The 55,825-nt window shown below is 66.1% G+C and carries 56 protein-coding genes and 1 tRNA gene (2 of these 57 cut by a window edge); 13 read left to right on the forward strand and 44 right to left on the reverse strand.

From position 1 onward, the window contains the following. Nucleotides 1-1,386 carry the 3' portion of a hybrid sensor histidine kinase/response regulator gene (locus AC1RQG_RS10875; protein ID WP_493131133.1) on the forward strand. The gene continues 1,176 nt to the left of window position 1, outside the view, so the window shows 1,386 of its 2,562 coding nt (coding positions 1,177-2,562); the start codon falls outside the window, past its left edge; it ends in the stop codon at nt 1,384-1,386. Nucleotides 1,387-1,389: 3 nt separating this feature from the next. On the opposite strand, the gene AC1RQG_RS10880 is transcribed toward AC1RQG_RS10875, so the two are convergent. From AC1RQG_RS10880 to AC1RQG_RS10915, 8 genes are all read right to left on the reverse strand, one after another. Further along, nucleotides 1,390-1,758: a glutaredoxin gene (locus AC1RQG_RS10880; protein ID WP_493131135.1), complete on the reverse strand. Its 369-nt coding sequence runs from the start codon at nt 1,756-1,758 to the stop codon at nt 1,390-1,392. A gap of 120 nt (nt 1,759-1,878) precedes the next feature. Next, nucleotides 1,879-2,388, reverse strand: a complete 510-nt coding sequence (locus tag AC1RQG_RS10885) for a MarR family winged helix-turn-helix transcriptional regulator (protein ID WP_493131137.1) — start codon at nt 2,386-2,388, stop codon at nt 1,879-1,881. 45 nt (nt 2,389-2,433) lie between these two features. Further along, on the reverse strand, nt 2,434-3,810 hold the full coding sequence (locus tag AC1RQG_RS10890) for a chloride channel protein (protein WP_493131139.1): 1,377 nt from the start codon (nt 3,808-3,810) through the stop codon (nt 2,434-2,436). A 129-nt stretch (nt 3,811-3,939) separates the two neighbouring features. Beyond that, nucleotides 3,940-4,368, reverse strand: coding sequence for a DUF1810 domain-containing protein (locus AC1RQG_RS10895; protein WP_493131141.1), 429 nt, complete (start codon nt 4,366-4,368; stop codon nt 3,940-3,942). A 59-nt stretch (nt 4,369-4,427) separates the two neighbouring features. Then, nucleotides 4,428-4,859, reverse strand: coding sequence for a hypothetical protein (locus tag AC1RQG_RS10900; RefSeq protein WP_493131143.1), 432 nt, complete (start codon nt 4,857-4,859; stop codon nt 4,428-4,430). Between the two features lie 77 nt (nt 4,860-4,936). Further along, entirely contained in the window at nt 4,937-7,099 is a 2,163-nt protein-coding gene (locus AC1RQG_RS10905; RefSeq protein ID WP_493131145.1) for a putative bifunctional diguanylate cyclase/phosphodiesterase, read from the reverse strand. Continuing rightward, a complete protein-coding gene (locus AC1RQG_RS10910) occupies nt 7,092-8,072 on the reverse strand; it encodes an EAL and HDOD domain-containing protein (protein ID WP_493131147.1) in 981 nt (326 codons plus the stop codon). The genes AC1RQG_RS10905 and AC1RQG_RS10910 overlap by 8 nt, the downstream gene beginning before the upstream one ends. A 60-nt stretch (nt 8,073-8,132) precedes the next feature. Beyond that, a complete protein-coding gene (locus AC1RQG_RS10915) occupies nt 8,133-9,116 on the reverse strand; it encodes a LysR substrate-binding domain-containing protein (protein WP_493131149.1) in 984 nt (327 codons plus the stop codon). A gap of 138 nt (nt 9,117-9,254) precedes the next feature. Here AC1RQG_RS10915 and AC1RQG_RS10920 point away from each other — a divergent pair, with 138 nt between their 5' ends. From AC1RQG_RS10920 to AC1RQG_RS10935, 4 genes are all read left to right on the forward strand, one after another. Further along, nucleotides 9,255-9,956: a pirin family protein gene (locus AC1RQG_RS10920; RefSeq protein ID WP_493131151.1), complete on the forward strand. Its 702-nt coding sequence runs from the start codon at nt 9,255-9,257 to the stop codon at nt 9,954-9,956. 138 nt (nt 9,957-10,094) lie between these two features. After that, nucleotides 10,095-10,748, forward strand: a complete 654-nt coding sequence (gene ribA / locus AC1RQG_RS10925; RefSeq protein ID WP_493131153.1) for a GTP cyclohydrolase II — start codon at nt 10,095-10,097, stop codon at nt 10,746-10,748. Nucleotides 10,749-10,798: 50 nt separating this feature from the next. Further along, nucleotides 10,799-12,190, forward strand: a complete 1,392-nt coding sequence (locus AC1RQG_RS10930) for a S1 family peptidase (RefSeq protein WP_493131155.1) — start codon at nt 10,799-10,801, stop codon at nt 12,188-12,190. Continuing rightward, the gene (locus AC1RQG_RS10935) at nt 12,187-13,179 is read left to right on the forward strand and encodes an FHA domain-containing protein (RefSeq protein WP_493131157.1); all 993 of its coding nucleotides are present in this window, start codon (nt 12,187-12,189) and stop codon (nt 13,177-13,179) included. The genes AC1RQG_RS10930 and AC1RQG_RS10935 overlap by 4 nt, the downstream gene beginning before the upstream one ends. A 28-nt stretch (nt 13,180-13,207) precedes the next feature. Here AC1RQG_RS10935 and AC1RQG_RS10940 read toward each other — a convergent pair whose 3' ends face one another. The 32 genes from AC1RQG_RS10940 to AC1RQG_RS11095 all read right to left on the reverse strand — a co-directional run bounded on the left by AC1RQG_RS10940 (nt 13,208) and on the right by AC1RQG_RS11095 (nt 40,458). After that, a complete protein-coding gene (locus AC1RQG_RS10940) occupies nt 13,208-13,615 on the reverse strand; it encodes a VOC family protein (protein ID WP_493131159.1) in 408 nt (135 codons plus the stop codon). Between the two features lie 73 nt (nt 13,616-13,688). Continuing rightward, nucleotides 13,689-13,991, reverse strand: coding sequence for a hypothetical protein (locus AC1RQG_RS10945; RefSeq protein WP_493131161.1), 303 nt, complete (start codon nt 13,989-13,991; stop codon nt 13,689-13,691). A gap of 97 nt (nt 13,992-14,088) precedes the next feature. Further along, nucleotides 14,089-14,979: a cache domain-containing protein gene (locus tag AC1RQG_RS10950; protein ID WP_493131163.1), complete on the reverse strand. Its 891-nt coding sequence runs from the start codon at nt 14,977-14,979 to the stop codon at nt 14,089-14,091. Between the two features lie 355 nt (nt 14,980-15,334). Next, nucleotides 15,335-15,832 (reverse strand): 2-C-methyl-D-erythritol 2,4-cyclodiphosphate synthase, encoded by a 498-nt coding sequence (gene ispF, locus AC1RQG_RS10955; protein WP_493131165.1) that lies wholly within the window; start codon nt 15,830-15,832, stop codon nt 15,335-15,337. 10 nt (nt 15,833-15,842) lie between these two features. Beyond that, nucleotides 15,843-16,556: a 2-C-methyl-D-erythritol 4-phosphate cytidylyltransferase gene (gene ispD / locus AC1RQG_RS10960; protein ID WP_493131167.1), complete on the reverse strand. Its 714-nt coding sequence runs from the start codon at nt 16,554-16,556 to the stop codon at nt 15,843-15,845. A 15-nt stretch (nt 16,557-16,571) separates the two neighbouring features. Beyond that, nucleotides 16,572-17,288, reverse strand: coding sequence for a hypothetical protein (locus AC1RQG_RS10965; RefSeq protein WP_493131169.1), 717 nt, complete (start codon nt 17,286-17,288; stop codon nt 16,572-16,574). A gap of 3 nt (nt 17,289-17,291) precedes the next feature. Next, nucleotides 17,292-17,849: an NUDIX domain-containing protein gene (locus AC1RQG_RS10970; RefSeq protein ID WP_493131171.1), complete on the reverse strand. Its 558-nt coding sequence runs from the start codon at nt 17,847-17,849 to the stop codon at nt 17,292-17,294. A gap of 31 nt (nt 17,850-17,880) precedes the next feature. Then, nucleotides 17,881-18,210 (reverse strand): DUF2818 family protein, encoded by a 330-nt coding sequence (locus AC1RQG_RS10975; protein ID WP_493131173.1) that lies wholly within the window; start codon nt 18,208-18,210, stop codon nt 17,881-17,883. Continuing rightward, on the reverse strand, nt 18,210-19,694 hold the full coding sequence (gene nuoN, locus AC1RQG_RS10980) for an NADH-quinone oxidoreductase subunit NuoN (RefSeq protein ID WP_493131175.1): 1,485 nt from the start codon (nt 19,692-19,694) through the stop codon (nt 18,210-18,212). The genes AC1RQG_RS10975 and nuoN overlap by 1 nt, the downstream gene beginning before the upstream one ends. Before the next feature lie 21 nt (nt 19,695-19,715). Further along, complete coding sequence (locus AC1RQG_RS10985) at nt 19,716-21,215, reverse strand: NADH-quinone oxidoreductase subunit M (RefSeq protein ID WP_493131177.1); 1,500 nt, start codon at nt 21,213-21,215, stop codon at nt 19,716-19,718. Between the two features lie 31 nt (nt 21,216-21,246). Continuing rightward, entirely contained in the window at nt 21,247-23,346 is a 2,100-nt protein-coding gene (nuoL, locus tag AC1RQG_RS10990; protein ID WP_493131179.1) for an NADH-quinone oxidoreductase subunit L, read from the reverse strand. 35 nt (nt 23,347-23,381) lie between these two features. Next, entirely contained in the window at nt 23,382-23,690 is a 309-nt protein-coding gene (gene nuoK, locus AC1RQG_RS10995) for an NADH-quinone oxidoreductase subunit NuoK (protein ID WP_090314441.1), read from the reverse strand. After that, nucleotides 23,687-24,319, reverse strand: a complete 633-nt coding sequence (locus AC1RQG_RS11000; protein ID WP_493131181.1) for an NADH-quinone oxidoreductase subunit J — start codon at nt 24,317-24,319, stop codon at nt 23,687-23,689. The genes nuoK and AC1RQG_RS11000 overlap by 4 nt, the downstream gene beginning before the upstream one ends. A gap of 99 nt (nt 24,320-24,418) precedes the next feature. Further along, nucleotides 24,419-24,907 carry an NADH-quinone oxidoreductase subunit NuoI gene (gene nuoI, locus AC1RQG_RS11005; RefSeq protein WP_493131183.1) on the reverse strand — a complete coding sequence of 163 codons (489 nt, stop codon included), beginning with the start codon at nt 24,905-24,907 and terminating at the stop codon, nt 24,419-24,421. 11 nt (nt 24,908-24,918) lie between these two features. Then, nucleotides 24,919-26,004, reverse strand: coding sequence for an NADH-quinone oxidoreductase subunit NuoH (gene nuoH / locus AC1RQG_RS11010; RefSeq protein WP_493131185.1), 1,086 nt, complete (start codon nt 26,002-26,004; stop codon nt 24,919-24,921). Then, nucleotides 26,004-28,331 (reverse strand): NADH-quinone oxidoreductase subunit NuoG, encoded by a 2,328-nt coding sequence (gene nuoG / locus AC1RQG_RS11015; RefSeq protein ID WP_493131187.1) that lies wholly within the window; start codon nt 28,329-28,331, stop codon nt 26,004-26,006. The genes nuoH and nuoG overlap by 1 nt, the downstream gene beginning before the upstream one ends. A gap of 22 nt (nt 28,332-28,353) precedes the next feature. Beyond that, nucleotides 28,354-29,649: an NADH-quinone oxidoreductase subunit NuoF gene (nuoF, locus tag AC1RQG_RS11020; RefSeq protein ID WP_493131189.1), complete on the reverse strand. Its 1,296-nt coding sequence runs from the start codon at nt 29,647-29,649 to the stop codon at nt 28,354-28,356. Next, nucleotides 29,646-30,125 carry an NADH-quinone oxidoreductase subunit NuoE gene (nuoE, locus tag AC1RQG_RS11025; RefSeq protein WP_493131191.1) on the reverse strand — a complete coding sequence of 160 codons (480 nt, stop codon included), beginning with the start codon at nt 30,123-30,125 and terminating at the stop codon, nt 29,646-29,648. Before nuoE ends, nuoF begins: the two co-directional genes overlap by 4 nt. Nucleotides 30,126-30,153: 28 nt before the next feature. Beyond that, nucleotides 30,154-31,407 (reverse strand): NADH-quinone oxidoreductase subunit D, encoded by a 1,254-nt coding sequence (locus AC1RQG_RS11030; protein WP_493131193.1) that lies wholly within the window; start codon nt 31,405-31,407, stop codon nt 30,154-30,156. Beyond that, nucleotides 31,407-32,000 carry an NADH-quinone oxidoreductase subunit C gene (locus AC1RQG_RS11035; protein ID WP_493131195.1) on the reverse strand — a complete coding sequence of 198 codons (594 nt, stop codon included), beginning with the start codon at nt 31,998-32,000 and terminating at the stop codon, nt 31,407-31,409. Before AC1RQG_RS11035 ends, AC1RQG_RS11030 begins: the two co-directional genes overlap by 1 nt. A gap of 15 nt (nt 32,001-32,015) precedes the next feature. After that, on the reverse strand, nt 32,016-32,492 hold the full coding sequence (locus AC1RQG_RS11040; RefSeq protein ID WP_008450353.1) for a NuoB/complex I 20 kDa subunit family protein: 477 nt from the start codon (nt 32,490-32,492) through the stop codon (nt 32,016-32,018). A gap of 3 nt (nt 32,493-32,495) precedes the next feature. Beyond that, nucleotides 32,496-32,855 (reverse strand): NADH-quinone oxidoreductase subunit A, encoded by a 360-nt coding sequence (locus tag AC1RQG_RS11045; RefSeq protein WP_182214568.1) that lies wholly within the window; start codon nt 32,853-32,855, stop codon nt 32,496-32,498. 173 nt (nt 32,856-33,028) lie between these two features. Continuing rightward, a tRNA-Leu gene (locus AC1RQG_RS11050) sits at nt 33,029-33,113 on the reverse strand. Nucleotides 33,114-33,324: 211 nt separating this feature from the next. Next, on the reverse strand, nt 33,325-33,741 hold the full coding sequence (gene secG / locus AC1RQG_RS11055; protein WP_493131197.1) for a preprotein translocase subunit SecG: 417 nt from the start codon (nt 33,739-33,741) through the stop codon (nt 33,325-33,327). 58 nt (nt 33,742-33,799) lie between these two features. Continuing rightward, on the reverse strand, nt 33,800-34,546 hold the full coding sequence (gene tpiA / locus AC1RQG_RS11060; protein WP_493131199.1) for a triose-phosphate isomerase: 747 nt from the start codon (nt 34,544-34,546) through the stop codon (nt 33,800-33,802). A gap of 130 nt (nt 34,547-34,676) precedes the next feature. Next, complete coding sequence (locus tag AC1RQG_RS11065) at nt 34,677-35,657, reverse strand: NAD(P)H-quinone oxidoreductase (RefSeq protein ID WP_493131201.1); 981 nt, start codon at nt 35,655-35,657, stop codon at nt 34,677-34,679. A 95-nt stretch (nt 35,658-35,752) separates the two neighbouring features. Next, entirely contained in the window at nt 35,753-37,525 is a 1,773-nt protein-coding gene (arsA, locus tag AC1RQG_RS11070; protein ID WP_493131203.1) for an arsenical pump-driving ATPase, read from the reverse strand. Between the two features lie 15 nt (nt 37,526-37,540). Continuing rightward, nucleotides 37,541-37,900, reverse strand: coding sequence for an arsenite efflux transporter metallochaperone ArsD (gene arsD, locus AC1RQG_RS11075; RefSeq protein ID WP_493131204.1), 360 nt, complete (start codon nt 37,898-37,900; stop codon nt 37,541-37,543). A 46-nt stretch (nt 37,901-37,946) separates the two neighbouring features. Then, the gene (locus AC1RQG_RS11080; protein ID WP_493131205.1) at nt 37,947-38,426 is read right to left on the reverse strand and encodes an arsenate reductase ArsC; all 480 of its coding nucleotides are present in this window, start codon (nt 38,424-38,426) and stop codon (nt 37,947-37,949) included. A gap of 3 nt (nt 38,427-38,429) precedes the next feature. Next, nucleotides 38,430-38,801, reverse strand: coding sequence for an ArsR/SmtB family transcription factor (locus AC1RQG_RS11085; protein WP_493131207.1), 372 nt, complete (start codon nt 38,799-38,801; stop codon nt 38,430-38,432). Between the two features lie 234 nt (nt 38,802-39,035). After that, entirely contained in the window at nt 39,036-39,644 is a 609-nt protein-coding gene (locus tag AC1RQG_RS11090) for a tetratricopeptide repeat protein (RefSeq protein WP_493131209.1), read from the reverse strand. Between the two features lie 49 nt (nt 39,645-39,693). Further along, the gene (locus AC1RQG_RS11095; RefSeq protein ID WP_493131211.1) at nt 39,694-40,458 is read right to left on the reverse strand and encodes a GIN domain-containing protein; all 765 of its coding nucleotides are present in this window, start codon (nt 40,456-40,458) and stop codon (nt 39,694-39,696) included. A gap of 308 nt (nt 40,459-40,766) precedes the next feature. Here AC1RQG_RS11095 and AC1RQG_RS11100 point away from each other — a divergent pair, with 308 nt between their 5' ends. Both AC1RQG_RS11100 and AC1RQG_RS11105 read left to right on the forward strand, forming a co-directional pair. Further along, the gene (locus tag AC1RQG_RS11100) at nt 40,767-43,505 is read left to right on the forward strand and encodes a hypothetical protein (RefSeq protein WP_493131213.1); all 2,739 of its coding nucleotides are present in this window, start codon (nt 40,767-40,769) and stop codon (nt 43,503-43,505) included. Nucleotides 43,506-43,539: 34 nt separating this feature from the next. Further along, nucleotides 43,540-44,148, forward strand: coding sequence for a hypothetical protein (locus AC1RQG_RS11105; RefSeq protein WP_493131215.1), 609 nt, complete (start codon nt 43,540-43,542; stop codon nt 44,146-44,148). On the opposite strand, the gene AC1RQG_RS11110 is transcribed toward AC1RQG_RS11105, so the two are convergent. The 4 genes from AC1RQG_RS11110 to AC1RQG_RS11125 all read right to left on the reverse strand — a co-directional run bounded on the left by AC1RQG_RS11110 (nt 44,050) and on the right by AC1RQG_RS11125 (nt 48,276). Next, nucleotides 44,050-44,709, reverse strand: coding sequence for a hypothetical protein (locus AC1RQG_RS11110; protein ID WP_493131217.1), 660 nt, complete (start codon nt 44,707-44,709; stop codon nt 44,050-44,052). The genes AC1RQG_RS11105 and AC1RQG_RS11110 overlap by 99 nt on opposite strands. Nucleotides 44,710-44,832: 123 nt before the next feature. Then, nucleotides 44,833-46,317, reverse strand: a complete 1,485-nt coding sequence (locus AC1RQG_RS11115) for an ATP-binding protein (RefSeq protein WP_493131219.1) — start codon at nt 46,315-46,317, stop codon at nt 44,833-44,835. After that, a complete protein-coding gene (locus AC1RQG_RS11120; protein WP_493131221.1) occupies nt 46,310-47,020 on the reverse strand; it encodes a response regulator in 711 nt (236 codons plus the stop codon). Before AC1RQG_RS11120 ends, AC1RQG_RS11115 begins: the two co-directional genes overlap by 8 nt. An 8-nt stretch (nt 47,021-47,028) precedes the next feature. Continuing rightward, nucleotides 47,029-48,276, reverse strand: coding sequence for an ABC transporter substrate-binding protein (locus AC1RQG_RS11125; RefSeq protein ID WP_493131223.1), 1,248 nt, complete (start codon nt 48,274-48,276; stop codon nt 47,029-47,031). A 514-nt stretch (nt 48,277-48,790) separates the two neighbouring features. Here AC1RQG_RS11125 and AC1RQG_RS11130 point away from each other — a divergent pair. The 6 genes from AC1RQG_RS11130 to AC1RQG_RS11155 all read left to right on the forward strand — a co-directional run. Continuing rightward, a complete protein-coding gene (locus AC1RQG_RS11130; protein ID WP_493131225.1) occupies nt 48,791-50,059 on the forward strand; it encodes a maltoporin in 1,269 nt (422 codons plus the stop codon). A gap of 160 nt (nt 50,060-50,219) precedes the next feature. Then, nucleotides 50,220-51,470, forward strand: a complete 1,251-nt coding sequence (locus AC1RQG_RS11135; protein ID WP_493131227.1) for an ABC transporter substrate-binding protein — start codon at nt 50,220-50,222, stop codon at nt 51,468-51,470. A gap of 174 nt (nt 51,471-51,644) precedes the next feature. Beyond that, nucleotides 51,645-52,598 carry a carbohydrate ABC transporter permease gene (locus tag AC1RQG_RS11140; protein ID WP_493131228.1) on the forward strand — a complete coding sequence of 318 codons (954 nt, stop codon included), beginning with the start codon at nt 51,645-51,647 and terminating at the stop codon, nt 52,596-52,598. Beyond that, nucleotides 52,588-53,466 (forward strand): carbohydrate ABC transporter permease, encoded by an 879-nt coding sequence (locus AC1RQG_RS11145; RefSeq protein ID WP_493131230.1) that lies wholly within the window; start codon nt 52,588-52,590, stop codon nt 53,464-53,466. Before AC1RQG_RS11140 ends, AC1RQG_RS11145 begins: the two co-directional genes overlap by 11 nt. Before the next feature lie 50 nt (nt 53,467-53,516). After that, nucleotides 53,517-54,647 (forward strand): ABC transporter ATP-binding protein, encoded by a 1,131-nt coding sequence (locus AC1RQG_RS11150; protein ID WP_493131232.1) that lies wholly within the window; start codon nt 53,517-53,519, stop codon nt 54,645-54,647. Between the two features lie 141 nt (nt 54,648-54,788). Continuing rightward, a protein-coding gene (locus AC1RQG_RS11155; protein ID WP_493131234.1) for a methyl-accepting chemotaxis protein crosses the window boundary here: on the forward strand, nt 54,789-55,825 show its 5' portion. 637 nt of this gene lie beyond the right edge of the window; only the first 1,037 of its 1,674 coding nucleotides appear in the window; its start codon is at nt 54,789-54,791; its stop codon lies off the right edge, out of view.

Consider the following 55,825-nt stretch of genomic DNA (forward strand, 5'->3'; position numbering starts at 1 on the left):
GTGATGGCGCCGCTGCTGGCCGAGAGCACCGTGTTCGGGGTGCTGGTGGCGGCCCGCCACGACGCCAACAGCTTCTCGAGCGGCGAATGCGAATTCCTGCGCCAGCTGAGCGAGCACGTGGCGCTGGCCGCCAACCAGGCCCAGCTCTACAGCGCCCTGCAGCGCGCCTACGACGACATCCGCCAGACCCAGCAGACGGTGATGCAGCAGGAGCGCTTGCGCGCGCTGGGCCAGATGGCCAGCGGCATCGCGCACGACATCAACAACGCCATCTCGCCCGTGGCGCTGTACACGGAATCGCTGCTCGAGACCGAGCCGAACCTGAGCCCGCGCACGCGCGAGAACCTGGAGGTGATCAAGCGCGCCATCGACGACGTGGCCGCCACGGTGGCGCGCATGCGCGAGTTCTACCGCCAGCGCGAGCCGCAGCTGACCTTGACGCCGGTGGACGCCAACCTGCTGCTGCAGCAGGTGATGGACTTGACGCGCGCGCGCTGGAGCGACATGCCGCTGCAGCGCGGCATCGTGATCCGCATGGTGACCGAGCTGGCCCCGGACCTGCCGCCGATCCACGGCATCGAGGGCGAGATCCGCGAGGCGCTGACCAACCTGATCTTCAACGCCGTCGACGCCATGCCCGACGGCGGCACGCTCACGCTGCGCACGCGGCTGCGCCGCGGCCAGCCCGACGGCGTGCATCCGCCCGCCTCGCAGGTGCTGATCGAGATCGCCGACAGCGGCGTGGGCATGGACGAGGCGACGCGGCGCCGCTGCCTGGAACCGTTCTTCACCACCAAGGGCGAACGGGGCACGGGGCTGGGGCTGGCCATGGTGTACGGCATGACCGAGCGCCACGGCGCGGCCATCGAGGTCGAGACCCGGCCCAACGCCGGCACCACCATGCGGCTGCGCTTCCCGGTGCAGGCCAACGCCGGCGACACGGTGCCGGTGCAGCACGGCACGCCGCCGTCGGCGCGCCGCATCCTGGTGGTGGACGACGACCCGATGGTGCTCAAGTCGCTGCGCGACATCCTCGAGATCGACGGCCACACGGTCACCTCGGCCGACGGCGGCCAGGCTGGCATCGACACCTTCGCCGCCGCCGTCCACGGCGCCACGCCGTTCGAGCTCGTCATCTCGGACCTGGGCATGCCCTACATCGACGGGCGCAAGGTGTCGGCCGCCATCAAGGAACTGTCGCCCGCCACGCCCATCATCCTGCTCACGGGCTGGGGCCAGCGCCTGCTGACCGATGGCGACACCCCCAACCACACCGACTGCGTGCTGAGCAAACCGCCCAAGCTGCGCGAACTGCGCGCCGCCCTGACCCAGCTGCTGGGCAGCGGCACGGCGCCCGAGGAATCGGAACTGCTGGGCGAAAAATGAGATTTACGCGGCCATCAGGGCCGGGAACTGGCCCTGCTCGACCAGCTTCTGCAACTCCTGGGCGCCGCCCACCAGCACGCCGCGCACGAACACCATCGGCATGGTGGGCCAGCCGGTCCACATCTTGAGCGCGTTGCGGCGCCGCCATTGCGACAGGTAGCTGCCATATTCGAGGTAGTGGTAGGGCTGGCCCAGGCCCTCGAGGATCTTGCGCGCCTTGCGCGGGAACGGGTTCTGGGCCATACCCACCACCACCACGTCATGCGCCGCGATGGCCGCCTGCACCTCGCGCACCACGTCGGCATGGCTGTCGCTGATGATGGTCCGGATGGCCGGGTGGATGTGCGCTTCGTCCAGGATGCTGCGGGTCATGGTCACTCCTTGTGGTGTCGACGGGATGGCGCGCGGCGGCCCCATGGCGGCCGCGCCCGATGCCGGCGCCATGGCGCCAGCGTGTTCGCAGATAGTAGCCGCTTCCCCGGCCGGCCGCCACTACAGGTCGGCCAGCGGCGTGCCCGCGCCGTCCTCGCCGGCCGCCAGCGCCGCGATCAGCCGGCCCAGGTCCTGCTCGAGCCGGGCCAGCGTGGCCGCGTCGAGCCCGGCCAGGGCATCGGGCAGCACGCCGGCGAACGGCGCCGGCGCCTGCTCCAGCAGCCGCCGCCCGCTCTCGCTCAGGTGCAGGGTCACGGCGCGCCGGTCGTGCCCGTCCCTGGCCGTGGTCAGCAGCCCGCGCTCCAGCAAAGGCTTGACCAGGTTGCTGGCGGTGGACTGGTGCACGTCCATCGCCCGTCCCAGTTCGCTCACGCCGATGCCGGGCCGCTCGTGGACCAGGCTGAGCGCCCACACCTGCGCGCCGCCCACGCCGGCCACCTTTTCCACCTGGCGGAAATGGGTCTTGACGGCGTTGAAGACGACGCGGAACTGGCGCAGCACCCGGCTGGCGGGCGCCACGTCGGGCGCCGCCGCGGCGGACGCGGAAGGGCGATGGGTAGTGTCAGGCATGCCCGCATGATAGCGGAAAAGCCGGCCGGCCGAGACGCTGGCGCATCAAGCCGCGCCATGACCGGCCGGCGCGGCCGGCGTCGCCACCGGCGCCGTTGCCGGCGTCGCGCCCGGCGCCATCCGCTGCAACTGCAACTGGGCCAGCGCCGCGTACAGGGGCGGCGTGAGCACGCGCGAGACGGTGCTGGCGACGACGGCGCAGGCCATCAGGCTGAGCACCATGGCGTGGCCATCGACCATCTCCATCACGATGATGAAGGCCGTCAGCGGCGCCTGGGTGGCGGCCGCCAGGAAACCGACCATGCCCAGCGCGATCAGGGCCGGCGCGTAGGGATAGTGCGTCAACAGGCCGACGTCGTGGCCGAGCGCGGCGCCGATGGCCAGCGACGGCGCGAAGATGCCGGCCGGTATGCCCGACCACACGGTCAGCCAGGTCGCCACGTACTTGAACAGGGCGAAGGCGGCGGGGATGGTGCTGTCGCCTTCGAGCATGGCGCGCGTGATCTCGTTGCCGCTGCCATAGGTGGCGCCATGGCTCAGCATCCCCAGGCCGGCCACCAGCAGGCCGCAGACGGCCGCGAACCAGACCGGCCGCCGGGCGCGCCAGCGGCTCGGGCCGTCGGCGGAGCGCCCGCTCAGCGAAGCGAGCAGCAAGCGCGCGAACAGGCCGCCGGCCACGCCGCTGGCCAGCGTGGCCAGCAGGCCCGGCCACAACAGCGCCACGCCGATGGGCCCCGGATGGATCACGCCGAAATGGGTGGCGTTGCCGTAGATGGAGACGGCGATCAAGCCCGCCAGCACGATGCCGGCCACGATCAGGCCGCTGTTGCGCTGCTCGGGCTTGCGCGACAACTCCTCGATCGCGAACATGACCCCGGCCAGCGGCGTGTTGAAGGCGGCCGCGATGCCGGCCGCGCCGCCGGCCACCAGCAGCGCGTGGGTGTTGACGGACGAGCGGCGCGGCAGCAAGCGCCGCGCGGCCAGCATGACCCCGGCCGCGATCTGCACCGACGGCCCCTCGCGCCCCAGCGACAGGCCGGCCAGCATGCCCGAGGCCGTCAGCGCGATCTTGGCCAGACTCAGCCGCAACGACACGTACAGCGGCCGCTGCGCCCCGCCCACGGCCGGGTCCAGCGTGGCCATCACCTGCGGGATGCCGGAGCCGGCCGCGCCCATGGCGAAGCGCCGCGTCAGCCACACGATGGCGGCCGTGCACAGCGGCATCCACACCAGCGCGGCCCACCAGGACAGCGCGGCCAGCCGCAGGAACAGGTGCAGCGCGCTCTCGGCCAGCCAGGTGAAGCCCACCACCGTCAGGCCGGCGACGGCCGCCGCGCCCACCACCACGGCGCGGGTCCACCACAAGTCGATACTGGCGAATTCACGTTTGAAGGCGGAGTGGACATCGTGCAGAGTGGACATGGAATGGCGGGCGCAGGCGGACAGAAGCGGTCATTATAAAGAAGTATTTGTACAAATGCAGTTTGCATCGCCCGGACGCAAGCCCTGCTGTCCGGCCGCCCGGCTGGCGATACTTGACTACGCAAGTATCTAGGCGCGCGCCAGGATGGCCTCGGTCGCGGGGTCCGGCCGGCCGGCGAAGTATTGTTGCAGGCAGCGCGAGAAAATGGGCACATCGGGCGCCGCGCGGGCGAACAGGGTCAGACAGGAATGGAGTTTCATGTCGTCCGGCGCGCCGAAGATGGCGTGCGGATCGTTGCCGGGCAAGCCGGCCAGCACGGCGCAGCACGCGCGCAACCGTTCGCCCAACACGGGATCGGCCAGATAGGCGCGCGCCTCGTCCAGGCCCGACAGCGCGTAATAGCGGGCCGTTTCGCTGCGTCCCAAGCCCGCCAGTTGGGGAAAGATGAACCACATCCAGTGGCTGCGCTTGCGCCCTTGCGCCAGCTCGCGCATGACCGTGTCGACCACCGGCGCCTGCGCCGCCCTGAATCGTTCCAGATCGTATGGATGCGCCACCGAATGCTCCCTGTGTAACGACGGCCAGCCGGCATCGCGCGAGCGGATGACACGGCGGTTCAATGCATCAGCTTGAGCACCAGTGCCGATATCAAGGCGACCTGCAAAACGCTCAGGCCGACCATCATGCGCACCATATCGGCCTTAGCATCGGCGATCTGAGCCCGCAACTCCGCCGCTACCCTATCAATCTTGGCATCGAGCTCGGCGACGGACTTGTCGATCTTCGCGTTGAGCTCGGCGGCGACCTTGTCGATCTTCGCGTTGAGCTCGGCGGCGACCTTGTCGATCTTCGTGTTGAGCTCGGCGCCCAGCTTGTCCGTCCGGGCCACCAGCCTGGCTTCCATCATCTCCCCGGCGACAGAACCGCTGGTGATCTTGTTCATTACCTCAAGCAACGTCTCGGCATGCACGCTGGCCGCCTGCGGGGTCACGCCCGCGTCGATCAGGCGTTGGGCATACTGATGACTGTCGAAAATGACGGCATTCATGGCACTCCCCTATGCGTTTCGATTATCGCATAGTCACACAGGGCCAAGCGCCATCCATTGATCCGGGACAGCCGCCGCTACGCCATCTCCACCGTCAGCCGCCGGTCCTGTAGCAGCATGGCGGCGAACTCCGCCGCCGGCACGGCCGGGCTGAACAGGAAGCCTTGCAATTGATGGCAACCGAGCCCGCGCAGGAAGGCCATCTGCTCGGGCGTCTCCACCCCTTCGGCCACGATCTCCTGGCGCAGCTGGCGCGCCATGGTGACGATCGCGCGCGCGATGGCGCAATCGTTCTCCTCGTCCGGCAGACCGATCACGAACGAGCGGTCGATCTTGAGCGTGCTGATGGGGAATTTCTTCAGGTAGGCAAGGCTGGAATAGCCGGTGCCGAAATCGTCGAGCGCCAGCGCCATGCCCATCGCCACCAGCTTGTTCATGATGGCGATCACGTTCTCCGTGCCGCGCACCAGCAGGCTTTCCGTAATCTCCAGCATCAGCTGTTCGGGCAGCACGCCACGCCGCGCCAGCAACCCGGCCAGCCGCTCCGGCAACTGGCTGTCGAACTGGCGCCCCGACAGGTTGACGGCGATCGTCGGCGCCGGCACCTCCGCCTCGCGCCACGCGCTCAACTGCCGGCAAGCCTCCTCCAGCACCCAGTTGCCGAGTTCCAGGATCAGCCCCGTCTCCTCGGCCACGGGGATGAACACGCCGGGCGACACCATGCCGCGCTCCGGGTGGCGCCAGCGCAGCAGCGCCTCCGCGCCCATGATGCGTCCCGTGCGCAGGCTGACCTTGGGCTGGTAGTAGAGCTGCAGCTCGCCATTGCCCAGCGCCTGCCGCAGTTCGCTTTCCAGCCGCAGGTGCTCCTTGGCGCGCAGGTTCATTTCCTCGCTGTAGAACAGGAAGCCCGATTCCACGTTCTGCCCGGCCTTGCTGGTGGCCACGTCGGCGCAGCGCAACAGGGCCGGCGTCTCCGTGCCATCCTCGGGATAGATCGTGATGCCGACGTGCGCGCCCACCTGCAGCCGGTGGCCGTCGATGACGATGGGCGCCTCCAGCGACGCCATCAGCTTCTGCGCCACGATGGCCGCGTGTTCGCGCTTCTCGATGTGCAGCAGCGCGACGGCGAAGCGGTTGCCATCGAGCTTGGCCAGCACGTCGGCCTCGCGCAGCGACAGGCGGAACAAGCGCCCTATCTCGCACAGCAATTCGTTGCCGATCTCGTGCCCCAGCGTGTCGCTGATGGCGCCGATGCGGCTGATCTCGACCACCAGCAGCGCGCCATGTTCGCGGCTGCGGCGCGCCTCCGTCAACGCCTGCCCCATCAGCTGGCTCAGCAGGCACAGGTTGGGCAAGCCCGTCAGCGCATCGTAGTTGGCCATGCGCTGCATGCGCGCCTCGGCATCCTTGTGCACGCTGATGTCGGAGAACAGCGAGAACGTGTGGCTGATCTGGCCATGCTGGTCGCGCGCCACGCTGATGGTGACGGACTGCGGGAACAGTTCGCCGTTCTTGCGCCGGCCCATGATCTCGCCGCGCCACGGCCCCTGCCCCTGCATGGCGGCCCGCACCTTGACGCGGAACTCGGCGTCGTGGATGCCCGAACGCAGCAAGTCCGGCGTCTGGCCGATGGCTTCGGCCGGCGTGTAGCCGGTGATGCGGGTGAAGGCATTGTTGATCGAGACGATGCGCTCGTTGGCGTCCGTGATCAGCACGCCCTGGTCGCTGTCCTCGATGATGCGCGCATGCAGGTGCACCTTGTCGGCCTCGGACAGCGGATCGTCGAGCAGGTTGAACATGACGAGCATGCCCACCACCTCGGCGCGGTCGTTCTGCAGCGCCGCGTTGGCCAGCCGCAGCCACACCGCCTCGCCCGACTTCTTGCAGCGCCGCACATCGGCATAGCCCTTGGGATGGCGGGGGAACAGCTCGGCCACGGTCTGGTCTTCATCGTCGGGCGCGTACAGGAACAGCACATGCTGTCCCACCGCTTCCTGCGCCGTGTAGCCGAACAGGTGGGCCGCGCCGCTGTTCCAGCCCTTCACATAACCGGCCGGGTCCAGCTCCAGCACCGCGTCCGGCTGCGCCTCGGCCGCGTCGGCGCCATGCGTGGTCAGTTGTTCGAGCGCCGCCTCCAGGCTGGCCAGCGTGTCGGCCAGGGAAGCGGTCGACGCGCCGCCCTGCTGGGCGCGCGCCTGCCGGCTCAGCGCCAGGCAGCGCGCGAGGGCGGCGTCATGCATGGCCCATGTCCGCCGCGCTGGCCGCCACGCTCTGCATCCACAAATGGGCGTCGGCGACGATCTGGTTGAATTCGGCGCCCGGCAATTCAAGCTGTGCCAACTGGGCCGCCACGGCCGCGAAATCGCGCCGCTCGGCCCGCTCCAGCAACAGCAGCAAGTCGCCCATCGGCCCCGCGTGGCGCAGCAGCGCGTGCTGCACGGCCTCGGCGATCGTCAACGGTTGCAGCACCTCGGCCAGCGGCAGGCCGAACAGCACGCCCAGCAAGGAGAACATGCCGGCCATGAAGGCCTGCTCCTGGCGCGCCTTGTCCATGCCCGTCGCCTGCGCCAGCAATTCCATGGCGCGCGCGCGCACGGCCACCCGCCCCAGCAGCATGGGCGAACGCAAATCGCCATCGCGCGTGCAGAACAGCATCAGGTTGAGCCAGCGCCGCAACTGGGCCCGGCCCAGGATCAGGATGGCCTGGGAAAAACTGGTCACGCGCCGGCCCGAGCCCACGCCCAGCGAATTGACCAGCCGCAGCAACTGGTACGACAGCGTGGGATCGCGCCGCAGCACCGATTCGATCTCATGGGTGTCGGCATCGGCCGACACCAGCTGCACCAGTTGCAGCGCCAGCGCGCGCGACATCGCTTGCTGGCCCACGGGCTTGGGCGGCGGTTCGAGGAACCAGTCGCCCTCCACGCATTGCACCGACGGCGGCAGCGCGAACGGGAACATGGCGTCGGCCCGCAACACTTGCTCCGCTTCCAGCGGCTGCCAGCCCTGGGCCCGCAGCGCGTCCGCCAGCTCCGCCGCCAGGTTGGCGCGGAAATAACAGGGGCCGTGGGCCGCCAGTTCCGCCAACGCCGGCTGCGGCAGGCCGGACGGCGCCGCGGCGGGCGCGGCGTCGAACAGCAAACCGGCGGGACTGCCGTTGCGGTCGGCCAGCAATTGCATGAACAGGGGCGGAGTGGCGGGCGACACAGTCATAAATTGTTCCAGAGTAATGCCTACATGATCACACCATCATCCCAATATTATTGGCTCGGGTCAACTCCGGGGCGTGAAGATCGCCGCTACGGCCGCCTGCGGCGTCCCATCTGTGGCAAACCCGCCATGTCCGGGCAGATGGCGCACCAGCCGCTCGAACACGCCGGGCTGCCCCATGCGCTCGCGCCACCAGCGCAGCGCGGCGCCGGTCTCGCCGGTGCGCCAGGCCAGGTAGAAGGTCTCGTCCGGCTTCGGTTCCTCGACCTGTTTTTCCACCAGCAGCCCCGCTTCGATGGCCGCGCGCGCACACGGCGCGGGCAGGAAGCCGAAGCCGAGGCCGGCCAGTTGATAGTCGAGCTTGGCCTGCATGGTGGGCACGGTCAGCGTATCCTGCCCCAGCGCCAGCCCCACCGTGCGAGGCGCCAGCCGGCGCGCGGAATCGGCCACGCTCACGGCGCGGTACGGTTGCAGCGCGGCCCGGTCCAGCGGTTCGGGCGCGCCGGCCAGCGGATGGCCGGGCGCCACCACGAACACGAACGACAGCGTGCCCATCGCTTCGGCCACGTAGCCGCCGCCGGACGGCCCCTCGCCCGCCGCGCCCACCAGCACGTCCACGCGGCGGTCCAGCAGCGCCTCCCACGTGCCCGACAGCGCCTCCTGCACCATGCGCAGCCGGGTCTGGCCGGTGACGGCGTAGAACGCGGCCACATCCGGCAGGAACACGGCCGGCGCGAACATGGAGTCGCTGCCCACGGCCAGCTCCGTCTCCCAGCCCGACGCCACGCGCCGCACGCGCTGCTCCAGGTCGTGCGCCGCGTACAGCAGGTAGCGCCCTTCCTTGAGCAATTCCTGGCCGGCCGCCGTCAGCAGCACGCGCGGGCCGTGGCGCGTGAAGATCTGCACGCCCAGCTCGTCCTCCAGCTTGCCCACCGTATAGGAGATGGTGGACGGCACCTTGTGCAATTCCTTGCCGGCGGCGGAGAACGAGCCGCGCCGGTCGATGGCGTCCACGATTTGCAAGGCTTCCAGGCTGAGTCTGAGCATTCGAATTTTTCGATGATAGGTCGGAAATTTTTCCGTTTTTCATTCCGGTCTGGCGAAGATATACTGCTTTTCATCGGCAATGAACACGAACCGATGTTCGAAATTATTGCATAACAACCCAAGGAACAGGAGCCCAGCATGTTAGAAGTACGCAAAAGTGAAGAACGCGGCGACGCCCACCACGGCTGGCTGCAATCGCAACACAGCTTTTCCTTCGCCGACTACTACGATCCGCGGCACATGGGCTTCGGCCCGCTGCGCGTGATCAACGAGGACCGCGTGGCGCCGGGCCAGGGCTTCGGCACCCACGGCCACCGCGACATGGAGATCGTGTCCTACGTGCTCGACGGCGCGCTCGAACACAAGGACAGCATGGGCACCGGCTCCGTGCTGCACTACGGCGACGTGCAGCGCATGAGCGCCGGCAGCGGCGTGCGGCACAGCGAGTTCAACCACTCGCCCACGGAAGGCGTGCATTTCCTGCAGATCTGGATCCAGCCGAACGTGACCGGCATCGCCCCCAGCTACGAGGAAAAGCACTTCGCGCCCGACAGCAAACGGGGCAAGCTGCGCCTGATCGCCTCCAGCGATGGCCGCGACGGGTCCGTGCTGATCCACCAGGATGCGGCGCTGTACGCCACCATCCTGGGCGCGGGCGATCGGGCCACCCATGCGCTGGCGCCCAAACGGCTCGGCTACGTGCACGTGATCCGGGGCACCGTCACCGTCAACGGCGTGGCGCTGGCGGGCGGCGATGCGATCAAGCTCAGCGACGAGCCGCAAGTGACGCTGGAGCAGGCCGATGATGCGGAAGTATTGTTATTCGATCTACCATACTGAAGGTACGAAAATTAAGCCGAGAATGTCCTCAAATTAATTTTTGCCCGAGTTTTGGTATGATGTCAGGGCGCGCCGGGTGTGTGTATCAGCCCGGCGCGCCCTTTTTTCTATTTTTGCCATTTTTTGAAGAGCACAGCCATGTCGCAGAGCGCAGAAACACCCGTCAACGTTGAATTGGATTACACCACTTCCTGCGCGCTGCCCACCCCATGGGCCCAGTTCACCTTGCACGCTTTCGTCGAGCACGCGACGGGCAAGGAACACCTGGCCATGACGCTGGGCGACATCGGCAACGGCGAGCCGGTGCTGGCCCGCGTGCACTCCGAATGCCTGACCGGCGACGTGCTGTTCTCGCAGCGCTGCGACTGCGGCGCCCAGCTCGAAGGCGCGCTGAAGAAGATCGCCGCCGAGGGCCGTGGCATCCTGCTCTACCTGCGCCAGGAAGGCCGTGGCATCGGCCTGATCAACAAGATCCGCGCCTACCGCCTGCAGGAAGGCGGCGCCGACACGGTGCAGGCCAACGAACAGCTGGGCTTCAAGGCCGACGCGCGCAACTACGCGCTGGTCAAGCCCATGTTCGAAAAATTCGGTGTCGCCAAACTGCGCCTGATGACCAACAATCCGCGCAAGATCGACGCCCTGACCAAGCTCGGCATCGAAGTGGTGGAACGGGTGCCGCTGCTGGTCAACCGCAACGCCTTCAACCAGCACTACCTGAACACCAAGGCGGCCAAGCTGGGCCACATGATGACGCCCATCACGCCGCCCGCGGCCGAGGACGGCGAACTCTGAACGCCTCGCCGCTCCGGCGTCCCGGCGTCCGCCCCCAGTCCAAGGCCCGCATGAAATTCACCAACACTGTCCTGTTCTCAGCCTTGACTTGCGCCAGCGCCGCCGCGCTGGCCACCTCGGATGCCGCCGTCGGCGCCGCCCGCGCGGCAGCGCCGCTCACCGCCCCGCTCACCGCGCCCGCCACCGGCCGCAACGCCGTCAAGCCGGACGGCGCCGCCCTGCCGCCGCCATCGAGCGCGGCCCAGAAACTGTACGCCTCGGCCCGGAACGACATCCTGCAAGTGCGCTCGCTGCTGCGCAGCGGCCACACCCAGTCGTCGGTCGGCTCCGGCTTCCTGATCGGCACCGGCAACCTGGTCGTCACCAACTACCACGTGGTGTCGCAATTCGCGCTCGACCCCGACACCTACGTCGGCGAATGGGTGGACACCAGCGGCCAGCGCGGCAACGTCGAACTGCTGGCCGTGGACGTGCTGCACGACCTGGCCGTGCTGCGCGTGAGCCGCAACGGCACCGGTTTCTTCAAGCTGCCCGAGCACCTGGCCACGCTCAACCAGGGCCAGTACCTGTACTCGCTGGGCAATCCGCTCGACCTCGGCTTCGCCATCTCGGAAGGCGCCTACAACGGCGTGATCGCGCGCAGCTTCTACGACCAGCTCATGTTCACCGGCCCCATCAACGCCGGCATGAGCGGCGGCCCCAGCGTGACGGGCGACGGCGCCGTGGCCGGCGTCAACGTCTCCAAGCGCCTCGATGGCGAGCTGGTCAGCTTCCTGGTTCCGGCCCGCTACGCGCAGGAACTGCTCAAGCAAGTGGCCCGGCAACAGCAGCCGCCCAAGGATTTCACCGCCATCGTGGCCGCGCAACTGCTGGCCCACCAGCGCGCCATGGTCGACAACCTGCTGGCCACGCCGCTGACCCTGAAGAACATGGGGCCGTACCGCGTGCCCGTGCGCGAATCGGAACAGATGCGCTGCTGGGGCCGCTCCACCGTCAAGGCCGACAAGCCCTTCACCGTGGACAACGCCAACTGCGCCATGGAATCGGCCATCTTCGTCAGCGGCTCGCTGCAGACGGGCCAGGTCAGCATCCGCCACCAGTACCTGCGCAGCACGGGACTGGGCGCGCTGCGCTTTTCCCAGCTGGCCAGCGACTCGTTCAAGAATGAACACTTCGGCTCCACCCGCGACAGCCGCCTGAGCGGCCCCAGCTGCACGGAACAATTCGTCAGGAACGGCACGCTGCCGATGCGCGCCGTGCTGTGCGTGCGCTCCTACCGCAAGTTCGACGGCCTGTACGACTTCGCCCTGCTCACCTCCAGCACCGACCAGCCGCTGATGAACCTGCAAAGCCGGCTCGACGCGCGCGGGGTCTCCTACGACAACGGCCTGCGCGTCACGCGCGCCTTCCTTGAGGCGCTGGGCAATGGAGGCCGTCCATGAACGCGCCCTACTACATCGAACTGCTGAGCCGCAGCGGCGACGTGCTGCACCGGCAGCGCTTCGACGCGCTACCGATCCGCCTCGGCCGCGCCTACGACAACGACGTGATCCTGGACGACGCCCACACCGGCGCCCACCACGCCATGATCGAGGCGGACGAGCACGGCGCGCCCGTGCTGCGCGACCTGGGCAGCCGCAACGGCAGCATCAGCGATGGCAAGCGCACGGCCGCCGTGGCGCTCGACGGCAACGCCGTGGTGCGCCTGGGCCACACGCGCGTGCGCCTGCGCGGCGCCGATTTCGCCGTCGCGCCCGAACTGGCCGACACCACCATGCACAGCTGGGAAGGCACGGCGCCGGCGCTGGTCGGCTTGCTGCTGATCGGCCTGTTCGCGGGACTGGAAAACTGGCTGGCCGACATCGACGCCTTCCAGCCCATCCGCTACCTGCTGGTGGTCGCGTCCGGCCTCGGCGTGGGGCTGGCGTGGAGCGGCGGCTGGGCGCTGGCCAACCGCCTGTTCGGCCCCCACGCGCGGCTGGGCCGCCACCTGTTCATCCTGGGCGCGGGCCTGTTCGCCGTGGGCGCGTGGCGCGTGCTGAGCGATGTGCTGGCCTTCGCCTGGTCGGTCGAATGGCTGACCCGCTACGGCAACGTGGCCGTCATCGCGCTCGTGTGCGGCATGCTGTTCTTCCACCTGTGGACCATCAAGCCGCACTATCCGCGCCGCTTCGCCGTCAGCTGCGGCGTGCTGTTCCTGGCCGGCGCCGGCCTGAACCTGATGACCAACGTGCAAAGCACGGGCCGCGCCGCCGACGAGCTTTACATGTCGGTGCTGCTGCCGCCCGCGCTGCGCCAGAGCCCCGACCACAGCGTGGCCGACTTCATGGCCGCCGCCACCAGGCTCAAGGCCGACGCCGACGCCGCGCGCACGCGCGCCAGCAAGGATGACGAAGACGAGGACGAGGAAGGCGACGCGGACGGCGAGTGAGCACGCGCCCGCCCGCCGCCGGCCGCAGTCAGGACCAGGCCGGGCCTTTCAGCTCCACGGTATTGCCTTCCGGGTCGTTCAGGTAGATGGACGGCCCCTCGCCCTCCGCCCCGTAACGCGACTCGACCGGACCGGCCTCCACGCCGGCCGCCTCCAGCGCGCCGCGGATCGCGGCCTCATCGAACGGCTCCACGCGGAAACAGATGTGATCGACATTGCGCCCCTCCGCGCCGGGCGCGGCGCCGCCCATGCGACCGAGCTTGCCGTCCACGGGCACCAGATCGAGCAGGCAACGCCCGGCCCGCAACTGGATCAGGCCGATGGCCTCCTGCCGCCGCTCGACCTTGCAGCCCAGCACGTTGCAATAGAAATGCTCCATCGCCACCGCATCGACGACGCGCAAAACGATATGGTCGATTTCAACGATATGTATCATGCGCCCACCCTTTCGAATTGTTCAGAAAGGAATGATAGAACAAAGCGTGGCGGGCCGTGGGCACCGCTGGCGATCAGATCCGCCCGCGCTTGTACTCGGCAAGGAAGCGCCGCGCTTCGGCCGCCGACATGACCTGCACGGCATCGCCATGCCATGCATAAAGATAGGGCGTGCCGCCCAGCCGGTCGGTCAGTTTGGCGGACAGGAGAAAACAGGTGCCGAGCGGATAAACGCTGGTGTCGAGCATGCGCCGCGAGCACTGCACCAGCAGTTCCGGAGAGAACGCCTGACCAGGCATGGGGCGGATCTGCACCCGGCCCGCGCGCAGCACCGATTCGACAGCCACCTGCCGGTATGCATAAATATCGCGCGCCACGGCCGCCCTCCGTAATGAAATCAAGGGCGCCATGGTAACAGAACGCACGCCTGCCTGAAGGCCAGGCGCGCGCCCGCGCTGGCAGCTCAGCTGCCGGTCACTTGCTGTAATAGCCCACGCCCAGCAAAACATTATCAACGCGCTGGATCAGCGAGTGCTTCTGCTCCACCGCATTGGTGGCCGGATTGCGCCACACGAAGTCCACCGTGCCCGAACCCTTGGTCTTGGCCACCTTGATCATCTCCTCCACCATCGGCTTGCCGGCCGCGTCGCGCAGGCCGCGCACGTCCATGCCCGACAGTTGCGGCGAATCGCCCGAGGCGCGATAGCGGCCATCGTCGATACCGATCGCGAACACGTACAGGTCGTTGTGCAGGAAGCCGCCCTGCTGGCTGTTGAAGGCCGTGTAGGCCGCCTTGTCACCCGATTTCTTCAGATAGGCGACAGCCTTGTCGAGCAACTCCTGCGCCTCCTCGACCGAGCCGCGCGGCGTGTAGTAGCCGACGCACAGGATGTACTTGTCCACCTTGCGGTACTGGCTGACCTTGTTTTCGACGTGGTTGCTGACCCGGTTCAGCCAGCGGTATTCGATGGCACCCGTATCGTTGACCCGGGCCTGCTCCAGCAGATCGCGGATCAACGGCTTGCCGGCCGCATCGCGCAGATCGATCTCGTTCTTGCCCACCAGGCCGAGCTGCGAACCGCCGTTGGCCAGCATGAAGCCGTCGAGGTCGACGGCGTACACATAATACGGCCCGTGCACGAACGGACCGGTCGACTCGTTGAATTTGGCGAATGCCTTTTCCGGGCCATTCTTTTGCAGATACTCGACCGCGCTGTCGAGCAATTCCGTGGCGCGCTTGGCTTGCGCGCGCTCGATGCTGCCGTAGTGACTGGTCGCCGGAGCATCGCCCGCCTGCGCAACGGGCATGGCAAGCAACGCCGACGCGGCGGCGATAGTTAATGCGCTGATGTAATGTCGTTTCATTATGCGTTCCAGTTCGGATAGTGACAGCCAACATGCCCATGACGCGCGGCGTGTGGCACCAGCATGAACAACGACAACATCCGCCGCGACGAAGACCGGCGACGCCATTGCCGAAGACCATACAGTCATCAGGGGAAGCAAGTTGCAGGCCATTCAGTCAGCTTGCATGCAGCAACCTTGATCGGAAGGGGGTTGCCGGCAGACGGCCCCGGCGCGCGCGCAGGCGCGTGGAGGAACGCGCAAGCCGGGGCGCCATGGCGACACGAACGGGAGGGGAGACGGGGCCGGTGGCAGGTTGGCGCCACCGTTCTATTCTGCAACAACGCTGTGGCGCTTTGGAGCAGGCGGTCGTCGGTTACGAACGGATCAGCAAGGCCACCGCCTCGGCCGCGATGCCCTCCTCGCGGCCCAGATAGCCGAGCTTCTCGTTGGTCTTGGCCTTGATGTTGACCTGGCCCACGGCCACGCCCAGGTCCTCGGCCACGTTGGCGCACATGGCGGCGATGTGCGGCGCCATCTTGGGCTGCTGCGCGATGATGGTGGCGTCGAGGTTGCCGATCGCGTAGCCGGTGGCCACCACGCGCCGGCATGCCTCGCGCAGCAGCGTGCGCGAGTCGGCGCCCTTGAATTGCGGGTCCGTGTCCGGGAAGTGCTTGCCGATGTCGCCCAGCGCGGCCGCGCCGAGGATGGCGTCGGTGATCGCATGCAGCAGCACGTCGGCGTCCGAATGCCCGAGCAGGCCCACATGGTGCGGGATCGTGACGCCGCCGATGATGAGCTTGCGGCCTTCCACCAGCTTGTGGCAGTCGTAGCCCTGGCCGATGCGGAACGGGAGTGCGGGAGTTGGGGTCATGGCGTTCGGTTCAATGCGTTGAGGGTTGGGCCAGGTACATTTCGGCGATGCGGATGTCGGCCGGCAGCGTCACCTTCAGGTTGCGCGGATGGCCTTCCACCAGGCGCGGCGACAGGCCCAGCGCCTCCACGGCGCTGGCGTCGTCCGTGATGGCGCTGGCGTCGGTGGCCGCGTCAAGCGCGCGGCGCAGCAGCGCGTAACTGAACATCTGCGGCGTTTGCGCCAGCCACAAGCCGTCGCGCGGGACCGTGGCGACCTGGCCGCCGGCGGCGCGCTTGACCGTGTCGACCACGGGCAGCGCCAGCAGGCCGCCGGCCGGGTCGCCGGCCACGCCGTCGATCAGGCGCGCGATCAGCGCCGGCGTGAGCCCGGGCCGGGCCGCGTCATGCACGAGGATGCTGTCGCCGTCGCGCACCTGCGCGCGCAGCGCGTGCAAGGCGTTCTGCACCGACGCCATGCGGGTGGCGCCGCCGCAGCGCAGCACCGTCACGCCGTCCAGGCCGGGCGGCACCACGGCGTCGATCTGGCCATCGGCCGGGCTGACGACGATGTAGGTGTGATGGATGCGGTCGCTGGCCAGGAACGCCTCGAGCGCGTGGCGCAGCATGGGCTTGCCGCCCACGGTCAGATATTGCTTGGGGCCGTCGGCGGCCATGCGGGCGCCCACGCCCGCCGCAGGAATCAGGGCGTAGTGGCGCGGCGCGCCGGCGGTGTCTTGGGTCATCGGTGCTTCAGTCGTTCAGAAGGTGCGGCCGGCGCTGAGCACATCACGGATCTCGCCGCCGCACGCCTGGCTCAGGCGCGCGTATTCTTCCGGCGCATCGATGCGGGCCTGCTCGGCATCGACCTTGTGCATCTCGGCCTTGATGTAGGCCATCCAGCCATTGTCGACCTCATGCGACAACGCCGACATGGCCGTGCCGGACGGCGCATACAGCGGCTTGTCCTGGAAACGCTTGGCCAGCGCCTCGCGCACGGTCTTCTCCACCTTGGGCAGGTGCTGCATGTAGGCGTTCATGTGGCGCAGTTCGTGGTTGAGGATCTCCTTGTAGGCGCAGGAGCCGACCGGGAATTCGCGCGCCACGTAGATCACCACGGGCACATAGTACAGCTTGACCTCGATGCGCGGCGCGATGCACTCGTAGCCGCTGTCCGGGTCTTGCAGCAGCGTGCCCGTGTAGCCCATCTTGACGCGCGAATCGGTCTGCGTCAGCCCCGCCACCTTGACGGCGCCGGCGGCCAGGCCATGCATCGTGGTCAGCGCGTTGTAGGACAAATGGGTGTCGACCGTGTAGCCGCTCTGCTGGGCGGTGAGCACGGTGACGGTCTTGCTGAGGGAATCCTCGCAGCGGATCTGGAACGGCGTGCGTTCCGCGTGCGCGGCCGTCGCCGCCAGCAGGCAGGCCAGCGCGAGCAGGAGACGGAATGAGAAGCGGAATGGCCGCGACGACAGCATGGGTCAGTCCAGCTTCCAGGCGCCGGAACGCAGCTTGTCGAGCCAGAACACGCCGATGACGGTCTTGACGTCCGTGATCTTGCCGCTGCGGACCCAGTCCAGCAGCTCGTCGATGGTGGCGGTGAAGGTTTCGAGGAATTCGCCGTCGTCCAGCTTGGCCGGACCGGCCCGCAGGCCGCGCGCCAGGTACAGGTCGAGGTGCTCGTCCGAATAGGCGATGGCGTTGTGGATCACGCTGACGAAGCGCCAATCCGCAGCCGTGTAGCCGGTCTCCTCCTCGAGCTCGCGCTTGGCGCAGGCCAGCGGATCCTCGCCGGGGTCGATCTTACCAGCGGGAAATTCGATGAAGACTTGATTGAGCGGATAACGGAATTGCCGTTCCATCAACACGGTGCCATCGTCGAGCAGCGGCAGGATGACCACCGCGCCCGGATGCCGGATGTACTCGCGCGACGTGTGCTGGCCGTCCGGCAGTGCCACCTTGTCCTTCTGGACCTTGAGGAACTTGCCTTCGTACGCCATTTCGCCATCGACGCGGATTTCTTTCAGATGCTTATCCATGCGCACTCCATGTTGCCGTGAGGCTAGTATATCAGGTGTGGTGTTTGCGCAGGTAGCGTACTACAAATCCAGGAAAGGCGAGCACGATAAAGAGACAGGCCGTGATAGCGTAGAACTCCCACGTCTGGGGGAAAGGGGTGCCGATGCGGGCTTCCAGCGCGAAGCCGGCCGCCCCCACGGCGAAATACAGGACCACCATTTCCACCAGCCGCAGCCAGAACGGCTTGCGCCGCGCGGCTCGCGGGTCGCCGGGATGCCGCTTGAGCGGCACCACGGCGAAAACCTTGTCATTGAAGAAAGGAAGGTTGGCGGCCAGGATCGTCAGCACGATCACCAGCCAGCTGGCGGAGGAAACTTCCATCAGGTGTTGAGCGTCTTGGTCATGGCGCTCAGGCACGAGGCCAGCAGCGGACCAGGCAGCATGCCCACCACCACCAGCGCCAGGCCGTTCAGGCTCAGCACCAGGTTCATGTCGGCGGGGATGACCAACGGGCTGTTGTCGGTCGGCTCGTCGAACCACATCATCTTCACGACGCGCAGGTAGTAGAACGCGCCGATCAGCGAGAACATCACGGCCAGCACGGTCAGCCAGATCTGGCCGGTACCGAGCACGGCGGTCAGCACCGAGAACTTGGCGGCGAAGCCCAGCATCGGCGGCACGCCGGCCAGCGAGAACATCATGATCGACATCAGCACCGCGTACCAGCCGTTGCGCTTGCTCAGACCCTTGAAGTCGGCCAGTTCCTCGGCTTCGAAGCCGGCGCGGGCCAGCACCATGATCATGCCGAAGCTGCCGGCCGTCGTCATCACGTAGGTGATGGCGTAGAACATGGCGGCGCTGTAGGCGCCCGGCGCGCCGGTGCGGTCGGTGCCGACCACGCCAGCCAGCAGGCCCAGCAGAACGAAGCCCATCTGGGCGATGGTCGAGTAAGCGAGCATGCGCTTGATGTTGGTCTGGGCGATGGCGGTCAGGTTGCCGACGGCCAGCGACAGCACGGCCAGCACCATCAGCATCTGCTGCCAGTCCACGGCCATCGGCAGCAGACCTTCGACCAGCAGGCGGATGCAGACGGCGAACGTCGCCAGCTTGGGCGCACCGCCCAGCAGCAGCGTGACGGCGGTCGGCGAACCTTGATAGACGTCCGGCACCCACATGTGGAACGGCACGGCGCCCAGCTTGAACGCCAGGCCGGCCACCAGGAACACCAGGCCGAACACGAGGATGGTCGGCTTGATGGTGCCCGACGCGGCGGCCAGCGCCACCTTCGACAGGTCCAGCGTGCCGGTGGCGCCGTAGATCATCGACATGCCATACAGCAGGAAGCCCGATGCCATGGCGCCCAGGATGAAGTACTTCATGGCCGCCTCGGTGGCCTGGGCGTTGTCGCGGCGCAGGGCCACCAGCGCGTACAGCGCCAGCGACATCAGTTCGATGCCGAGGTAGATCGACAGCAGGCTGTTACCGGAGATCATGACCATCTGGCCCAGCAGCGAGAACAGCGCGAGCACGTAGAACTCGCCGCCGAGGTTGCCGCCCAGCATGCCACGGTCGGTCGTGTACTGGCGCGCGTAGATCAGCGTCATGCCGACCGACACATAGGTGAACAGCTTGAGCAGGTTCGACATCGGGTCCGACACGAACATGTTGTTGAACGTGTAGACCGTGGCGCCGGCCGCATAGTCGACATAGCTGAAGTAGCCGCAGACGAGCAGCGTCAACAGCGACAGTACGTACGTGATCGAACGCTTGCCCTCGGACAGGAACATATCGATCAGCAGGATCGCCGACGCGGCGACCAGCAGAAAGACTTCTGCGTAGAGCGGGATCATGTTGGTGGTATTCATGTAGGCGTTTCCGTTTTCTTCTTAAGGCAGCTTGCTGTGCGCTACGTGCGCGAGCAGGTCCGCGACCGAGGTTTGCATCGTGTCGGTGAACGGCGCGGGGTACAGGCCCATGGCCAGCACGGCCGCGGCCAGCAGGCCCAGCATCACGAACTCGCGGGCGCCGATGTCGGTCAGCTCGGCCACGTGGTGGTTGGCCACCTTGCCGAAGATGACGCGCTTGGCCATCCACAGCGAGTAGGCGGCGCCGAAGATCAGCGCGGTGGCGGCGATCATGCCGATCCAGAAGTTGGCCTTGACGGCGCCCAGGATCACCATGAACTCGCCGACGAAACCGGAGGTGGCCGGCAGACCGCAGTTGGCCATCGAGAAGAAGATGAACAGCGCGGCGAATTTCGGCATCTTGTTGACGACGCCGCCGTAGTCGGCGATCTGGCGCGAGTGGGCGCGGTCGTACAGCACGCCGATGCACAGGAACATCGCGCCGGAAATGAAGCCGTGCGAGATCATCTGCACCAGGCCGCCCTGCACCGCCATGTCGTTAAACAGGAAGAAGCCCAGGGTGACGAAGCCCATGTGGGCGATCGACGAGTAGGCGACCAGCTTTTTCATGTCCTTCTGCACCAGCGCCACCAGCCCGATGTAGACCACGGCGATCAGCGACAGCGTGATGATGAAGTTGGCCATGTAGTGCGACGCGTCCGGGGTGATCGGCAGCGAGAAACGCACGAAACCGTAGGCGCCCAGCTTCAGCATGATGGCGGCCAGCACGGCGGAGCCGCCGGTCGGCGCTTCCACGTGGACGTCGGGCAGCCAGGTGTGGACCGGGAACATCGGCACCTTGACGGCGAACGCCATCAGGAAGGCGAGGAAGATGAAGATCTGCTCGCGCATCGTCAGCGGGGTGCGGTGCCAGGTCAGGATGTCGAACGAACCGCCGGACACGTGGTACAGGTAGATGATGGCGATCAGCGTCAGCAGCGAGCCGAAGAAGGTGTACAGGAAGAACTTGAACGACGCGTACACGCGGTTCTCGCCGCCCCAGATACCGATGATGATGTACATCGGGATCAGCGTGGCTTCGAAGAAGAAGTAGAACAGCAGGCCGTCCATGGCGCAGAACACGCCGATCATCAGACCGGACAGGATCAGGAACGCGCCCATGTACTGGGCCACGCGCTTCTGGATCACCTGCCAGGCCGAGATCACGACGATCACGGTGATGAAGGCCGTCAGCGGAATGAACCACAGCGACAGGCCGTCGATGCCCAGCGAGTACAGGATGTTGAAGCGCTCGATCCATGGCGACTTCTCGACGAACTGCATGCCGTGGGCCGCGTTGTCGAAGTGGGAGATCAGCGGCAGCGTGAGCGCGAAGCTGACCAGCGCGCCGATCAGCGAACCGACGCGCACCATGCCGGCGTTGCTGTCGCGGCCGAATGCCAGCACCAGCAAGCCGAAGGCGATCGGCACCCAGATCGCCAGGCTCAGGAACGGAGGTAATGTAGAAATTGACTGCATCATGGTTATCTTTATCTCTATGCGTATCAGCTAGTTAAGCGTGCCAAAACGGCAGGAAGTAGACCAGGAACCCCAGAATGCCGAGGATCATGATGAACGCGTAGTGGTAGATATAACCAGTCTGCGCCAGACGGGTCAGCGACGAGAACCACTCCACAACCTTGGCGCTGCCGTTCACGACGAGGCCGTCGATCAGCGTGCGGTCGCCCACGTTCCACAGGCCGTTGCCCAGCAGGCGCGCGCCGCCGGCGAACACGGTCTCGTTGAACTTGTCCATGTAGTATTTGTTGTCCAGCAGCGTGTGGATGGCGCGGAACTTGTCGTAGAACCAGGCCGGCACGCGCGGGTTGATCATGTAGCAGTAGTAGGCCGAGGCCACACCGGCCAGCGCCAGCGCCAGCGGCAGCGAGGTGAACGCGTGCAGCGCCATGGCCATCGGGCCGTGGAACTCCTCGGTCAGCTTCTCGATCGCGTGGTGGTTCTCGCCGACGAAGATGACGCCGTTGAAGAACTTGCCGAACAGCATAGGACCGATGGTCAGGTAGCCGATGATCACCGACGGGATGGCCAGCATCACCAGCGGGAACCAGACCACGAACGGCGACTCGTGCGGTTTCTCGCCCGGTGCCAGGCCATGGTGGCCGTGCGCGTCCTCTTCCTCTTCGTGGTGCGCGTCCGAATCGTGGGCGGCGTGGTCGTCATGCGCGGCGGCGGCCGGCGCGTGGTGGTGGTCGTCATGGCCGTGGGCCTTGCCGAAGCGCTCCTCGCCGTGGAACACGAGGAAGTACATGCGGAACGAGTAGAAGGCGGTCACGAACACGCCGGCCAGCACGGCGAAGTTGGCGAAGCCGGCGCCGGCGATGTGGGTCTCGGCCACGGCTTCGATGATCGAATCCTTGGAGTAGAAACCGGAGAAGAACGGCGTGCCGATCAGGGCCAGCGAACCGAGCAGCGAGGTGATCCAGGTCACCGGCATGTACTTGCGCAGGCCGCCCATGTTGCGGATGTCCTGGTCGTGGTGCATGCCGATGATGACCGAGCCGGCGCCGAGGAACAGCAGCGCCTTGAAGAAGGCGTGGGTCATCAGGTGGAACACGGCGATCGAGTAGGCCGAGGAGCCCAGGGCCACGGTCATGTAGCCGAGCTGCGACAGGGTCGAGTAGGCGACCACGCGCTTGATGTCGTTCTGGATGATGCCCAGGAAGCCCATGAACAGGGCCGTGATCGAGCCGATCACCAGCACGAACGAGAGCGCCGTTTCCGACAGTTCGAACAGCGGCGACATGCGCGTCACCATGAAGATACCGGCCGTCACCATGGTGGCGGCGTGGATCAGCGCGGAGATCGGGGTCGGGCCTTCCATCGAGTCGGGCAGCCACACGTGCAGCGGGAACTGGGCCGATTTACCCATGGCGCCGATGAACAGGCAGATGCAGGCCACGGTCAGCAGCATCCAGTCCGTGCCCGGCAGGGTCAGGGCCGCCAGCGCCTCGCGCTTGGCGAACACTTCTTGGTAGTTCATGGTGCCGGCGTAGGCCAGCAGCAGGCCGATGCCGAGGATGAAGCCGAAGTCGCCCACGCGGTTGACCAGGAACGCCTTCATGTTGGCCACGATCGCCGTCGGGCGCGTGTACCAGAAGCCGATCAGCAGGTACGACACCAGGCCCACCGCCTCCCAGCCGAAGAACAGCTGCAGGAAGTTGTTGGCCATCACCAGCATCAGCATCGAGAAGGTGAACAGCGAGATGTAGGCGAAGAAGCGGTTGTAGCCCTCGTCCTCGGCCATGTAGCCGATCGTGTAGACGTGCACCATCAACGAGACAAACGTCACCACGCACATCATCATCGCCGACAGCGCGTCGATCTGGAAGCCCACTTCGAGCTTCAGGCCGGCCACCGTCATCCAGTTGTAGACGGTGCCGTTGTAGCCGGCGCCGCCGATGACGTCTGACAGCGTCATCGCCGACAGAATGAATGCTATCAGCACGCCAAGAATCGTCACAGTATGCGACGTCTTGCGGCCGACTAAATTCCCGAAGAATCGGGTTCCGAACAAGCCCGCAATCGCAGCGCCGGCCAGCGGCGCCAGAGGTACGGCAAGAAGGAGGTTAGGGTTTAGAGTTTGCCCCGCCATGATGAACCTTAATCGTTATTATTCGAGGTTGAAACTTAGCCTTTGAGGCTATCCAGGTCTTCCACATTGATGGTGTCCAGATTACGGAACATCACCACCAGGATCGCGAGGCCGATCGCCGATTCAGCGGCGGCCACGGTCAGGATGAAGAACACAAAGATTTGCCCGGCCGCGTCGCCCAGGTAATGCGAGAACGCGATGAAGTTCATGTTCACCGCCAGCAGCATCAGTTCGATGGCCATCAGCAGGATGATGATGTTCTTCCGGTTCAGGAAAATACCGACGATCGAGATCGCGAACAGAATCGCGCCTAGAACGAGGTAGTGAGCGAGCGATAAAGTCATGGAGCCTCCTTGTTTGCTGCGCCGGCCTGTTCGCGGTTGGACACGGCGGCGATCTTGACGATGCGCAGACGGTCGTTACGCTTGACGCGCACCGCGTCAGCCGGATCGAAATACTTGGTGTCCTTGCGCTTGCGCAGCGTCAGGGCCACGGCGGCGACGATGGCCAGCAGCAGCACGGCGGCGGCGATCTCGAACGCGTAGATGTATTTGGTGTAGATCAGCAGGCCCAGTTCCTTGGTGCCGCCGATGTTGCCGGCGTTGACCGGGCCCTGCGCGTCGAACGACAGGAAATTGCGCCACAGCACGGCGGCCATCTCCAGCACGATCACCACGCCCACGAAGCTGGCCAGCGGCAGGTAGCCCCAGAAGCCTTCGCGCATCTTGTCCATGTTGATGTCCAACATCATCACGACGAACAGGAACAGCACCATGACGGCGCCCACGTACACGAGCACCAGCACGATGGCGAGGAACTCGGCTTTCAGCAGCAGCCAGATGGCGGCGGCCGAGAAGAACGACAGCACCAGGAACAGTGCGGCGTGGACCGGATTGCGGGCCGTGATAACGCGGGTCGCGGCCAATATCATGATGGCCGAGAACACGTAGAACAAAGCAGTTTTAAATTCCATAACTAACCCAAGAGACGTACAGTTTATTGATCGGCAGATCGCGCAAACAACACCGCCCCGCCCTGCCCCGCATGCGCGGCGCGGGCGGGACGCCGGCGTTTAACGGTAAGGAGCGTCCGCCGCGCGCGCCGCGGCGATCTGCTCTTCGTAGCGATCGCCAACGGCCAGCAGCATCTCTTTCGTGTAGTACAGATCGCCGCGTTTCTCGCCGTGGTATTCCAGTACGTGCGTCTCGACGATCGAGTCGACCGGGCACGATTCCTCGCAGAAGCCGCAGAAGATGCACTTGGTCAGGTCGATGTCATAACGCGTGGTGCGGCGCGTGCCGTCCTCGCGCTGCTCCGACTCGATCGAAATGGCCATCGCCGGGCACACCGCTTCGCACAGTTTGCAGGCGATGCAACGCTCCTCGCCGTTCGGGTAACGGCGCAGCGCGTGCAGGCCGCGGAAGCGCGGCGACATCGGCGTCTTCTCTTCCGGATACTGGATGGTGATCTTGCGGGAGAATATGTACTTCCCCGTCAGCGCCATCCCCTTGATCAGTTCGGTCAGCATGAAGCTGCCGAAGAAGTCCTTGATACGTTCCATTGTTCTTTTCCTTACTTCCAGATATTCCAGGATGTCTGCATCCAGCCTGCGACGAGGACCAGCCAAACCAGGGTCAACGGGATAAATACTTTCCAGCCCAGACGCATGATCTGGTCATAGCGGTAGCGCGGGAACGTGCCGCGTACCCAGATGAACAGGGAAACGATGCAGAACGTCTTGGCGAACAGCCAGAAGAAGCCACCGAAGCCGCCCCAGAATTCCAGGAACTTGAACGGTGCGGACCAGCCGCCCAGGAACATGATGGACGCCAGCGTGCCGATCAGGATCATGTTGGCGTATTCGGCCAGCATGAACATGGCGTAGGCCATGCCCGAGTATTCGACCATGTGGCCGGCCACGATTTCCGACTCGCCCTCGACCACGTCGAACGGGTGGCGGTTGGCTTCGGCCAGGCCCGATGTCAGGTAGACCACGAACAGCGGCAGCAGCGGCAGCCAGTTCCACGACAGGAAGTTGAGGCCCTGCTCGACGAAATAGCCTTTTTGCTGGCCGCCGACGATGTCGATGAAGTTCAGCGAGCCCGACACCATCAGCACCACGACCAGCACGAAGCCCATCGGGATCTCGTAGGAGATCATCTGGGCCGAGGCGCGCATGGCGCCCATGAACGAGTACTTCGAGTTCGACGACCAGCCGGCGATGATGATGCCGTACACCTCCATCGAGGTGATCGCCATCAGCAGCAGCAGGCCGGCGTTGACGTTGGCCAGCACGGCCTCCGGACCGAAGGGCACGACCGACCAGCAGGCCAGCGCCGGCATGATGGTCATGATGGGACCGAGCACGAACAGGCCGGGGTTGGCCTTGGCCGGCGTGATGATCTCTTTGAACAACAGCTTGAGCGCGTCGGCGATCGGCTGCAGCAGGCCGGCGGGACCGACGCGGTTCGGACCGACGCGGATCTGGATCCAGCCGATGAACTTACGCTCCCACAGGGTCAGGTAAGCGACCAGACCCATCAGAGGCATCAGCACGACGACGATCTTGATCATGGCCCACACCAGGGGCCAGATGGGCGCCAGCACGCTGGCGGCGCCGGCGTTGTTAATGGCGGTGACGAATTCAGGCAGAGCCATTATTTCCCCTCTCCTGCTTTTTCAACTGTGATGGAACCGAACATGCTGCCCAGGGCGGCGGTCGACGCGTGAGCGGCGGCCACGCGCACGGCGTTGGCAGGCAGGCCGGCGTCGACGGCGGCCACCAGGATGGCGCTGCCGGAACCTTGGCTGACTTTGACCTTGTCGCCGGCCACCACGCCCAACTGCTGGGCCAGTGCGGTCGACAGGTGCGCTTTCGGCGCGGCGGCGTCGGCCGTTTTCTGCAGCGACTCGGCGCGGCGCACGACGGCGTCGGCGAAGTAGATCGGCACGTCGGTCACGCGCTCGGGCGCGTTGCCGGCACCGAACGCGGCGGCGACTGGCGCGGCCTTGGCGGCGTTGTTCAGGCGGGCCGACACATCGGTCACGCCGGCGCCCAGCACTTCGTCGCGGATCGCTTCCGAGGTCTCGTAATCGAAGCCGGACAGGCCGAGCACGTTGCCGAGCACGCGCAGCACTTTCCAGGCCGGACGGGTGTCGCCCAGCGGCTTGACGGTGCCGTTGAAGCTCTGTGCGCGGCCTTCGCAGTTGACGAAGGTGCCCGAGGTTTCGCTGAACGGCGACACCGGCAGCAGCACGTCGGCGTACTCCATGCCGTGCTTGTAGGCCGACATCACGACCACCATGTCGGCGCGCTTGAGCGCCTCCATGGCTTGTTGCGGGTTGACGGCATCCAGTTGCGGTTCCACGTTGAGCAGCACGTAAGCCTGTTTCGGCGTGCTGAACACAGGGGCGGTGCCGCTGTTGGCGTTGGCGATGTAGGCGCCCACGGTGTTGGCGGCTTCCGTCAACACGCCCAGCTTGGCGCCCGTCTGGTCGGCGATCCATTGCGCGGCGGCGTGCAGCGCGGCCGCTTGCGGATGTTGCACGGCGGCGTTACCGAGCAGCACAGCCTTGTTGTCGCCCGACAGCAGGCTGGCGGCGATGGCGGCGGCCGTGTCGGACACGGTCACGGCCTCGAAGCCGGCCGGTGCGGCCACTTCCTTGGCCTTGGCCACGGCAGCGACAACTTGCGACAGCGCGGCCAGCCAGTCGGACGGCGCGGCGATCATCTTGTTGGCGATGGTGATCAGCTGGTCGTCGTCGGCGGCGTGCAGGATGGACAGCTTGGCGCCGCCCTTCACCGCCGTGCGCAGGCGGGTGGCCAGCAGCGGGTGATCCTTGCGCAGGAACGAGCCGATCACGAAGGCGCGGTTCAGTTGCGCGAAGTCGTCGATAGCCATGCCCAGCCATGGCTTGACGTCGGCCGCCAGCGAGAAGTCGCTGTGGCGCAGACGCGTGTCCACGCTGTCCGAGCCCATGGCGCGGGTCAGCTTTTGCAGCAGGTGCAGTTCTTCCAGCGTCGAGTGCGGCGTGGCCAGTGCGGCCAGCGCGTTGGCGCCGTGTTCATGCTTGATGTTCTTCAGGCCGTGCGCCACGTATTCGAGCGCCGTCTGCCAGTCCACTTCCTTCCATTCGCCGCCCTGCTTGAGCATGGGGGCGGTCAAGCGGTCGGCGGCGTCCAGGCCTTCGTACGAGAAGCGGTCCTTGTCGGAAATCCAGCACTCGTTGATGGCTTCGTTCTCCAGCGGCAGCACGCGCTTGACCTTGCCCTGCTTGACCTGAACGATCAAGTTGGCGCCGAGGCCGTCGTGCGGGCTGACCGATTTGCGGCGCGACAGTTCCCAGCTGCGGGCGCTGTAGCGGAACGGTTTCGACGTCAGCGCGCCGACCGGGCACAGGTCGATCATGTTGCCCGACATTTCGGAGGTGACGGTCTGGCCGACGAAGGCCGTGATTTCCGAGTGTTCGCCGCGGCCGATCATGCCCAGCTCCATCACGCCGGCCACTTCCTGGCCGAAGCGTACGCAACGGGTGCACTGGATGCAGCGCGACATTTCCTGCATGGACACCAGCGGGCCGCCATCCTTCGGCGTGACCACGCGCTTTTCTTCCTCGTAGCGCGATTCGCTCTTGCCGTAACCGACGGCCAGATCCTGCAGCTGGCATTCGCCGCCCTGATCGCAGATCGGGCAGTCCAGCGGGTGGTTAATCAGCAGGAACTCCATCACGGACCGCTGCGCCTGCACGGCCTTGTCGGACGCGGAGCGCACGATCATGCCGGCCGACACGGGCGTGGCGCAAGCGGGCAAAGGCTTGGGGGCCTTTTCCACTTCGACCAGGCACATGCGGCAGTTTGCAGCGATCGACAATTTCTTGTGATAGCAGAAGTGCGGAATGTAGGTTCCCAGTTTGTTGGCGGCGTCCATCACCATGCTACCAGCAGGGACTTCGACTTTTTTGCCGTCTATTTCGATTTCAACCATGGTGATCGTTACCTGACGCAGCTTAGATGTAAGCGGGCACTAAGCAATGCTTGTGCTCGACGTGATATTCAAATTCTTCGCGGAACTGTTTGACGAAAGCCCGCACCGGCATCGCCGCCGCATCGCCCAGCGCGCAGATGGTGCGGCCCTGGATGTTGTCGGCGATCGAGTTCAGCATATCCAGGTCCGACGCGCGGCCCTGGCCATGTTCGATACGATGCACCATGCGGTACATCCAGCCCGTGCCTTCGCGGCAAGGGGTGCATTGGCCGCACGACTCTTCAAAGTAGAAGTAGGACAGGCGTTCCAACGCCTTGACCATGCAGCGCGTTTCATCCATCACGATCACGGCGCCCGAGCCCAGCATGGAGCCGGCCTTGGCGATCGAATCGTAATCGAGGTCGGTGTCCATCATGATCTCGCCGCGGATCACCGGGGCGGACGAACCGCCGGGGATGACAGCCTTGATCTTTTTGCCGCCGCGCATGCCGCCAGCCAGTTCCAGCAGCTTGGCGAACGGGGTGCCCAGCGGCACCTCGTAGTTGCCCGGCAGGTTGACGTCGCCCGAGATCGAGAAGATCTTGGAGCCGCCGTTGTTCGGCCGGCCCATGCCCAGGTACTTCTCCGGACCCATGTTCAGGATGAACGGCACGGCCGCGAAGGTTTCCGTGTTGTTGATGGTGGTCGGCTTGCCGTACAGGCCGAACGAGGCGGGGAATGGCGGTTTGAAGCGCGGCTGGCCCTTCTTGCCCTCCAGCGATTCGAGCAGCGCCGTTTCCTCGCCGCAGATGTAGGCGCCGTAGCCGTGGTGCGCGTGCAGCTGGAAGCTGAACTCGCTGCCCATGATCTTGTCGCCCAGAAAGCCGGCGGCGCGCGCCTCTTCCAGCGCCTCTTCAAAGCGCAGGTATTCCTGGAAGATCTCGCCGTGGATGTAGTTGTAGCCCACGGTGATGCCCATGGCGTAAGCGCCGATGGCCATGCCTTCGATCAGCGCATGGGGGTTGTAGCGGATGATGTCGCGGTCCTTGAACGTGCCCGGCTCGCCTTCGTCCGTGTTGCAGACCAGGTATTTCTGGCCCGGGAACTGGCGTGGCATGAAGCTCCACTTCAGTCCCGTGGGGAAGCCGGCGCCGCCGCGGCCGCGCAGCGAGGAAGCCTTCAGGTCGGCGATGATCTGCTCGGGCGAGATCTTCTCTTCCAGGATGCGGCGCAGCGCGCTGTAGCCGCCGCGCTTGACGTAGTCTTCCAGATGCCAGTTCTGGCCATCCAGGCCGGCCAGGATGACCGGGTCGATGTGTCGGTTATGGAGTGACGTCATTTCTTGAGTTCCTCGACCAGGGCGTCGATCTTGTCGTTGGACATGAAGCTGCACATGCGGTGGTTGTTCACCAGCATGACCGGCGCATCGCCGCAGGCGCCCATGCACTCGCCTTCCATCAGCGTGAATTCGCCGTCGGCCGTGGTGTCGCGGTAGTCGATGCCCAGCTTTTCCTTCAGGTGGTGGGCCGCGCGCTCACCGCCCGACAGGGCGCATGGCAGGTTGGTGCACACGGTGATCTTGTGCTTGCCGACCGGCTTGAGGTTGTACATATTGTAGAAAGTGGCCACTTCCTGCACGGCGATGGCCGGCATGCGGATGTAGTCCGCCAGTTCCTGCATCACTTCGGGCGAGATCCAGCCCAGCTCAACCTGGGCGTGGGCCAGCGAGGCCATCACGGCCGACTGACGCTGGTCTTCCGGGTACTTGGCCAGCTCGCGGTCGATTTTTTTGTAGCACTGCTCTGATAACAACATACTTTTGCCTTTCGGACTGTCTTTTCGCTTAGCGGTCGATTTCGCCGAAAACGATATCCTGGGTACCAATGATGGTCACAGCGTCGGCGATCATGTGGCCGCGCGCCATTTCGTCCAGCGATTGCAGGTGGGCATAGCCCGGCGCGCGGATCTTCATGCGGTACGGCTTGTTGGCGCCGTCCGACAGCAGGTAGATGCCGAACTCGCCTTTCGGGTGCTCGACGGCGCTGTACGCTTCGCCCGGCGGCACGTGGAAACCTTCGGTGAACAGCTTGAAATGGTGGATCAGCGACTCCATGTTGGTCTTCATGTCGACGCGCGACGGCGGCGCCACCTTGCGGTTGCTCGACATGACGGGACCCGGATTGTTGCGCAGCCATTCCACGCACTGCTTCATGATGCGGTTGGACTGGCGCATCTCTTCGATACGCACCAGGTAGCGGTCGTAGCAGTCGCCGTTGGTGCCGACCGGGATGTCGAAGTCCATCAGGTCGTACACTTCGTACGGCTGGTGCTTGCGCAGATCCCATTCGATGCCCGAGCCGCGCAGCATGGCGCCGGTGAAGCCCATGGCCAGCGCGTCTTCCGGCTTGACCACGCCGATGCCGACGGTACGCTGTTTCCAGATGCGGTTGTCGGTCAGCAGCGTCTCGTACTCGTCCACGTAGGTCGGGAAGCGGCGCGTGAAGTCCTCGATGAAGTCGAGCAGCGAACCCTGGCGGTTCTCGTTCAGGGCGGCGATCTTCTTGTCGCTGCGGATGATCGATTTCTGGTGCTGCGGCATGGCGTCCGGCAGGTCGCGGTAGACGCCGCCCGGACGGTAGTAGGCCGCGTGCATACGGGCGCCGGAGACGGCCTCGTAGCAGTCCATCAGGTCTTCGCGGTCGCGGAACGCGTACAGGAACGGGCCCATGGCGCCCACGTCGAGCGCGTGCGCGCCCAGCCACAGCAGGTGGTTCAGCAGACGGGTGATCTCGTCGAACAGCACGCGGATGTATTGCGCGCGCAGCGGCACTTCCACGCCCAGCAGCTTCTCGATCGCCATCACATAGGCGTGCTCGTTGCACATCATCGACACGTAGTCGAGACGGTCCATGTAGGGCACGGACTGCAGGTAGGTCCTCTGCTCGGCCAGCTTCTCGGTGCCGCGGTGCAGCAGGCCGATGTGCGGGTCGGCGCGCTGGATCACTTCGCCGTCCAGCTCCAGCACCAGGCGCAGCACGCCGTGCGCTGCCGGGTGTTGCGGACCAAAGTTCAGGGTGTAGTTTTTAATTTCGGCCATTATTTCGTCCCGTAATTTTCTTCGCGGATCACGCGCGGTACATTTTCACGCGGCTCGATCGTCACAGGCTGGTAGATCACACGCTTCTGTTCCGGGTCGTAACGCATCTCGACATAGCCCGACACCGGGAAGTCCTTGCGGAACGGGTGGCCGATGAAGCCGTAGTCGGTCAGGATGCGGCGCAGGTCGTTGTGGCCGTCGAACAGGATGCCCATCACGTCGAACGCTTCGCGCTCGTACCAGTTGGCGGTGCGCCACAGGCCGGTCACGGACGGCAGCAGCGGCATGTCGTCGTCGGCGGCGAACACGCGCACGCGCACGCGCCAGTTGTGCTTGACCGACAGCAGGTGCACGACGACGGCGAAACGCAGGCCATCCCAGGCGCCTTCGCCGTAGTTGAGGTAGTCGACGCCGCACAGGTCGATCAGCTGATCGAAGCCCAGCGCCTTGTCGTCGCGCAGCGTCTGCATCACGCCGAAGTAGTCGGCGGCCTTGACCACCAGGGTGATCTCGCCCAGCGCCACGGTGGTGCTGACGCGATCGCCCAGGGCCGAGCCGAGGGCGTTTTGCAGTGTTTCCAAATGTGTAGTCATAGTTGATGCGCCCCGTTAGCGTGCGATCGTGTTGGTGCGCTTGATCTTGTTCTGCAACTGCATGATGCCGTACAGCAGAGCCTCGGCCGTCGGCGGGCAGCCCGGCACGTAGACGTCGACCGGAACGATGCGGTCGCAGCCGCGCACCACGGAGTAGGAGTAGTGGTAGTAACCGCCGCCGTTGGCGCAGGAACCCATCGAGATCACCCAGCGCGGTTCTGGCATCTGGTCGTAGACCTTGCGCAGCGCGGGGGCCATCTTGTTGCACAGGGTGCCGGCCACGATCATCACGTCGGACTGGCGTGGCGAGGGACGGAACACGACGCCGAAGCGGTCCATGTCGTAACGGGCCGCGCCCACGTGCATCATCTCAACCGCGCAGCAGGCCAGACCGAACGTCATCGGGAACATCGAACCCGTGCGCGCCCAGTTGATCAGCTTGTCGGCCGAGGTGGTGATAAAACCTTCGTTTAATACGCCTTCAATAGCCATGGCTTATTCCCAATCAAGGGCACCTTTCTTCCAGATATACCAAAAACCGACCACGAATTCGGCGATGAACACCATCATCGTCACGAAGCCGGCCCAGCCCAGTTCGCGCATGGAGACGCCCCACGGGAAGAAGAATGCCGTTTCCAGATCGAACAAAATAAAGAGGATCGCGACCAGGTAGTACCGGACGTCGAATTTCATGCGCGCGTCTTCGAAAGCTTCGAAACCGCATTCATAGGGGGAGAGTTTTGCAGAGTCAGGCTTGTTGGGCCCGAGCAGGTGACCCAGGACTTGGGGCAGGATACCAACGCCGAGACCGACGAGGATGAACAACAGGACGGGGAAGTAATTTTCGAGGTTCACGGTTGATAAGCTTGATGTTGAACGATCGGTTGAAAAGGACACACTGCAGTATTGCGTTGTTGCGTTGCAGTGATCTTAACGTCCGACCCAAATCAACAGCTTAGACCAGGATCGAACGACACATCCTCGTAAAAAAGCCAGCTTAGGTACTCCCTTGCTGGCCTCTGATTTTCTGGTGCCGACGACGAGACTCGAACTCGTACAGCTTGCGCCACTACCCCCTCAAGATAGCGTGTCTACCAATTTCACCACGTCGGCATTCATTAAGGCCGCTATTCTACTGTGTTTCGGGCATTTTGTTAATGGGAATTGCACCAAAACAAGGAAGAAAAACGATAAATCTTTACTGAATCTCACTTTAGTTTGTTTTGGCAGCTTCCACTGCCAAAACAACAGGCAAAGCGATAAACCTCGTACCCACAACTACCTACTAAGGCCTACTTACTAAGGACTACGTACTACGGACCGGTTACTTCGGGATCGACGACGCCGGTACGCTGGACGCTGGCGCCGGCGCGGGAGCGGCCGGTGCGGCGGCGGCGGGCGCCGCGGTCGACGGAATGGCGGCCGCGCCACCTGCCGGCGCCGCCGGCGCCGGTGCAGGCGCCACCACCTTGTCCATCACGCCGCCGCTGACGCCGGTGCCGCTGTGCGTCTGCAGGAACGACAGGCCCAGCGTGGCGCTGAAGAACAGCACCGCGGCCACGGCCGTCGACTTGGACATGAAGTTCGACGAACCGGACGCGCCGAACAGGCTGCCCGAGGCGCCCGAACCGAAGGCGGCGCCCATGTCGGCCCCCTTACCATGCTGCATCAGCACGAGGCCGATGATGGCCAGCGCCGACAAAACTTGTACCACTACGATCAGATTGAACAAAGTGTTCATGCTATTCCATTCTCAGATTAAATAAGTTCCCAGCTTCCGCCCTGCCCGTCCGCCACGCTTAGTGCGCGTGGATGATGGCCAGGAAGTCCGCCGCTTTCAATGCCGCACCGCCGATCAGCCCGCCGTCGATGTCGGGCATGGACAGCAATTCTTTCGCGTTGTCCGGCTTCATGCTGCCGCCGTACAGGATGTGCACGCCGGCGGCCGCCGCCGCATCCTTTTCCGCCAGTTGCGCGCGCAGCACCTGGTGCACGTCCTGCGCCATCTGCGGCGTGGCCGTCTTGCCGGTGCCGATCGCCCACACCGGCTCGTAGGCGACCACGATCTTGCTCACATCGCCAGCACCGATGGCTTCCAGCACGGCGCCCAGCTGCTCGCGCACGACGGCGTTGGTCTGCCCCGCCTCGCGCTCGGCCAGCGTTTCACCCACGCACACCACCGGCGTCAGGCCGGCGGCCAGCGCGGCGACCGCCTTCTTCGCCACCAGCCCACTGCTCTCGTGGTGATAGGCGCGGCGCTCCGAATGGCCGACCAGCACGTAGCGGCAAGCGAAATCGGCCAGCATGGCGGCCGACACTTCGCCCGTGTAGGCACCGGCCGCATGGACCGACACGTCCTGCGCGCCCCAGGCGATGGGCGAACCCTGCAAGGCCGTCTGGCACTGGGCCAGGTAAGGCGCCGGCGCGCACACGGCGCAGGCAGCGCCGGAGGAGGTCAAACCAGCGGCGATGCCGGACAACAATTCCGCATTGCCGGCACGGCTGCCATTCATCTTCCAATTACCAATGACGAGTTTGCGTCGCATAGTAGCCTAATTTTTTATTAACCCGTTATTCTAACTTGCGGCCGGAAGGCCGGTCAAACCAACGACGGGCACCACCGGCTCTGCATCGGCGAAAAAGACACAAACGCCGCGCATCGCCGCCAAAATCGGCTCAAATGACCTGCAACATGATTTTTCCGACATGGGTGCTGCGCTCCATCAGCGCGTGCGCCTCGGCCGCCTGATCCAGCGGGAACACCTCATAGATCACGGGCTTGATCTTGCCCGCCTCGAACATCGGCCACACGCGCTGCTTCAACTGGGCCGCGATGGCCGCCTTGAACGCGACGGAGCGGGGACGCAGGGTCGAGCCGGTGATGGTCAAACGGCGGCGCAACACCTGCCCCAGGTCCACCGTGGCCTTGGCGCCGCCAAGCAGGGCGATCAGGGAAATGCGGCCATCGTCGGCCAGGCACGCGATTTCGCGCGGCAGGTAGTCCCCCCCCACCATGTCCAGGATCACGTCCACGCCGCGCTCGTTGGTCAGCGATTTGGCCAGCGCGGCGAAATCCTCGGTCTTGTAATTGATGCCGCGCTCGGCGCCCAGTTGCTCGCAGGCGCGCGCCTTGTCGTCGCTGCCGGCCGTGGCGAACACGCGGTGGCCCATGGCGGCGGCCAGCTGGATCGCCGTCACACCGATGCCGGAGGTGCCGCCCTGCACCAGCAGCGTCTCGCCGCCGCGCAGGTGGGCGCGGTCGAACACATTGCTCCACACGGTGAAATAGTTTTCCGGCAGCGAAGCCGCCTCCAGCGCCGACAGGCCGCGCGGCACGGGCAGGCATTGCTGCACCGGCGCCACGCAATACTCGGCGTAACCGCCACCCTGCACCAGCGCGCAGACCATGTCGCCGCGCGTGAAATCGCTGCCGGCCAGGTCGCCGTCCACGATCTCGCCGGCCACCTCCAGGCCCGGCAAATCGGACGCGCCCGGCGGCGGCGCATAACTGCCCTGGCGCTGGAACACGTCGGGCCGGTTGATGCCGGCCGCGTGCACCTTGATCAGCACCTCGCCCGCCTTGACGGCCGGCACGGGACGTTCGCACAGTTTCAGCACATCGGCCGGGCCCGGCTTGGTGATCTCGATCGCACGCATCTCGCTTCCCTCGTGATTGGCAAGCGAAGATTGTACTTCAGGGCGGCGTTGCGTGCAGGCGGACGGGCAAGCGCCGCCGCCCCACCCCGCCTGACTCAGCCTTGTCTTGCGCCCGGCTCGGCCAGCTCCCGCAGCCGTTCGACGCCGACCGGCTCTTCCTTCAACAGCGGCACCACGGCATAGCGCGTGGCGTGCTTCGACGCGACCGCGTCGATCTCGCGCAGTTCGTTGAAGGCGCGCTGACGCAGCAACGGGGCGTGCGGATGCGCCGCGGCGACACTGTTATTGACCACCCACGCCCACGGCTCGATCCCGGCGCGGCGCAGGTCGGCCTGCAGGTTGGCCGCCTCCAGCACCGGCGTCGTTTCCGCCAGCGCGACCAGCAGCACCTTGGTCTGCTTCGGATCCTGCAACTGCATCATCGGCGTCGTGTAGTGCAGGCCGGTGCTGCCCATCTGCCGCGTGATTTCGCGGTGATAGGCGCCAGTGGCGTCCAGCAGCAGCAAGGTGTGGCCGGTGGGGGCCGTGTCCATCACCACAAACTTCTTGCCCGCCTCGCGGATGATGCGCGAGAAAGCCTGGAACACCGCGATCTCCTCGGTGCATGGCGAGCGCAGATCCTCCTCAAGCAGGGCGCGGCCTTCGGCGTCAAGCTGGGCGCCTTTGGTGTCGAGCACATGATTGCGGTAGCGCTCCGTTTCCGCGTGGGGGTCGATACGGCTGACCACGAGGTTGGGCAGCGACCCTTCCAGCGTCTCCGCCAGATGGGCGGCGGGATCGGAAGTGGTCAGATGGACAGGCAAGCCCCGGTGCGCCAGTTCGACGGCGACGGCGGCCGCCAGCGTCGTCTTGCCGACACCGCCCTTCCCCATCAGCATGACCAAGCCGTGTCCGTCACTGGCGATGTCATCGACCAGCGACGCCAGGCTAGGCGCGTTGAGCTTGTCAGGCAGGGCGATCGCTTCCGGATTGGATGCGCCGCCGCCGGGCACCAGCAGATGGCGCAAGGCATCCAGCCCCACCAGGTTGAACGGCTTGAGCGCGACCTCGTCCCGGGGTAGCGGCTTGAGCACAGCGGGGATGGCCTCGAGCGCGGCTTGCTCCCGGCGATAGATCGCGGCGGCCAGCTCGTCCTGTTCAGCCTGCTCCGGCGGGAGCACGCCGTTGATCACGAGACACTGCTGCGACAAGCCGATGGACGCCAGCTCCTCATGGGTGCGCGCCACTTCGCGCAGCGTGGCGCGTTGCGCGCGGGCCACCAGCACCAGGCGGGTGCGCAAGGGATCGGCCAGCGCGTCGACGGCGGCCTTGTATTGGGTGCGCTGCTTCTCCAGTCCCGCCAGCGGGCCGAGGCAGGACGCGTCGCCCTTGCCTTCCTCAAGAAAGCCGCTCCATGCGCCCGGCAACTGCAGCAGACGGATGGTGTGGCCGGTGGGCGCCGTGTCGAAAATGATGTGTTCGTAGCCGGTCGTCAACGCCGAGTCGACCAGCAGCGCGGTGAACTCATCGAAGGCCGCGATCTCGGTGGTGCAGGCGCCGGACAGTTGCTCCTCGATCCCCTTGACCACCGCCTCAGGCAATACGCCACGCACCGGGCCGACGATACGGTCGCGGTAGGCCTGGGCCGCCGCCTGCGGATCGATCTCCAGCGCGAACAGGTTGGGCACGGCGGCGATGGCCGTGATGTTGTTGCCGATGGTCTCCCCGAACACCTGGCCCACGTTCGATGCCGGGTCGGTGCTGACGAGCAGGACGCGCCTGCCCTCTGCCGCGAGCTGAACAGCGGTGGCGCAGGCAATGGACGTCTTGCCGACGCCGCCCTTGCCCGTGAAGAAGAGAAAACGTGGAGGTTGGTCGAGGAAATACATCAGTCGGCCCTCCGCTTAGCAGCAACGGCCGCCGGAGCAGCAGCTGTCTTGCGATTTGGGCGTGGCCGGGTCAGCGATGCCAGCCCAGCGGGCCAGCTCCGTGCGATTGGGATAGCGGCCGGCCAGCGCCACTTCACCATCGACGAGGATCAGCGGCAAGGCTTCCTGTCCGGAGCGCTCCAGGAATGCCTTGACGGTCGGATTTTCAGCGAAGGCGAGTGGTTGCTGGGCGAGATTGAAGCGCTCCACCTGCGCGCCGTTCTGTTTGGCCCAGCCCAGATCGGCGGCAAAACCCACCAGCGCCTGGTCGACTTCAACGCCGCAGACGCCAGTGCTGCAGCACAGCGCAGGATCGAAAATCTGAATGGTTGCCATGATAGTCCCTTTCAAGAGTGATGCTGTGAGATAGAGGTGTTCAATGTTACGCGGTCAGCGCGCCGATGCGATCTAATTCTTCCTTTAACTTGACTTTGTCGCCTTGCAAGTCAGCCAGCGGCAGCGCGAGGAATGCCTCGATGCGGGCGCGCAAGATGCGATAGGCCGCCATGAACGCGGCGTCGATCTCCGCGTCGGTGCCGGTGGCGTGCGCCGGGTCTTCGACGCCCCAGTGGGTGCGCAGCACGGGCCCCAGGTAGGCCGGGCAGGTTTCTCCCGCCGCGCTGGAACAGACGGTGATCACAATGTCCGGCGTGGTGGGCAGGTCGTCCCACGATTTGCTGTGATAACCGTCGGTCGCGATGCCCTCGCGCGCCAGCAGGGCCAGCGAGCGCGGGTGGACCTGGCCGGTGGGCTTGCTGCCGGCGCTCATCGCCTTCCAGCCAGCCGGGGCAAGATGATTGAAGGTGGCTTCACCAAGGATGGAGCGGCATGAATTGCCGGTGCAAAGAAACAGGACGTTCATCGTTCAGGCGTCTTTTTTAGTGGAAGAAAGGGGTGGCAGCACGGCGTCGGAGCACTTGGACGCGGCGCGCATGTCGGCGCACTGCTCCGGGTGGCCCGAGCAGCACTCCTCGGTCAGGTAGGCGATCAGGTCCAGCATCAGCGGGATGTTGGCGCGGTAACGCTGGTAGCGCCCCTCCTGCTCAACGGCAAGCATTCCCGCCTGCGTCAGCGCCTTGAGGTGAAACGACAGGTTGGTTGGCGGCACGTCGAGCGTCGTCGCGATCTCGCCCGCCACCATGCCCTCCGTGCCCTTGCGCACCAGCAGTCGGTACACATCCAGCCGCAGGCCGGATGACAGCGATTCAAAGATCGTCGTGGCTGTGTGTTTTTCCATTCTTCAATTGTACAACAATCGTTGAAATAACAAAATGACGTGTTGATGGCGGCCCACCAGTCAACGAATCAATGCCGGGGTCAAAATAAATGCCAACGAAAATGCCGGGGTCAGCAACGAAATTCCGGGGTCAGAATGCCGGGGTCAGTGCCGACAATTCGACACGACCTCGGCGTTCATAGCCGGCTACAGCTGAGGACGTGTCGCAATGCCGGCACTGACCCCGCCAAGGTTTTAGCCGCCTCCCGTGCGCGACTGGCGCGGCAGCGGTGTGTTCGGCTTCCACGCGGCCGACAGGGCCTGGCCTTCCTCGATCTGCTCGGGGGTCATGCTGCGCAGCACGGCGGCGCGCTGCTCGGCCGCGTTCGCCGAGCCGCCGGCGGCGGCCAGGTTCCACAGCATGTAGGCGATCACGTTGTCCTGCGGCATACCGCCGATGTGGTAGCGGTACATCAGCCCCAGCACCTGCTGCGCCTCCGCATGGCCCTGCTCGGCCGCCTTGCGGAACCAGACGATCGCTTGCTTGTGGTCCTGAATCACGGCGTTGCCCGTGTAGTACATGGCGCCCACCACGTACTGCGCGTCGGCCTTGCCCTGCAGCGCGGCCTTGCGGTGCCATTCGAGCGCCTGCTTGTAATCCTGCGGCACGCCGCGGCCCATGTAGTACATCAGGCCCAGCAGGTGCTCGGCGTCGGCGTTGCCGGCCTTGGCCAGCGGCGCGATCTCGCGGTAGGCGAGCGCGTAGTTCTTGCTGTTGTAGGCCATCGCGCCTTCGGCGAAGCCGGCATACGCGGCCTGTTGCATGGCCAGCAGCAAACCGAGCGCGAAGAGGATCTTTTTCATGTTGCGTTTGTAGGGGTAAGTCTGACTGTTCATCATCGCTGCGTCCGCCTTATTTCCAGCTGACCTTGCCCAGGCCATCCACGCTCACGTGGCGGTTGGCCGGCTTGCCATACACGGTGATGGAACCGAGGCCGCTCAGATTGAGCGTGACGTCGTTGCGGGCCATGACGGTGGCGTTGCCCAGGCCGCTCAGGTCGACATCCACCGCGTCGGCCTGGAACTGCTGCGCATTCAGGCCGCCCAGCCCGCCCAGCGACGCGCGCAACAGCTTGCTGCGCCCGCCCAGCGTGATGTAGCCGGCGCCATGCATGTCGAGCTCCACCAAGTCGTTCTCGCTGACCCACAGATGCATGCTGCCCACGCCGCCCAGGTTGGCCTTCACCTTCTTGTAGTCGCCCGCCACCTTCATGGAGCCGGCCCCGTCCAGCGTCAGCTCCAGCTCATCGCCCATGAAGCCGTTGACCTCCGTGGTGCCCACCCCTTCCGACACCACCTGGCGCAAGGCCGGCAGCACCAGCTCGGCCCGCGCCCCGGAACGGTTGACCTTGGCGCCATGGCTTTCCGTGTCCAGGTGCAAGGTGTCGCCCGTTTGCGCGGCCGTGATCTTCGCCATGGTGCGCTTGTCGGCCACCAGGATCAGCGACGGCTGCGCGCCATGGGTGATCTTGAGGTCGAGCACGCCGTCCAGCAGCACCCGCACCACGCGCCCGTCGATGGCGCGCGACTCGGTGGCGTAATCGTCGGCGGCCTGGGCGCGGTTGAACAACGTACAGAAGACAGCCAGCAGCAGGCTGAAAGGGAGCAGTTTTTTCATTTGAATGATTTCCTCGGGTTGCCTCGGGTTTCCTCGCGGGTAAGCCGGTCGTGGATGCGGATCGTCGCCCAATGTAGCAGAGGCCATGCCCGGGCGCGACAGATTGCGATGAACTGCACAAATCGCGGCACAGATTGCCGAAATCCGTCCGCCGCGCCGCTGTCGGAATTCTTGACAGTGCCGCGCCCGCCAGACGGCCGGCCCGGGCCGCCACGGGCTTGGCCGGGCTCGGCACGCGTTATGCGTGCCCGCTGCCGGGGCCACCCGGCCCGCGCTCAACCTGCTGCATGCATAGGAAAGGAGTTGGTATGTCCACCGATCATCCGCATCGGCGCCGCCCCGCGCGGCGCCCGTCCCGGCGCTGGCTGGCGCCGCTGCTGGCCGCGCTGGCCCTGGGCGCCAGCGCCCCCGGCCATGCGTTCTGCCCGAAGAACGGCTTCGTCTGCTTCATCACGTCCAAATCAGCGGGTAGCCTGACCCACCAGGACATCACCCAGCGCGGCATCGAGGAACTCGACAAGCGCTATTTCGCCGTGCCCAAGCTGACGGCCTCCATGCAGAAAGCGCTCGACCGCATCATCGAGGCCGACGCCAAGGTCGACGAGGACCAGACCAGCTCGGCCAAGCACTTCGACGGCGAGAACGCCGTCGGCGCGCAATTGCGCCTGGCCACGCTCAAGCAGAACGTGCTGGACGCGCTGCGCAGCGATCCCATCAACGCCACCGGCGCGCGCGACAACCTCGGCAGCGCCCTGCACACGATCCAGGACTTCTACTCGCACAGCAACTGGGTGGAGCTGGGCAACGGCGGCGCCAACCCGGACGTGGGCCGCCCCACCCCGCTCGCGTTCGCCGGCCCCGGCGTGACCACCTGTTCCGGCTTCACGGACACGGGCCCGGCCTGCGCCAACGCGTCCAACCTGGTCGGCTCCCTGCTCACCAGCGGCTATTACGGCGGCGAGGACCGGGTCAAACCGGGCAACTTCAAGTGCAGCCACGGCGGCCCGCTCGACAAGAGCTCCAAGTCCAGCGACCTGCTCGGCTACTTCCGCGAGGGCATCAACAAGGACACGCTGTACTGCGACATCTCGCCCCACAGCACCTTCCACAACACGGCCGCCGGCGCCGCCATCGCGGCCACCCAGCAGTTCGTGGACGACATCAAGGCCGAGATCACGCCGGCCCAGCTCAAGGCGCTGCTGGGCGCCGGCCCCACGCTGGCGTTCGCCATCGACACCACCGGCAGCATGGGCGGCATCATCGCCGGCGTGCGCAGCTCGGCCATCAGCATCGTCAACGCCCGCCTCGGCACCGACGAGGAACCGCTGCAATACGTGCTGGCCCCGTTCAACGACCCGTTCACCGGCCCCAACCTGGCCACCGACGACGCCACCGCGTTCAAGTCGGCCATCGGCGCGCTGGGCGCGTCCGGCGGCGGCGACTGCCCGGAACTGGCCATGACCGGCATCTACAACGGCCTGTCGCTGGCCGATCCCGGCGGCGACCTGTTCATGTACACGGACGCGGCGGCCAAGGACGCGGCGCTGGCCGGCGCCGTGATCGGCCTGGCCAAGAGCAAGGACATCAAGATCTACCCGGTGTTGTTCGGCAGCTGTTCGCCGATCACGCCCGGCTTCCTGCAGGCGGCGGCCGAAACGGGCGGCCAGGTGTTCTTCCTGTTCGGCGGCGAAGCCGGCGCCGTGACCGAGCTGGCCGACCTGGTGGGCCGCAACAACGCGGTGCAGATCCTGTCCGTGCAGGACCAGTTCCCGCTCCACAAAACCTACGCCGTGCCGGTCGATTCCAGCCTCACGCGGCTGACCGTCTCCGTCAGCACGGCCGTGCAGGGCTTGCCGCCGTTCGTGCATCTGGTGCGTCCCGACGGCGTCGTGATCGACGCCAGCCAGGCCACCGCCTTCCTCAACCTGAGCAGCGGCGCCATCATCTCGATCGACCATCCGATGCCGGGGCCGTGGCAACTGACCGTGGGCGACACGTCCAGCCTCATGTACGTGAACGTGAGCGGCATCGCCGGCCTCGCGTTCAGTTCGTTCAAGCTGGCCCGCTGGGGCGCGCAACCGCCGCACCAGGGCTTGCTGGCGATCGATGGCGAACCGGGGCCGGGCCAGTCGCTGTACGCGCTGGCCGCGCTGACCGAACTGAGCAGCGCGCCGCAGTTCCAGTTGCGCAAAAAGGATTTCAGCCCGATCGCGCCATTGCCGCTGGAGCAGGACGCGACCGATGGCGGCAAGTTCTTCGGCCCCGTCACCGTGCCCAACGGCCCGTTCCTGACGTACGCGAACGGCACCGACAGCGCCGGCTATCCGTTCCAGCGCCTGGTGAGCCAGATGGTGACGCCGCAGACCGTGTCGATCAAGCCGCCCGCCCCACAAGATCTGCGCCCCGGCATGACGACGGCGCTGATGTACCAGGTGCGCAATGACGGCGCGCCCGGCACGTTCAGCTTCGCGGCCACGGACGACCAGCACTACGTGGGCAGCGTCGATCCGGCCAGCATCACGCTGGGCACGGGCGAGACGGGCAACGTGACGGTGCGACTGACGCCGCCCGCCGGCGCCCGCATCGGCAGCGCCGACAATCTGACGGCCGCCGTGCAAAGCACCACCGATCCGGCCGTCCACAACAGCGCCACGCTGACCAGCTTCGTGACGGGCGCCGCCCAGGCGCCGGGCAAACCCAACTTCATCGCCGAGATCGTCGGCCAGGAAACGGTGGCGCCCGGCGTGACCGGCATCGACCTGCGCTTCACCAACACCGGCGTCGGCACCGCGCAGAACATGACGCTGGCCGCGCTGGCCCTGCGCACCCTGAGCGGCACCGGCACGGTGACGCTGAACACGGCGCTGTCGCCCGCCCTGCCCTTCGTCACGCCCAATGTGGACGTGGGCAGCTTCTTCACCGTGCGGCTGACGTTCAACACGCCGGCCGGCGTGCAGCGCTTCAGCGTGAGCGAAAGCGGCACCGTGTCCGACATCGCGGGCGTGCCGTACGCCTACGCGCAGGCGCAGGCCGTGATACCGAAGTGACGTCCAACCCAGCACCCAAGCATGGAGACCCGCAATGAAACCCATTTCCTATTGCGCGCTGGCCGGTCTGCTGGCCGGCCTGCTGCTGGCGCCGGCCGCGCGCGCCACACCGTTCACCTTCACCTTCACGGCCACGCCCTCGGGCGGCGTCATCAGCGGCCAGCCCGGGCAACTGACGGGCTGGGGCTACGACATCGCCAACACCGACACGGCGGACTGGTTCGTGCCCACCGAACTGAGCGCATCGTCGTTCAGCATCGGCACGCCCGATGCCGGCTATTTCGACTTCCCCATCCTGGCGCCGGGCGCGAGCGCGGCGCGCGCGTTCGACGCGACCAGCATCGCCGGCCTGTTCGGCGTACAGGTGTTCGCGTTCGCCACGCCGGGCCAGAGCGACAGCGGCGTGTTCACGCTGTCGGGCGAGTGGTGGGATGGCGATCCCTTGGCCGGTGGCAGGCTGATCCAGGCATCCGATCCTGTCACTGCCCCGTTCGCGCTGCAGTTGCCGGCTGCGCCGGGACTGCCCGTGCCGGCCACGGCGCTGCTATTGGCGACGGGGCTGGGCCTCATGGGATGCCGGGGATGCCGGGGGCGGTGGCGATGGTGGCAGGGGCTGGGTCAGCGCGGCGCCCAGCAGCGCTAGCAGGTCGGCGCTGGCCTGCGGGGCTGGCGCGGCGGGGCGGATGTCGAGATAAAAGCCGGGGCCGGTGCGCCCCAGCAGGTCGAGCTTCCTGCCATGCCGCTCGGTCGGCTGCACTTGCAGCACCGTGAGCCGGGTCCGCTCCGCCCCCTGCCCTTGCAGATGCACGATGAACTGGCACGAGAACGCGACACCGCCCGCGTCCCAGTAGTAATCGGCGTCCGGCACGATCAGCACATCGTGCCGGCGCGCCTCGACGGGCAGCCGCAGCCAGCGCGCCAGCTCCGGCGTGGGCGACAGGGCCAGGTCCGCATCGGGTGGGAACAGCGGCGCGCCGAACGGCAGCGCCATATGGTAGCGGCGCTGGGCTTCGCCACCGGGCGCCAGATGCCGCACGGCGCGCAGCACCAATTGCTGGGTCTGGGCCGGCGCTTGCGCCACGACGACCGCCTCCGGCTCCTCGCCGCGGGCCCGATGCGGCGAGGACAGCAGCAGGCAAGCGCCCGCCAGCGCCAGCAGCAATGGCACCCTGCCGCCCTTCCTCGTCCACCAGATCAAACGCATACACCGCCTCCGCCGAGCCATGTCCCTGATATGACGGCGATACGCCCGAACGCAATACAGCGGAAACCGGGGTCAGGTCATGAAATTGCGCATCTTGCGTGATGTCATGACCTGACCCCGGTTTCAGTTGTCGAGTGGCGTGAAGGCTGCGCCGGGCAGCACGATGGTGGCGCGGAAGCCGCCTTCGGGGTGGTTGTCCAGCACGAGTTCGCCGCCATGCGCTTGCACGATGCCGCGCGCGATGCCGAGGCCCAGGCCCATGCCGCTGCTGTTTTGCTGGCGTCCGTGTTCGAGCCGCACGTACGGCTCGGCCAGACCTTCGATCGCCTCGGGCGGCACGCCGGGCCCGTGGTCGCGGATCACGATGGCGATGTTGGCGCCGCGCGGCTCCACGGCCAGTTCCACCTGCTTGCCGTAATGCAGGGCGTTGTTGAGCAGGTTGCCGATGGCGCGCTTGAGCGCCAGCGGCTTGGCCGCCACGCTCAGCCCGGAGGCGGTGAACGATACCTGGTGGCCGGCCAGTTGCGCGTCGCGCACCATGCGGCCCAGCAAGGCGTCGAGCCGGATCTCGGTCGGGTTCTCGTGGATGTCGCTATCTTTGACAGTCTGCAGCGCGCCTTTGACCATCATCTCCAGCTCGTCCAGATCCTCGTGGAACTCGTCGCGCAACTGCTCGTCGTCGAGCAATTCCGTGCGCAACTTCAGGCGCATGATGGGCGTGCGCAGGTCATGCGAGATGGACACGAACAGCCGCTCGCGGTCGGCGATGTAGCGGTTGATGCGCTCGCGCATGGCGCTGAACGCGCGCACCGTGTTGACGAATTCGCGGCTGCCCGTTTCCGGCAGGGCCGGCATGCGCTCGCCGTTGCCGAAGGCGGTGGCCGCTTCCGACAGGGCCGCCAGCGGCCGCGTGGTCCAGCGCACCACGAGGATGCACAGCAGCAGCACGGCGCCCAGCGACAGCGCCTGCAGCAGCACGCGGTCGCGCGTGAGCGGGTTGCCGCTGTCGAGGAAGTAGGGATTGGGCATCAGCGTGGCCAGGTACAACCAGTTGCCCGGCCCCATCTCGGCCTGGATCAGCAGGATGGGCGCCGGCGCCGGCTTGGTCAGCACCACGTTCTGCACCCAGCCTTCGGGCATGTCGTTGAGGGTGGTGCCGTCGTCGCTGACGGGCAGATGGTCGGGCCAGCCGAAATCGATGCGCAGCTTGCTCAGGTTGGGCACGTCCTCCTTGAGCGTTGCGCGCACCTGGGCCTTGGCCACCTCGGCCAGCGCCTGTTCGCCGATGCCGGGAATGTCCACCGGCGCATGGTTGACGTTGACGAGGAAACGCGTGCCGCCCATCTCGCGGAATTGCTGGATGATCAGCGGGCGGTAATTGGCCGGCAGGCTGAGGAAGAAGCGCACCACCTTGGAGGCGCTGTGGGCCAGGTGCTGGGTGGCTGTGCGCACCTCCACTTCCGCCTCCGCGTGGCGCTGGGTGGCCCACAGCCAGTTGCCGGCCAACTGGGTCAGCAGCACGCCGGCCACCATCACCACCACCAGCCGTCCCAGCAGCGACGGCGGCAGGATGCGCGCCAGCCAGCGCCCCGGCCGCAGCTTAGACATTGCTGACCGTAACGTCGGCTGAGAACACATAACCGGCGCCGCGCACGGTCTTGATCAGCAGCGGCTGGCGGCCGCCATCGTTCAGGCGCAGGCGCAACCGGCTGATCTGCACGTCCAGGAAACGGTCCATGGGGCCGGCGTCGCGGCCGCGCGTCTCCTCGCACAGCACGTTGCGGTCGAGGATGTCGCCCGCGTGTTCGACGAAGTATTTGAGCAGCTGGAAATCCAGTCCCGTCAGCGGCACGTGCTCGCCGTTGGGGCCGGTGACGGTGCGCTCCACGGTGTCGAGCGTGTAGCCGACGAAGCGGTAGAAGCGCGGCGCGGCCACGTTGTCCATGCCGGTGCGGCGGTGGATGGCCTTGATGCGCGCCAGCAGTTCGCGCGGGCTGTAGGGCTTGGAGATGTAGTCGTCGGCGCCCAGTTCCAGCCCCACCACGCGGTCGGTCTCGTCCGAGCTGGCGGTGAGCATGATGATGGGCACGTTCGAGCGGCGCCGCACCATCTTGCACAGCGCGAAACCGTCCATGTCGGGCAGCATCACGTCCAGGATCACCAGCGACAACTCGTCGGCGTAGCGGTTGAACTCGGCCGTGAAGGTTTCGCCGTTGTGGGCCAGGCCCACGTCGTACTGGTTCTTCTCCAGGTAGGTCTTGAGCAGGGTGCGGGTCTTTTGGTCGTCGTCGACTATCAGTATCTTACGCATGGTGTTGCCTAGTGTGTCTTGGTGTAGGTGCGCGCGATGGCGGCCAGCCGGCGCTGGATGTCGGCCACCGTCACGCCGTCGTCGAGGAAGTAACGGTGCAGCTCGGCCACCATGGCGTCGCGCACGATCTCGTCGGTGGCCATGCGGTGCACCAGGCTGGGGATCTGGGCCGCGGGGCCGCTGGAGAACAGCTTGTAGGAGGCGCGCGCGCAACTGTCCATCTTCGCCAGCGCGGGATTGCGCAGCACGGGAATCGAACCCTTGATCTGATTGTAGTCGTTCTGCAGCGACGGCGTCATGATCAGGGCGGCCAGCTTCTCCTGGGCCGGCCGGTGCGGCTCCGGCGTGGCCAGCATGCTCAGGGTGTCGATGTTGTACAGGTGGTAGGCGGCCGTGCCGGGCACGACGGCGCAGCCGAAGCCGTCGTCCACGGCCAGGCCGCGCGCGACCAGCTCGCCCTTGGCCCAGTCGCCCATCACCAGCATGGCCGCGTTGCCGTCGGCCAGCTCGCGGGTGGCGTCGTCCCAGGTGCGCTCGGGCACCGGCTGGTCCATCCACTTCTTCAGGTGACGCAGGCGCGTGAGCGCGCTGGCCAGTTTCGGGTCGGCGTAGGCGGCCGCGTCGCGGCGCTGGAACAGGGCGCGGTAGAACTCGGCGCCCTCGGACAGCACCAGCGTCTCGAACAGCGTGGCCACCTGCCACGGTTCGCTGCTCTGGGCCAGCGGCACCACCCCGCCCTGCTGCAGCACGGCGGCCGCGCGCTCGAACTCGGCCCAGGTGGTCGGCGGATTCAGCTTGAACTGGCTGAACAGCCTGCGGTTGTAGAACAGGGTGTTGATGCGGTGGATGCCCAGCGGCGCGGCGTAGACATGGCCGTCCGACTTGATGGCGGCGGCCACGGTCGGCTGCAGCAGCTTGTCCCACTTGCCGGCGGCGGCCACGGCGTCGAGGTCCAGCAACAGGCCGAGCCGGGCCCAGTCGCGGATCACGATGCCGTTCACCTGCGCCACCTCCGGCGCGTCCTTGGCCAGCATGCGGCTGCGCAGCACGATGCCGGCGCCCACGCCGGAGCCGTTGGGGATCATGCCGTCGCGCCAGGCGATGCCTTCATCGTTGAGGCGCGCGGCCACCAGGTCGACGGCCTTGCGTTCGCTGGCCGACTTCCACCAATGCAGTACTTGCAGGCCGTCCGCCTGCGCGCCGCCCCATGCCACCAGGCATGCAAGCGGCAGCAGCCGGCGCAGCGTTTTCACCATGTCTCCTCACTCCAGCGACGGTCCACCTCGTCGGATGGCCCTGTTCTTCTTTATCACGGCAACATGCGGGCCATGTTGCCGCTGAGACTATACCTTAAGTCCCGCCACAAACGTTGGTAAGCATGTTCAGCATTTTGCAAGAAAGCGTATGGAATTGTTGCGTTTTGTTGCAGCCGGGCGCAGGCCGCCGCGCGGGCCGCCGCGCCCGCCACAGCAGCCGGAACGGCCGCCGCGCGCCCCCGCCCATTGTAAAGAAATGTAAGCGCCGGCCATCGCCAAAAAACACACAAAGGCAATTAAATCAAACACTTAATAATATTGCAGAGCGTGAAAAGTGTCTGAGTAGCATCACATTGGGGCCGATGTTACTGTGCATTTGCCGTAGCAAAAAACTACAACATCCACCGCAACAGCAACACAGTGTGGCAGATACGCCGGCATGGAACGAGAGATACCGCGGCAGAAATGCCGACGCATCCGGGTCCGCACTGACAACCAAGAGGAGACTGTCGTAATGAAACATACCGTCCTGAAAACCCTCCCGGCCATGCTGGCCCTGGCCCTGGCCAGCGGCGTCGCCCACGCCGACGCCTTCAACGACACGGAGGGCTTCCACGGTTACCTGCGCGCCGGCTCCGGCGCCAGCTCGACCCACGGCCCGCAAAGCTGCTTCGGCCTGGGCGGCCCCACCCAAAGCTATCGCCTGGGCAACGAGTGCGACAGCTACACCGAATTCGGCTACACCCACGAGCTGGCCAAGTCCGAGAACGGCGCCAGCTTCGTCGGCACCCTGTGGGTCGACGCCTACAAGAACAGCTCCGACTTCGGCAACGCCCCGCTGAACATGGCCAAGGCCTATGTGGAAGCGCGCAACCTGCCGTTCATGAACGGCGGCACGGTCTGGGTCGGCAAGCGTTACTACTACCGTCCTGACATCCACATGCTGGACATGCAGTTCATCAACATGAACGGCACCGGCGGCGGTCTGGACAAGATCAACCTGGGCCCAGGCAAGATCAGCTACGCCGTGTTCAAGGACAACGACCAGAACCAGTACGACCCCAACCTGTCGACCGTCGTCAACACCCCGGCCGCGATCCGCCAGAACCTGGTGTACGAAGGCCTGCCCGTCAACGCCGGCGGCACGCTGGACGCGGCCGTGACCATCATCACCTCCCAGGGCAAGGGCACGCAGGACCACAACGGCTGGAACGCCTCGCTGTTCCACAAGCAAGCCGGCACCTTCGGCGGCGGCAACACCTTCGGCGTGCAGTACGGCGTCGGCCCCGGCACCGGCATCGGCGGTCCATGCTGCGCCCGCATCGGTTCCTCGGGCAGCACCACGCTTGGCTCCGACGTGACCCGCGTGCGCGTGTTCGACGACCTGTGGATCCAGCCGACCAAACAGTTCAGCGCCGAGATGGTGGCCCTGTGGCAGAAGGACAAGTCCGACGCCAACGGCAGCACCACCTGGACCACGGCCGGTATCCGTCCCGTGTACGCCTTCGCGCAAAACTTCAAGCTGCAGGCCGAACTGGGCGTGACCGGTCTGAAGTCGGGCACCACCGGCGAGACGGCGCGCCTGACCAAGCTGACCATCGCCCCGACCATCACCGTGGGCGAAGGCTTCTGGCAGCGTCCTGAACTGCGCGCCTACTTCACGTACGGCAAGTGGAACAAGGAGGCGACGGCCCTGGTCAACGCGGCCAACAATTCCGGCCCCGTGTACGGCAACGGCACCAGCGGTTCGTCGATCGGCCTGCAGATGGAAGCCTGGTGGTAATCAGTCAGGCACTGCGCGGCCCGGCATCGCGCCAGCCCGCAGCCCTGCTTCACCCGTAGTCTAAGCCGCGCGTCCGGCACCCCGCCAGCGTTGCAGGTGCCGGCGCGCAATCGTGATAAATTAATAAAGTTACATCAATCCACATACGGAGACATATAACATGACCCTCAAACCTCTCGTTCAAGCCGCCCTGCTGCTGTCCGCCGTCGCCGCCTCCGCCGCCATGGCCGCACCCCAGGTCGAAGTGCTGCACTACTGGACTTCCGGTGGCGAAGCGAAATCGATCGCCGAACTGAAGAAGATGATGGAAGCCAAAGGCGTGGCGTGGAAGGACTTCGCCGTGGCCGGCGGCGCTGGCGAGAACGCCACCACCGCCCTGAAGGCGCGCGTGATCGCCGGCAGCGCCCCCACCGCCGCCCAGATCAAGGGCCCATCGATCCAGGAATGGGGCCAGGAAGGCGTGCTGGCCAACATCGACGCGGCCGCCACCGAAGGCAAGTGGGATAGCCTGCTGCCGTCCGTCGTCACCAAGGTGATGAAGTACCAGGGTCATTATGTCGCCGTGCCGGTCAACGTGCACCGCGTGAACTGGCTGTGGGTCAATCCGGCCGTGCTGGCCAAGGCCGGCGCCAAGGCACCGACCAACTTCGACGAGTTCTTCGCCGCCGCCGACAAGATCAAGAAGGCCGGCATGGTGGCCGTGGCCCACGGTGGCCAGCCTTGGCAGGACACCACCGTGTTCGAGTCCGTGGTGCTGGGCGTGGGCGGCGCCGCGTTCTACGACAAGGCGCTGGTCAAGCTGGACCAGGCCGCGCTGACCAGCCCCACCATGGTCAAGTCGTTCGAGACGCTGGGCAAGATCAAGACCTACATCGACAAGGACGCCGCCGGCCGCGACTGGAACCTGGCCACGGCCATGGTCATCAACGGCAAGGCCGGCATGCAGTTCATGGGCGACTGGGCCAAGGGCGAATTCACGGCCGCCGGCAAGGTGCCGGGCAAGGACTTCCTGTGCCTGCCAGCGCCGGGCACCGAGAAGTCGTACACCTTCAACATCGACTCGCTGGCCATGTTCAAGGTCAAGAGCGCCGAGGAACAGAAGGCCCAGCTGACCCTGGCCAACGCCGTGATGAGCCCCGAGTTCCAGGAGGTGTTCAACCTGAACAAGGGTTCGATCCCGGTCCGCTCCGGCGTCTCGCGCGCCAAGTTCGACTCGTGCGCCATCCGTTCGATGGACGACATGGCCGCCAGCAGCAAGGCCGGCACGCTTGAGCCGAGCATGGCCCACGGCATGGCGATCGACTCGGCCAAGGCCGGCGCGATCCAGGACGTGATCGCCAAGTTCATGAACTCGTCGATGACGCCGCAGGCCGCCGTGCAAGCGCTGGCCAAGGCCGCCAAGACGAAGTAAGGCTGCAACCGAGGGCGACTTCGAATCCTCCGCCGATTCGAGGTTTCCCTAAGACTGAAGCTGTAATGCTGTAACGCTGTCGCGCGGACCGTCGTCCGCGCGCAGAGGCCGCGGCCGCCGCGCTCCCGCCCCCTGGAGCGCGGGCCGGCCGCCCCCCTCGCCCTGGAGAACCCCATGTCCGCTACAACCGCAACCCCGGCCAGCCCGGCCGCCGCCAGCGCGGCCCGCGCCCCGGCCCGCGCCAGCCGCTTCGCCGGCCTGGCCGACACCTGGCTACCGCGCCTGGTGCTGTCGCCCACCATCATCGCCTCGCTCGTGTTCGTGTACGGCTTCATCGGCCTGACGGCCTGGCTGTCGCTGACCAACTCGCACATGATGCCCAATTACGAGTACGCCGGCTTCGGCCAGTACTCCACCCTGTTCGAGATCGACCGCTGGTGGACCGCCGCCGCCAATCTCGGCATCTTCGGCGGCCTGTTCATCCTGGTCTGCCTGGCCATCGGCCTGACGCTGGCCATCCTGCTCGATCAGCGCATCCGCCATGAGGGCGCGCTGCGCGCCATCTACCTGTACCCGATGGCGCTGTCGTTCATCGTCACCGGCGCGGCCTGGAAGTGGATCCTCAACCCCGGCCTGGGCCTGGAGAAGATGATGCACGACTGGGGCTTCGCCAACTTCACCTTCGACTGGCTGGTCAATTCCGACATGTCGATCTACACCGTGGTGATCGCCGGCGTGTGGCAGTCGTCCGGCTTCGTCATGGCCCTGTTCCTGGCGGGTTTGCGCGGCGTCGACGACGCCATCATCAAGGCCGCCATGGTCGATGGCGCCAGCCTGCCCACGATTTACCGGCGCATTGTCATCCCCTCCCTGCGTCCGGTCTTTTTCAGCGTGCTGCTGGTGCTCGCGCACATCGCCATCAAGAGCTTCGACCTGGTGATGGCGCTGACCGCCGGCGGCCCCGGCACCTCCTCGGACGTGCCGGCCATCTTCATGTACCAGTTCTCGTTCACCCGGGGCCAGCTGGGCCTGGGCGCGGCGTCGGCCATGATGATGCTGGCCACTGTGCTGGCCGTGCTGGTGCCGCTGATGTACATGGAAACCAAAGGAGCGCGCAATGGACGCTAATCTGAACATCGAAGGCGGCCGCGTGACGGTCGGCCGCGTCGCCATCTACACCCTGCTGGTGCTGGTGGCCCTGTACTACCTGGCGCCGCTGTACGTGATGCTGACCACCTCGTTCAAGACGCTGGACCAGATCCGCTCCGGCAACCTGCTGGCCTTCCCGCTGCACCCGACCACGGCGGCCTGGGGCAAGGCCTGGGACAGCGCCTGCACCGGCGTGAGCTGCGGCGGCCTGCAGCCGTACTTCTGGAACTCGGTGCGCATGGTGATCCCGGCCGTGCTGATCTCCAGCCTGATCGGTTCGCTGAACGGCTACGTGCTGGCGCACTGGCGCTTCCGTGGCTCGAACGTGGTGTTCACGGCCCTGATGGTCGGCTGCTTCATCCCGTTCCAGGTGGTGATCCTGCCGATGGCGCGCCTGCTGGGCATGGCCGAACTGGCCAACACCACCAGCGGCCTGGTGGTGGTGCACATCATCTACGGCATCGCCTTCACCACCCTGTTCTTCCGCAACTACTACGTGTCGGTGCCCGATGAACTGGTGAACGCGGCCCGCATCGACGGCGCCGGCTTCTTCACCATCTACCGCCGCATCATCTTCCCGCTGTCGCTGCCCATCTTCATGGTCTGCTTCATCTGGCAGTTCACGCAGATCTGGAACGACTTCCTGTTCGGCGTGGTGTTCGGCGGTTCGGACGCGCAGCCGGTGACGGTGGCGCTCAACAACCTGGTCAACACCTCCACCGGCGTGACCGAGTACAACGTCAACATGGCCGCCGCCATCATCGCCGCGCTGCCCACCCTGGTGCTGTACATGGTGGCGGGCAAATACTTCGTGCGCGGCCTGACGGCCGGCGCGGTCAAGGGCTAACACACAATTCGGCGCCGGCATCGTGGCCGGCGCCTTCAGGAGACATCAGCATGGCTAGCTTATCCATTCGTAACGTGCGCAAGGTTTATCCGAACGGCGCAGAAATCCTCAAGGGCATCGATCTGGAGATCGAGGACGGTCAGTTCCTGATCCTGGTGGGCGGCTCCGGCTGCGGCAAATCCACCCTGCTCAACATGATCGCGGGGCTGGAAACCATCTCGCAGGGCGAGATCCGCATCGGCGACCGCGTGGTCAACAACATCCCGCCCAAGTCGCGCGACATCGCCATGGTGTTCCAGTCGTACGCGCTGTACCCGACCATGGCGGTGCGCGAGAACATCTCGTTCGGCCTGGGCATCCGCAAGGTGCCCAAGGACGAGCAGGACAAGATCGTCAACCGCGTGGCCGACACGCTGCAGATGGCCCACCTGCTCGACCGCAAGCCGGCCATGCTGTCGGGCGGCCAGCGCCAGCGCGTGGCCATGGGCCGCGCCATCGCCCGCGACCCGTCGCTGTTCCTGTTCGACGAGCCGCTGTCGAACCTGGACGCCAAGCTGCGCGTGGAGATGCGCGCCGAGATCAAGCTGCTGCACCAGCGCCTCGGTTCGACCATCGTCTACGTGACCCACGACCAGATCGAGGCCATGACGCTGGGCGACCGCATCGCCGTCATGCGCGATGGCGTGGTGCAGCAGTTCGGCAGCCCGCAGGACATCTACGACCGTCCCGACAACCTGTACGTGGCCGGCTTCATCGGCTCGCCGTCGATGAACTTCCTGCGCGGGAAACTGGTGCAGGACGGCGCCAACACCGCGTTCGCGCTGGAGCACGCCGGCCAGACCACGCTGCTGCCGGTGCCCGGCACCGTGCTGCCCAAGCACGCGGGCCGCGAGATCATCCTCGGCATCCGCCCCGAGCACGTGACGGACGCCATCAGCGCCCGCCGCGCCACCAGCGCCGACGCCTACCACCCGACGGAGGTGGAATGCCTGGTCGAGATGACGGAGCCGACCGGCCCGGACACGCTGGTGTTCGCCTGGTTCAACGGCATCCGCGCCACCTGCCGCACGCACCCGCGCGCGGAGGCCACGGCCGGCCTGCACACCAAGCTGGCGTTCGACCTGTCGAAAGCCGTGTTCTTCGACCCGACGTCGGAACAGCGCGTCGACCTGGGCCAGTAAGCAAGCAACCACGCCCCCCACGGCCGCCGCCCCCTGCGGCGGCCGGTTTCCCCTCCCCGTTTTCCCTGGCCGCTGCAGCGCGGGGAGTCGCCGCACCCACATAAAAGACGCGGGCCACGACCGGCGTCATGGAGACCTGACATGAAGCTCAACGATATCAAGATCGGCTACCGCCTGATGCTGGGCTTCGGCCTGATGCTGGTGCTGATGGCCGGCATGACCACCATCGCCGCGCTGGCCTCGCGCCAGGCCGGCGCCGGCCTGACGCAATCGGTCAACGCCAGCAACGCCAAGTCCGCGCTGGTGGCGGCCATGCGCCAGAACCTGTTCCACCAGGGGCTGGCGGCCCGCAACATCGGCGCCACGGCCGACCTCAATCAGATGCAGAAGGAGATGGCCAACATCGGCCTCGAACAGCAGCGCTACCGCGACAACGAAGCCAGGCTGGCCGCGCTGGGCTTGAATCCGGCCGAACGCGCCATCGTGGACCAGATGCACGGCTACGAACAAACCAGCCTGCCCTACTTCAAGGAGGCGCAGGAATACGTGGCCGGCTTCAACGCGGGCCAGGCGCTCAAGGTGCTGACCACGCAGGTGGCGCCGCTGCAGGACAAATGGCTTGCCGGCCTGGACCAGCTGGCGGCCCTGCAGAACCAGGGCATCGGCGCCGGCATCACCCGCTTCAAGGACGACAGCGCGCACGCCACCGTCGTCATGGCGCTGATCTGCGCCGTGGCCATGACGCTGGCCGTGGTGGTGGCGCTGCGCCTGAGCCGCAGCATCACCGGCCCGCTGCGGCAGGCGCTGGAGCTGGCCACGCGCGTGGCCGGCGGCGACCTGACCCAGCGCGTGACCGTGGGCGCGCAGGACGAAACGGGCCAGCTGCTGCGCGCGCTGGCAAGCATGAACGACAGCCTGGCCGCCACCGTGGGCGCGGTGCGCACCAGCACCGAGTCGATCACGGTAGCCTCGCGCGAAATCGCCAGCGGCAACGCCGACCTCTCCGCGCGCACCGAGGCGCAGGCCAGCGCACTCGAACAAACGGCCAGCTCGATGGAGGAATTGACCGGCACCGTGCGCCAGAACGCCCAGCACGCGCAGCAGGCCAACCAGCTGGCCGTGTCGGCATCGGCGGTGGCCGCGCAAGGGGGCCAGATCGTGGCCGACGTGGTGCAGAC

This window comes from Rugamonas sp. GW822-FHT03B10 (genome assembly GCF_058801745.1).

Excerpts from the sequence above, each read along its gene's own strand:
- AC1RQG_RS10880 (WP_493131135.1), bottom strand. The coding sequence starts at position 1,758 with ATGACCCGCAGCATCCTGGACGAAGCGCACATCCACCCGGCCATCCGG.
- AC1RQG_RS10885 (WP_493131137.1), bottom strand. The coding sequence starts at position 2,388 with ATGCCTGACACTACCCATCGCCCTTCCGCGTCCGCCGCGGCGGCGCCC.
- AC1RQG_RS10890 (WP_493131139.1), bottom strand. The coding sequence starts at position 3,810 with ATGTCCACTCTGCACGATGTCCACTCCGCCTTCAAACGTGAATTCGCC.
- AC1RQG_RS10900 (WP_493131143.1), bottom strand. The coding sequence starts at position 4,859 with ATGAATGCCGTCATTTTCGACAGTCATCAGTATGCCCAACGCCTGATC.
- AC1RQG_RS10905 (WP_493131145.1), bottom strand. The coding sequence starts at position 7,099 with ATGCATGACGCCGCCCTCGCGCGCTGCCTGGCGCTGAGCCGGCAGGCG.
- AC1RQG_RS10910 (WP_493131147.1), bottom strand. The coding sequence starts at position 8,072 with ATGACTGTGTCGCCCGCCACTCCGCCCCTGTTCATGCAATTGCTGGCC.
- AC1RQG_RS10915 (WP_493131149.1), bottom strand. The coding sequence starts at position 9,116 with ATGCTCAGACTCAGCCTGGAAGCCTTGCAAATCGTGGACGCCATCGAC.
- AC1RQG_RS10920 (WP_493131151.1), top strand. The coding sequence starts at position 9,255 with ATGTTAGAAGTACGCAAAAGTGAAGAACGCGGCGACGCCCACCACGGC.
- ribA (WP_493131153.1), top strand. The coding sequence starts at position 10,095 with ATGTCGCAGAGCGCAGAAACACCCGTCAACGTTGAATTGGATTACACC.
- AC1RQG_RS10930 (WP_493131155.1), top strand. The coding sequence starts at position 10,799 with ATGAAATTCACCAACACTGTCCTGTTCTCAGCCTTGACTTGCGCCAGC.
- AC1RQG_RS10935 (WP_493131157.1), top strand. The coding sequence starts at position 12,187 with ATGAACGCGCCCTACTACATCGAACTGCTGAGCCGCAGCGGCGACGTG.
- AC1RQG_RS10940 (WP_493131159.1), bottom strand. The coding sequence starts at position 13,615 with ATGATACATATCGTTGAAATCGACCATATCGTTTTGCGCGTCGTCGAT.
- AC1RQG_RS10950 (WP_493131163.1), bottom strand. The coding sequence starts at position 14,979 with ATGAAACGACATTACATCAGCGCATTAACTATCGCCGCCGCGTCGGCG.
- ispF (WP_493131165.1), bottom strand. The coding sequence starts at position 15,832 with ATGACCCCAACTCCCGCACTCCCGTTCCGCATCGGCCAGGGCTACGAC.
- ispD (WP_493131167.1), bottom strand. The coding sequence starts at position 16,556 with ATGACCCAAGACACCGCCGGCGCGCCGCGCCACTACGCCCTGATTCCT.
- AC1RQG_RS10965 (WP_493131169.1), bottom strand. The coding sequence starts at position 17,288 with ATGCTGTCGTCGCGGCCATTCCGCTTCTCATTCCGTCTCCTGCTCGCG.
- AC1RQG_RS10970 (WP_493131171.1), bottom strand. The coding sequence starts at position 17,849 with ATGGATAAGCATCTGAAAGAAATCCGCGTCGATGGCGAAATGGCGTAC.
- AC1RQG_RS10975 (WP_493131173.1), bottom strand. The coding sequence starts at position 18,210 with ATGGAAGTTTCCTCCGCCAGCTGGCTGGTGATCGTGCTGACGATCCTG.
- nuoN (WP_493131175.1), bottom strand. The coding sequence starts at position 19,694 with ATGAATACCACCAACATGATCCCGCTCTACGCAGAAGTCTTTCTGCTG.
- AC1RQG_RS10985 (WP_493131177.1), bottom strand. The coding sequence starts at position 21,215 with ATGATGCAGTCAATTTCTACATTACCTCCGTTCCTGAGCCTGGCGATC.
- nuoL (WP_493131179.1), bottom strand. The coding sequence starts at position 23,346 with ATGGCGGGGCAAACTCTAAACCCTAACCTCCTTCTTGCCGTACCTCTG.
- nuoK (WP_090314441.1), bottom strand. The coding sequence starts at position 23,690 with ATGACTTTATCGCTCGCTCACTACCTCGTTCTAGGCGCGATTCTGTTC.
- AC1RQG_RS11000 (WP_493131181.1), bottom strand. The coding sequence starts at position 24,319 with ATGGAATTTAAAACTGCTTTGTTCTACGTGTTCTCGGCCATCATGATA.
- nuoI (WP_493131183.1), bottom strand. The coding sequence starts at position 24,907 with ATGGAACGTATCAAGGACTTCTTCGGCAGCTTCATGCTGACCGAACTG.
- nuoH (WP_493131185.1), bottom strand. The coding sequence starts at position 26,004 with ATGGCTCTGCCTGAATTCGTCACCGCCATTAACAACGCCGGCGCCGCC.
- nuoG (WP_493131187.1), bottom strand. The coding sequence starts at position 28,331 with ATGGTTGAAATCGAAATAGACGGCAAAAAAGTCGAAGTCCCTGCTGGT.
- nuoF (WP_493131189.1), bottom strand. The coding sequence starts at position 29,649 with ATGACGTCACTCCATAACCGACACATCGACCCGGTCATCCTGGCCGGC.
- nuoE (WP_493131191.1), bottom strand. The coding sequence starts at position 30,125 with ATGTTGTTATCAGAGCAGTGCTACAAAAAAATCGACCGCGAGCTGGCC.
- AC1RQG_RS11030 (WP_493131193.1), bottom strand. The coding sequence starts at position 31,407 with ATGGCCGAAATTAAAAACTACACCCTGAACTTTGGTCCGCAACACCCG.
- AC1RQG_RS11035 (WP_493131195.1), bottom strand. The coding sequence starts at position 32,000 with ATGACTACACATTTGGAAACACTGCAAAACGCCCTCGGCTCGGCCCTG.
- AC1RQG_RS11040 (WP_008450353.1), bottom strand. The coding sequence starts at position 32,492 with ATGGCTATTGAAGGCGTATTAAACGAAGGTTTTATCACCACCTCGGCC.
- secG (WP_493131197.1), bottom strand. The coding sequence starts at position 33,741 with ATGAACACTTTGTTCAATCTGATCGTAGTGGTACAAGTTTTGTCGGCG.
- tpiA (WP_493131199.1), bottom strand. The coding sequence starts at position 34,546 with ATGCGACGCAAACTCGTCATTGGTAATTGGAAGATGAATGGCAGCCGT.
- AC1RQG_RS11065 (WP_493131201.1), bottom strand. The coding sequence starts at position 35,657 with ATGCGTGCGATCGAGATCACCAAGCCGGGCCCGGCCGATGTGCTGAAA.
- arsA (WP_493131203.1), bottom strand. The coding sequence starts at position 37,525 with ATGTATTTCCTCGACCAACCTCCACGTTTTCTCTTCTTCACGGGCAAG.
- arsD (WP_493131204.1), bottom strand. The coding sequence starts at position 37,900 with ATGGCAACCATTCAGATTTTCGATCCTGCGCTGTGCTGCAGCACTGGC.
- AC1RQG_RS11080 (WP_493131205.1), bottom strand. The coding sequence starts at position 38,426 with ATGAACGTCCTGTTTCTTTGCACCGGCAATTCATGCCGCTCCATCCTT.
- AC1RQG_RS11085 (WP_493131207.1), bottom strand. The coding sequence starts at position 38,801 with ATGGAAAAACACACAGCCACGACGATCTTTGAATCGCTGTCATCCGGC.
- AC1RQG_RS11090 (WP_493131209.1), bottom strand. The coding sequence starts at position 39,644 with ATGAAAAAGATCCTCTTCGCGCTCGGTTTGCTGCTGGCCATGCAACAG.
- AC1RQG_RS11095 (WP_493131211.1), bottom strand. The coding sequence starts at position 40,458 with ATGAAAAAACTGCTCCCTTTCAGCCTGCTGCTGGCTGTCTTCTGTACG.
- AC1RQG_RS11100 (WP_493131213.1), top strand. The coding sequence starts at position 40,767 with ATGTCCACCGATCATCCGCATCGGCGCCGCCCCGCGCGGCGCCCGTCC.
- AC1RQG_RS11105 (WP_493131215.1), top strand. The coding sequence starts at position 43,540 with ATGAAACCCATTTCCTATTGCGCGCTGGCCGGTCTGCTGGCCGGCCTG.
- AC1RQG_RS11110 (WP_493131217.1), bottom strand. The coding sequence starts at position 44,709 with ATGCGTTTGATCTGGTGGACGAGGAAGGGCGGCAGGGTGCCATTGCTG.
- AC1RQG_RS11115 (WP_493131219.1), bottom strand. The coding sequence starts at position 46,317 with ATGTCTAAGCTGCGGCCGGGGCGCTGGCTGGCGCGCATCCTGCCGCCG.
- AC1RQG_RS11120 (WP_493131221.1), bottom strand. The coding sequence starts at position 47,020 with ATGCGTAAGATACTGATAGTCGACGACGACCAAAAGACCCGCACCCTG.
- AC1RQG_RS11125 (WP_493131223.1), bottom strand. The coding sequence starts at position 48,276 with ATGGTGAAAACGCTGCGCCGGCTGCTGCCGCTTGCATGCCTGGTGGCA.
- AC1RQG_RS11130 (WP_493131225.1), top strand. The coding sequence starts at position 48,791 with ATGAAACATACCGTCCTGAAAACCCTCCCGGCCATGCTGGCCCTGGCC.
- AC1RQG_RS11135 (WP_493131227.1), top strand. The coding sequence starts at position 50,220 with ATGACCCTCAAACCTCTCGTTCAAGCCGCCCTGCTGCTGTCCGCCGTC.
- AC1RQG_RS11140 (WP_493131228.1), top strand. The coding sequence starts at position 51,645 with ATGTCCGCTACAACCGCAACCCCGGCCAGCCCGGCCGCCGCCAGCGCG.
- AC1RQG_RS11145 (WP_493131230.1), top strand. The coding sequence starts at position 52,588 with ATGGACGCTAATCTGAACATCGAAGGCGGCCGCGTGACGGTCGGCCGC.
- AC1RQG_RS11150 (WP_493131232.1), top strand. The coding sequence starts at position 53,517 with ATGGCTAGCTTATCCATTCGTAACGTGCGCAAGGTTTATCCGAACGGC.